At 39.4% G+C, this 57,671-nt stretch carries 52 protein-coding genes, 1 tRNA gene and 2 pseudogenes (2 of these 55 cut by a window edge); 14 read left to right on the top strand and 41 right to left on the bottom strand.

The features are described from left to right. From MCO_RS03650 to MCO_RS03635, 4 genes are all read right to left on the bottom strand, one after another. Positions 1-990, bottom strand: partial view of a site-specific integrase gene (locus tag MCO_RS03650; RefSeq protein WP_245256837.1) — the 5' portion only. The gene continues 186 nt to the left of window position 1, outside the view; 990 of the gene's 1,176 nt are visible here — the first part of the coding sequence; the start codon lies at positions 988-990; its stop codon lies off the left edge, out of view. 545 nt (positions 991-1,535) lie between these two features. After that, positions 1,536-2,420 carry an outer membrane protein gene (locus MCO_RS03645; RefSeq protein ID WP_007552679.1) on the bottom strand — a complete coding sequence of 295 codons (885 nt, stop codon included), beginning with the start codon at positions 2,418-2,420 and terminating at the stop codon, positions 1,536-1,538. A gap of 444 nt (positions 2,421-2,864) precedes the next feature. Then, positions 2,865-3,137 (bottom strand): hypothetical protein, encoded by a 273-nt coding sequence (locus MCO_RS03640; protein ID WP_007552678.1) that lies wholly within the window; start codon positions 3,135-3,137, stop codon positions 2,865-2,867. Then, positions 3,131-5,506, bottom strand: a complete 2,376-nt coding sequence (locus MCO_RS03635) for a mechanosensitive ion channel domain-containing protein (protein WP_007552677.1) — start codon at positions 5,504-5,506, stop codon at positions 3,131-3,133. The genes MCO_RS03640 and MCO_RS03635 overlap by 7 nt, the downstream gene beginning before the upstream one ends. Positions 5,507-5,685: 179 nt before the next feature. Here MCO_RS03635 and MCO_RS03630 point away from each other — a divergent pair, with 179 nt between their 5' ends. The 4 genes from MCO_RS03630 to MCO_RS03615 all read left to right on the top strand — a co-directional run bounded on the left by MCO_RS03630 (position 5,686) and on the right by MCO_RS03615 (position 11,474). Beyond that, on the top strand, positions 5,686-6,096 hold the full coding sequence (locus MCO_RS03630) for a hypothetical protein (RefSeq protein WP_007552675.1): 411 nt from the start codon (positions 5,686-5,688) through the stop codon (positions 6,094-6,096). Positions 6,097-6,135: 39 nt separating this feature from the next. After that, on the top strand, positions 6,136-8,649 hold the full coding sequence (gene secD, locus MCO_RS03625) for a protein translocase subunit SecD (RefSeq protein WP_007552674.1): 2,514 nt from the start codon (positions 6,136-6,138) through the stop codon (positions 8,647-8,649). A 101-nt stretch (positions 8,650-8,750) separates the two neighbouring features. Then, positions 8,751-10,496, top strand: a complete 1,746-nt coding sequence (gene ybaL / locus MCO_RS03620; RefSeq protein WP_007552673.1) for a YbaL family putative K(+) efflux transporter — start codon at positions 8,751-8,753, stop codon at positions 10,494-10,496. 24 nt (positions 10,497-10,520) lie between these two features. Beyond that, positions 10,521-11,474, top strand: coding sequence for a YbhN family protein (locus MCO_RS03615; RefSeq protein WP_007552672.1), 954 nt, complete (start codon positions 10,521-10,523; stop codon positions 11,472-11,474). A gap of 392 nt (positions 11,475-11,866) precedes the next feature. On the opposite strand, the gene MCO_RS03610 is transcribed toward MCO_RS03615, so the two are convergent. After that, complete coding sequence (locus MCO_RS03610) at positions 11,867-13,420, bottom strand: TerC family protein (protein WP_007552671.1); 1,554 nt, start codon at positions 13,418-13,420, stop codon at positions 11,867-11,869. A gap of 469 nt (positions 13,421-13,889) precedes the next feature. On the opposite strand from MCO_RS03610, the gene MCO_RS03605 reads away from it, so the two are divergent. Then, a tRNA-Lys gene (locus tag MCO_RS03605) sits at positions 13,890-13,965 on the top strand. A 278-nt stretch (positions 13,966-14,243) separates the two neighbouring features. On the opposite strand, the gene MCO_RS03600 is transcribed toward MCO_RS03605, so the two are convergent. From MCO_RS03600 to MCO_RS03580, 5 genes and pseudogenes are all read right to left on the bottom strand, one after another. Continuing rightward, positions 14,244-15,233 (bottom strand): phage late control D family protein, encoded by a 990-nt coding sequence (locus tag MCO_RS03600; RefSeq protein ID WP_007552670.1) that lies wholly within the window; start codon positions 15,231-15,233, stop codon positions 14,244-14,246. Continuing rightward, complete coding sequence (locus tag MCO_RS03595; RefSeq protein ID WP_007552669.1) at positions 15,233-15,487, bottom strand: tail protein X; 255 nt, start codon at positions 15,485-15,487, stop codon at positions 15,233-15,235. The genes MCO_RS03600 and MCO_RS03595 overlap by 1 nt, the downstream gene beginning before the upstream one ends. Further along, on the bottom strand, positions 15,484-15,915 hold the full coding sequence (locus MCO_RS03590; protein ID WP_007552667.1) for a phage tail protein: 432 nt from the start codon (positions 15,913-15,915) through the stop codon (positions 15,484-15,486). Before MCO_RS03590 ends, MCO_RS03595 begins: the two co-directional genes overlap by 4 nt. A gap of 47 nt (positions 15,916-15,962) precedes the next feature. After that, a complete protein-coding gene (locus MCO_RS03585; RefSeq protein ID WP_007552665.1) occupies positions 15,963-16,403 on the bottom strand; it encodes a hypothetical protein in 441 nt (146 codons plus the stop codon). 53 nt (positions 16,404-16,456) lie between these two features. Then, positions 16,457-17,506: pseudogene (locus tag MCO_RS03580) on the bottom strand (tyrosine-type recombinase/integrase). Positions 17,507-17,796: 290 nt separating this feature from the next. Here MCO_RS03580 and MCO_RS03575 point away from each other — a divergent pair. Together MCO_RS03575 and MCO_RS03570 are read left to right on the top strand one after the other, a co-directional pair. Further along, positions 17,797-19,011 (top strand): NADP-dependent isocitrate dehydrogenase, encoded by a 1,215-nt coding sequence (locus MCO_RS03575; protein WP_007552662.1) that lies wholly within the window; start codon positions 17,797-17,799, stop codon positions 19,009-19,011. A gap of 123 nt (positions 19,012-19,134) precedes the next feature. Then, entirely contained in the window at positions 19,135-20,562 is a 1,428-nt protein-coding gene (locus MCO_RS03570; protein ID WP_007552661.1) for an MFS transporter, read from the top strand. Positions 20,563-20,577: 15 nt separating this feature from the next. On the opposite strand, the gene MCO_RS03565 is transcribed toward MCO_RS03570, so the two are convergent. The 7 genes from MCO_RS03565 to ssb form a co-directional block, all read right to left on the bottom strand. After that, complete coding sequence (locus MCO_RS03565) at positions 20,578-21,786, bottom strand: MFS transporter (RefSeq protein WP_007552660.1); 1,209 nt, start codon at positions 21,784-21,786, stop codon at positions 20,578-20,580. A 651-nt stretch (positions 21,787-22,437) separates the two neighbouring features. Then, positions 22,438-23,556 (bottom strand): tRNA guanosine(34) transglycosylase Tgt, encoded by a 1,119-nt coding sequence (gene tgt, locus MCO_RS03560; RefSeq protein WP_007552659.1) that lies wholly within the window; start codon positions 23,554-23,556, stop codon positions 22,438-22,440. Positions 23,557-24,495: 939 nt separating this feature from the next. Next, positions 24,496-25,008 carry a peptidylprolyl isomerase gene (locus MCO_RS03555; RefSeq protein WP_007552657.1) on the bottom strand — a complete coding sequence of 171 codons (513 nt, stop codon included), beginning with the start codon at positions 25,006-25,008 and terminating at the stop codon, positions 24,496-24,498. 19 nt (positions 25,009-25,027) lie between these two features. Beyond that, a complete protein-coding gene (locus tag MCO_RS03550) occupies positions 25,028-25,603 on the bottom strand; it encodes a peptidylprolyl isomerase (protein ID WP_007552656.1) in 576 nt (191 codons plus the stop codon). After that, positions 25,593-26,111, bottom strand: coding sequence for a pantetheine-phosphate adenylyltransferase (gene coaD, locus MCO_RS03545; protein WP_040298777.1), 519 nt, complete (start codon positions 26,109-26,111; stop codon positions 25,593-25,595). Before coaD ends, MCO_RS03550 begins: the two co-directional genes overlap by 11 nt. Positions 26,112-26,133: 22 nt before the next feature. Beyond that, entirely contained in the window at positions 26,134-28,914 is a 2,781-nt protein-coding gene (gyrA, locus tag MCO_RS03540) for a DNA gyrase subunit A (RefSeq protein ID WP_007552653.1), read from the bottom strand. Between the two features lie 227 nt (positions 28,915-29,141). Further along, positions 29,142-29,660, bottom strand: coding sequence for a single-stranded DNA-binding protein (gene ssb, locus MCO_RS03535; RefSeq protein WP_007552652.1), 519 nt, complete (start codon positions 29,658-29,660; stop codon positions 29,142-29,144). Positions 29,661-29,992: 332 nt separating this feature from the next. Here ssb and uvrA point away from each other — a divergent pair, with 332 nt between their 5' ends. From uvrA to MCO_RS03515, 4 genes are all read left to right on the top strand, one after another. Beyond that, positions 29,993-32,908 (top strand): excinuclease ABC subunit UvrA, encoded by a 2,916-nt coding sequence (gene uvrA, locus MCO_RS03530; RefSeq protein ID WP_007552651.1) that lies wholly within the window; start codon positions 29,993-29,995, stop codon positions 32,906-32,908. A gap of 272 nt (positions 32,909-33,180) precedes the next feature. Continuing rightward, complete coding sequence (locus MCO_RS03525) at positions 33,181-33,519, top strand: P-II family nitrogen regulator (RefSeq protein ID WP_007552650.1); 339 nt, start codon at positions 33,181-33,183, stop codon at positions 33,517-33,519. A 62-nt stretch (positions 33,520-33,581) separates the two neighbouring features. Further along, on the top strand, positions 33,582-34,991 hold the full coding sequence (gene glnA / locus MCO_RS03520; protein ID WP_007552649.1) for a type I glutamate--ammonia ligase: 1,410 nt from the start codon (positions 33,582-33,584) through the stop codon (positions 34,989-34,991). A gap of 156 nt (positions 34,992-35,147) precedes the next feature. Then, positions 35,148-35,690, top strand: a complete 543-nt coding sequence (locus MCO_RS03515) for a hypothetical protein (protein WP_007552648.1) — start codon at positions 35,148-35,150, stop codon at positions 35,688-35,690. 44 nt (positions 35,691-35,734) lie between these two features. Here the strand turns inward: MCO_RS03515 and MCO_RS03510 are convergent, their stop codons facing one another. Then, positions 35,735-36,517 (bottom strand): ATP12 family chaperone protein, encoded by a 783-nt coding sequence (locus MCO_RS03510; protein ID WP_007552647.1) that lies wholly within the window; start codon positions 36,515-36,517, stop codon positions 35,735-35,737. Positions 36,518-36,807: 290 nt separating this feature from the next. Here MCO_RS03510 and MCO_RS11545 point away from each other — a divergent pair. Further along, a pseudogene (locus tag MCO_RS11545) lies at positions 36,808-36,893 on the top strand (IS6 family transposase); the annotation flags it as partial. Between the two features lie 4 nt (positions 36,894-36,897). Here MCO_RS11545 and MCO_RS03505 read toward each other — a convergent pair. The 21 genes from MCO_RS03505 to MCO_RS03410 all read right to left on the bottom strand — a co-directional run bounded on the left by MCO_RS03505 (position 36,898) and on the right by MCO_RS03410 (position 56,452). Then, entirely contained in the window at positions 36,898-37,959 is a 1,062-nt protein-coding gene (locus tag MCO_RS03505) for an acetyl-CoA carboxylase biotin carboxylase subunit family protein (protein WP_245256836.1), read from the bottom strand. Positions 37,960-38,175: 216 nt separating this feature from the next. Continuing rightward, on the bottom strand, positions 38,176-38,853 hold the full coding sequence (locus MCO_RS03500; RefSeq protein ID WP_245256835.1) for a DMT family transporter: 678 nt from the start codon (positions 38,851-38,853) through the stop codon (positions 38,176-38,178). An 88-nt stretch (positions 38,854-38,941) separates the two neighbouring features. Then, positions 38,942-39,316, bottom strand: coding sequence for a helix-turn-helix domain-containing protein (locus tag MCO_RS03495; RefSeq protein WP_007552642.1), 375 nt, complete (start codon positions 39,314-39,316; stop codon positions 38,942-38,944). A 64-nt stretch (positions 39,317-39,380) separates the two neighbouring features. Continuing rightward, the gene (locus MCO_RS03490; protein WP_007552641.1) at positions 39,381-40,166 is read right to left on the bottom strand and encodes a DNA adenine methylase; all 786 of its coding nucleotides are present in this window, start codon (positions 40,164-40,166) and stop codon (positions 39,381-39,383) included. Positions 40,167-40,192: 26 nt separating this feature from the next. Continuing rightward, the gene (locus tag MCO_RS03485; RefSeq protein WP_371137033.1) at positions 40,193-40,411 is read right to left on the bottom strand and encodes a hypothetical protein; all 219 of its coding nucleotides are present in this window, start codon (positions 40,409-40,411) and stop codon (positions 40,193-40,195) included. Beyond that, on the bottom strand, positions 40,383-40,607 hold the full coding sequence (locus MCO_RS11075; RefSeq protein ID WP_007553802.1) for a hypothetical protein: 225 nt from the start codon (positions 40,605-40,607) through the stop codon (positions 40,383-40,385). Before MCO_RS11075 ends, MCO_RS03485 begins: the two co-directional genes overlap by 29 nt. Next, entirely contained in the window at positions 40,540-40,767 is a 228-nt protein-coding gene (locus tag MCO_RS03480) for a hypothetical protein (protein ID WP_007552639.1), read from the bottom strand. The genes MCO_RS11075 and MCO_RS03480 overlap by 68 nt, the downstream gene beginning before the upstream one ends. Next, the gene (locus MCO_RS03475; protein WP_007552638.1) at positions 40,764-41,426 is read right to left on the bottom strand and encodes a lysozyme; all 663 of its coding nucleotides are present in this window, start codon (positions 41,424-41,426) and stop codon (positions 40,764-40,766) included. Before MCO_RS03475 ends, MCO_RS03480 begins: the two co-directional genes overlap by 4 nt. Positions 41,427-41,501: 75 nt before the next feature. Continuing rightward, the gene (locus MCO_RS03470; RefSeq protein ID WP_007552520.1) at positions 41,502-41,831 is read right to left on the bottom strand and encodes a hypothetical protein; all 330 of its coding nucleotides are present in this window, start codon (positions 41,829-41,831) and stop codon (positions 41,502-41,504) included. An 11-nt stretch (positions 41,832-41,842) separates the two neighbouring features. After that, on the bottom strand, positions 41,843-45,310 hold the full coding sequence (locus MCO_RS10035; protein WP_007552637.1) for an alanine-zipper protein: 3,468 nt from the start codon (positions 45,308-45,310) through the stop codon (positions 41,843-41,845). Between the two features lie 21 nt (positions 45,311-45,331). Then, positions 45,332-45,565: a hypothetical protein gene (locus MCO_RS03460; protein ID WP_007552635.1), complete on the bottom strand. Its 234-nt coding sequence runs from the start codon at positions 45,563-45,565 to the stop codon at positions 45,332-45,334. Between the two features lie 9 nt (positions 45,566-45,574). Then, positions 45,575-46,702: a phage tail protein gene (locus MCO_RS03455; protein ID WP_007552633.1), complete on the bottom strand. Its 1,128-nt coding sequence runs from the start codon at positions 46,700-46,702 to the stop codon at positions 45,575-45,577. Between the two features lie 7 nt (positions 46,703-46,709). Next, positions 46,710-47,723, bottom strand: a complete 1,014-nt coding sequence (locus MCO_RS03450; protein WP_007552632.1) for a phage tail protein — start codon at positions 47,721-47,723, stop codon at positions 46,710-46,712. Between the two features lie 8 nt (positions 47,724-47,731). Then, on the bottom strand, positions 47,732-48,733 hold the full coding sequence (locus tag MCO_RS03445) for a phage tail protein (protein ID WP_007552631.1): 1,002 nt from the start codon (positions 48,731-48,733) through the stop codon (positions 47,732-47,734). A gap of 12 nt (positions 48,734-48,745) precedes the next feature. After that, positions 48,746-49,396, bottom strand: a complete 651-nt coding sequence (locus tag MCO_RS03440; RefSeq protein ID WP_007552630.1) for a transglycosylase SLT domain-containing protein — start codon at positions 49,394-49,396, stop codon at positions 48,746-48,748. Further along, positions 49,393-51,498 (bottom strand): glycine zipper family protein, encoded by a 2,106-nt coding sequence (locus tag MCO_RS03435; RefSeq protein WP_007552629.1) that lies wholly within the window; start codon positions 51,496-51,498, stop codon positions 49,393-49,395. The genes MCO_RS03440 and MCO_RS03435 overlap by 4 nt, the downstream gene beginning before the upstream one ends. Positions 51,499-51,508: 10 nt before the next feature. Beyond that, positions 51,509-52,963, bottom strand: coding sequence for a hypothetical protein (locus MCO_RS09795; RefSeq protein WP_007552628.1), 1,455 nt, complete (start codon positions 52,961-52,963; stop codon positions 51,509-51,511). An 11-nt stretch (positions 52,964-52,974) separates the two neighbouring features. Then, positions 52,975-53,859, bottom strand: a complete 885-nt coding sequence (locus MCO_RS03425) for a hypothetical protein (RefSeq protein WP_007552627.1) — start codon at positions 53,857-53,859, stop codon at positions 52,975-52,977. Beyond that, complete coding sequence (locus MCO_RS03420) at positions 53,837-54,286, bottom strand: hypothetical protein (RefSeq protein ID WP_007552625.1); 450 nt, start codon at positions 54,284-54,286, stop codon at positions 53,837-53,839. Before MCO_RS03420 ends, MCO_RS03425 begins: the two co-directional genes overlap by 23 nt. After that, positions 54,286-55,743 carry a hypothetical protein gene (locus MCO_RS03415; protein ID WP_007552622.1) on the bottom strand — a complete coding sequence of 486 codons (1,458 nt, stop codon included), beginning with the start codon at positions 55,741-55,743 and terminating at the stop codon, positions 54,286-54,288. The genes MCO_RS03420 and MCO_RS03415 overlap by 1 nt, the downstream gene beginning before the upstream one ends. A gap of 1 nt (position 55,744) precedes the next feature. Beyond that, entirely contained in the window at positions 55,745-56,452 is a 708-nt protein-coding gene (locus MCO_RS03410) for a hypothetical protein (RefSeq protein WP_007552621.1), read from the bottom strand. A gap of 65 nt (positions 56,453-56,517) precedes the next feature. Here MCO_RS03410 and MCO_RS03405 point away from each other — a divergent pair, with 65 nt between their 5' ends. Together MCO_RS03405 and MCO_RS03400 are read left to right on the top strand one after the other, a co-directional pair. Then, positions 56,518-56,826 (top strand): type II toxin-antitoxin system RelE/ParE family toxin, encoded by a 309-nt coding sequence (locus MCO_RS03405; RefSeq protein WP_007552620.1) that lies wholly within the window; start codon positions 56,518-56,520, stop codon positions 56,824-56,826. Then, positions 56,807-57,091: an addiction module antidote protein gene (locus tag MCO_RS03400; RefSeq protein WP_007552619.1), complete on the top strand. Its 285-nt coding sequence runs from the start codon at positions 56,807-56,809 to the stop codon at positions 57,089-57,091. Before MCO_RS03405 ends, MCO_RS03400 begins: the two co-directional genes overlap by 20 nt. A gap of 34 nt (positions 57,092-57,125) precedes the next feature. On the opposite strand, the gene MCO_RS03395 is transcribed toward MCO_RS03400, so the two are convergent. Together MCO_RS03395 and MCO_RS03390 are read right to left on the bottom strand one after the other, a co-directional pair. Beyond that, positions 57,126-57,506: a hypothetical protein gene (locus tag MCO_RS03395; protein WP_007552618.1), complete on the bottom strand. Its 381-nt coding sequence runs from the start codon at positions 57,504-57,506 to the stop codon at positions 57,126-57,128. Between the two features lie 11 nt (positions 57,507-57,517). Further along, positions 57,518-57,671: the end of a hypothetical protein gene (locus tag MCO_RS03390; RefSeq protein ID WP_007552617.1), read on the bottom strand. Its footprint extends 227 nt past the window's final position; only the last 154 of its 381 coding nucleotides appear in the window; its start codon lies beyond the right edge, outside the window; the stop codon is at positions 57,518-57,520.

Genomic DNA, 57,671 nt, shown 5'->3' with positions numbered 1-57,671 from the left:
ATGAGGTCTATAATTAAAACCTTTGTCTTTCATGAATTTAGAAAGTGTTACATCAGATATAGGCTTTCCAGAACTCCCTGAAAATAAAAAACCATTTTTTTCTATTTTTTTTGCTTTTTCAATAACAGCAAGCGCTTCAGCTGTAAGCGGCACACGAAAATCAGAAACCTTTCCAACAATCCCCTTCATATTTTCTTTTGGAATAATCCATATTGATCCATAAATCTCTTCTGACCGAATATGCCTAATTGGCGTAGAACGAACACCCGTCAAAATAAGAAGTTTTAAAGCTAGATTTGATACAAGCTCATCATTTAAAGATTGAAAAAACTTAGGCACTTCTTTCCATGGCATTGCTGGAATATTTTGGGTATTTTGAATAAACTTTCCTAATAAAGCTTTTGCTTTTGGTATCAATTGCATATCCACATCTATACCAAGTGCCGCCGCATGTTTTATAGCTATATTCAAGCGAGATAGAGCTTTACTTGCTGTTTCGTTTTTTGTCTTCCAAATGGGAGAAATGCATCCTTTTATATCAACTTGCGTCAGTTCAGTGATTGGCATATCACCAAGTTTAGGAAAAACATGTAACTCAAGAGGTGTTAACCACCTTGCTGCTTTTCCTTCATTTTTCAATTCGTTTTTTTTCGCTTCAAAAGCACTTGAGACAATTTCTCGTAAAGAAATACCACCCCCTGCCCGACGCAAATTTTCTTTTTGTTTTTGGTGAATTGGATCAATTCCTTGATCCAAAAGATCACGACAAGCTGAAGCCTTGAACCGTGCTTCTTTTAAAGATACATTGCTACAAGAGCCCAATCCCATTTCTCGTCGTCTTTTATTGAGGTCAAACCTAAAAACCCATCGTCCTTGATCTGGTGCAGTTTTGATAAGCCATAAACCAGCTCCGTCAGCATATTTGCCTTTAGATAGATTTTTTACAGATAAGACAGATAGTCTATCACGTGTTCTTATTCTTCGAACCACCTTTTGAACCACCTTTTAAAAACCACCTTTTGAATCGCGCTTGGAGCGCTTTCATCTGGTACCAAGATTATATACAAAAGGCAATTTAATAAATAAAATAAAATAAAAACAATTAGTTATTAAATAGAAAAAAGATAAACCGCGCTATCAGGTGATATTGTAGAGAGTTCTAAGGGAAGAAAAAATTGGTGCACAAATGGTGCCCGCCGTCCGCACCACAGTATACGGATTCCCGATTATTTTCCAACAGTTTATTAGAATGTAAAAACCTAAACTATCTTTTTTACACCATTATACACTACCAAACAGCACTTAACGATCTTGATTTCGAATCATAACTTCTTTTTGAGCATGCATTTTAGTAATGCCAATAACCTTGAAAGCTTTCATTCAAAAAAATGGAAATCTCATAGTCATCCCTACTTGACCACAAACATTGAAAATTAAGGACTTCCTTTCCATCACAAAAGATAACATTTTACAGAATAGCAAATAAAGGTTCCATCAAAGACAGAACCCCTGAGAGCTAATTTAAGCGCGCAAAATTAAAATTTATAAGCTACACCAATACGAAAATCATTTGTCTTGTAATTAAGCTCAATCTCGTCTTTGAATTTCTTTTTACCAAAATCTGAATAACGGTATTCCGCACGCAAAATAACATTATCTGCCATTGCAAAGTCAACACCACCACCAAGAGTATAACCAATCATCATCTTTGTATCATCTGATATAGCATTAAAGGGCTCTGTTCCAGTAATAGATGTCGACATAATATCTTGAAATTGTCCATAAGCAAAACCACCAGAGATATACGGCATAATACGATCAGCAGCAAAACCAATACGCATCCGTGTGCCACCAACCCATTTCTCTTTTAATTTGTGGCCAAAAGTTACGCTGTTCTTTTCTATTCTTCCTGCTTCTCTGTAATTTTTCATAGCTGATTGAGAATCTTCTCTTCCCTCCTCTGAATCCGTTTCTTCCTCTGAGAGTTTTTTACCTCTAACTTCACCAGAATCATCATAGTGAACTGTAGTTTTTGTATTTTTTCGACCAGAAAGAAGTATGTCTGTATCAATACCCAAGATAAAATTATTGCCAAGATCCATATTGGCACCTAAATAAAAGCCACCTACAAAACCAGAGAGTTCAGGTAAATATTTCTTCTCAAATGGCACCCACTTTTTATTTTTACTTCTTTCATCAGGAAAAAGAGGAATATCCCCATCACGAGTAGTTGCAGAAAGTTTACTTGAAAAACCACCAACTTGGCCTCCAAAATAAAAGCCTACCCAAGAAAAAGGTGGAGAAACAACAACTGACGAAGCAACATGTTCTGGCGGCTCAGAAACAACCACATCTGCGGCCTGAACCATAGAAGCTGAAACAAAAATAAAAACGGATGCTGTTATAAATTTTGTATTCATAAAATTATACCCCACTACTATTATTCAAATATAATCAAAAATTACATTAAAAAAACAAAGTGCTTAAAATTTTACACTGCAAAATAATATATACTTTTATATAGTCACATAAAAATTGAAGATTAGCAAATAATTTTTTAATATTTATACATTATCAATATTTATAAATATAAAATTTGGCTAAAATAGCTGTGATCTTTTATTTTCAAAAATAAAACTGTTATACTCTTCTCATTCAAACTGTCGTATCAAAACTACAAAACTGATTTTATTCTAATTAGTTATTTTCAGAAATGTTGAAAAACCAGCATCCTGAAAACACATATTCCAAATTTTGCACATAAAAAGTCTGTCTATCTCACTTACCCGATGTGCAATCTCATACTAAAATCATATCTTTTCTCCCCTTTATATTTTACCGAATAACAAAAACCTGAAGCCATTTTATTTAAAAATGGCTCTACCTTTGTTGATTTCTATATGATCTTCTGCCATTATTGCAAAACGGTCTTTATTAGGAAAAGTAATAAAACACCCCTTCATACAAATTGTAACTGTTTGATGAGTATTCAACGAAATATTTAAAGGTATACTCCCTTCAACAATGATGAGAGATTGTTTCTTTGAATCAGTATTTTTCACAGTTGCTGCAAAAGCTGTCACAGCCCAAATATCCAACAGTGCGACCACCATAAAAACGTGAAAACATTTTAGCATTCTAGAATTCCTTCCTCGAGAAAACGCTTATATAATACAAAGCGAAGAGTATTAGTCACCTTAGAAGGCGCGGTGATATTAGGCACATAGATAGCCAAATTAAATGAAAATTTCTTACTATCAAATGCCGTAAAACTCACTTGTGGTGCAGGATTTTTTAAAACCCCTTCTGTTGCAGAAGCAATCTCTAACAAAATTTCAACAACACGATCTGGAGCAAGATTTGAGGACACAGTAACAGGGATATCAATACGCCCCATTTTACTACGCCGAGTCCAGTTACTGACATTATTATTGATAAGACTTGAATTAGGAATAATAATCGTCTTGCGCTGAAATGTTTCAAGTTCCGTTGCACGCACATTAATACGTTTTACAATACCACCCACTGATCCAGATTCTACATAATCTCCTAGTTTAAATGGTCTTCCAACCAAAATAATCAGACCAGAAACAAAGTTTTGAACAATATTTTGCAATCCAAAGCCTATACCAAGCGAAAGCCCACCAGCAATAAGCGCAAAATTTTTCAGATCTAAACCTGCCATTGACAGCCCTATCAAAGCTGACACGACAACACCGCAATAATTTATAACCGTTTTGATAGAATTACGCACACCAGAATCGAATTCACTATGCGCCAATACAGTACCATCCAGCCAACCGATAAATTGACGAATGCCAAAAAAACAAAAGAAGAAAACAACAATTCCTGTTACAATAGAAATTAAAGAAATAGACACATTTCCAATTTGAAAACCAGTCATCAACTGCCACATCACTGTTCTGAAATCAGAGTACGAAAATCCAAACTGTGCAACGATTGGCATTACACAAAATACGACAACAACAAAATTGAGGAAAATACTAATAACAATCCCCAATTGATTCATCGTTTTCTCTTCTAAATGCAACCATTGCATTAAAATATGACCAACGCTCGTTTTCATAAATTGTCCTTTAGTTCCGATTGCTTGAGCGCTTTTTATCCCCAAATACATTAAAACCAAAAATGCTCCACCGATTATAATTTGCTGCATAATAAAACGCGCCAGACCAACATATCCTAAAAAATCCATCACAATCAGCAATAATCCCAATAAAATGAGAGGAATACGTATATAAAGCGGCCAAAAATGCGGCTCTCTCTCTTCACTTTGAGAATCCCCACGTCTAAACCGCAAAGGCACAAATGAAATAATAAACAGTAGTATCGCGACAAAAAAAACAGAAACGAAACTTTTGGCAATTGTCAAAGAAAGAGAGGCTGAAACTATTTGATAAATACTATCGAGAACAGCATCAAATGCCAAAATTGCACCTAAAGAAGTAAGTAAAATCACCAATTGATGTGCTGCCGACGGTGCAATATTGAGAAGATGCACATGGGCCCTATTTGGTGATAAAAGAACAACGGCTAAACGATTTATCAAAAAGATTAATATAATTTGGCATCCTACCATATCAAATACTGTTGTGAGTTTCCCTGGATCCAAACTAAACCCACGAAATAAGAATAATACAAGATAAACGCAAACAAAACACACAAGCGAAGGTAAGAGAACAGAAACAAAAGCGATCAATAAGCGTTGTAAATAAGATACTTCCTCGTTGTTCTTGGTAAAGTGGCAGCGCACATGTGAAAGAACCTTATGAGAAAAATAAGAAAGTCCCAAAGCGATAAAAAGCGGAATCAAAAAAGAAAGAAATAGCTGTAATAATTTGAAATAAAACAAGAAGTTCCACCAAGAGTTCAACAGAAAAAGAAAATCAGATGAAGCCTCTTTTGTTTTCTGGGTGAGATGTTTAATCATTGGGAGAGAAAACTCAAGCCTGTGTGTAAGTGTGCGTTTAAAAAGCTCTCGAGATTGAGAAATAGAAAGTTCGGCTATTCTATTTGCAGTCAAAAAGATTGCTTCAAAACGAAGCACTATACTATTAATCTTAGCTTTTTTCTCTATCAAGTAAGATCGCTCCTTACTTAAGTTTTTCAAGTTTTTTAGCTCTTCATGGAGCTCTGTTAATTGATCAAGGAGTGTATTAATATCATCAAGAGGAGTACGCAAAACAAATGCCTCTTCTATGGCACGTTTACTGATATCTCGTGCACGCAACCGCAATTCTGACAAAGAACCCTCATCTTCTAATTTATTTTCAAAATCTTTTTTTAAAGTTTCCGTATCACGTTCAAGATTCTTAATAACAATCTGTTGTTGTTGAATAATTTCATCAATTGAGTGAGAAGTTATTGGTTGTTCAATGACTGCATCTTGCGGCCCAATATCTCCCCATGCACAAGAGCTGAATACAATAATAATTCCGCAAATAAAGAAAAGTATGCGTAATTTTTTTCTAAAAAATGCAAACATATCTACCTTAAATGTATAAAGAGGGACCTATCCCTTCTTAAAATATGACATGAGGCAAATCTTTTCAACTTTTATAGAATAAGCTTATAAAAGCTTTCCCTCATCCTATAATACTGATAAGTAAGAGAAGAACTAATGGTAATGGACTCAATAAAGATTAAAAAAGAAGGGATTTGGGCATGCTTTTTTTGCGCTTTTATTGCAAAAAAGAAAATTTTCTCCCTTTTGCGACTTGGCTTCTTCTGTCCAGCTTTGGCGTATTGTTGACAAATAATCTAGGAGCACGCACCTATTGGCTCAAACAGCTACAAGCAAGTAATATAGTTAAAAAAAATACGCTTGAACCACACAACAAGCATCCTCAATTAAATGTTGCAACAACGGGAAATAAAAAGCTTAGAACACCCCACACAGATCCTATTCTGCCTATCAGTACTTTTCAAAACACCCCAACGTTAAAGCTATTTTTAATGATTATTCTAGCTATTTGCATACGACTTGGAAACCTTCAAACACAATATTTTTCAAATAAACGCGCTCCTCCCCTCTTTCTTGAATTATGCAACTATCATCTTAAACTCTACCTTTAACTTTAATAACTATTAGATTGCCTATTAGCGGAATATATCATGCGTACACCCAGTTGGTTAATTACTCTTTATTGTCTTATCCTTCTAAGCAGCATTTACGTTGCTTTGCCCAATTTATTTTCGCAAGAACAGGTTACAAACTCACAATTCTTAACTAACACCCGTGTGACACTTGGGCTTGACCTTCAAGGAGGCTCTTCTCTCCTACTTGAAGTCGATAGTAAAACATTAAAACGCGATCAATTACACATAATTTTAGCAAATGTGCGTAACATACTACGTGAAAAACAAATCCGTACAGCGAGTGTTCGTATCATCGAAGGAGGCGTTGTTGCACTTATTTCTGATCCATCACAAATTGACAAAGCACTCTCAGCTTTGAAGACATTGATAACCCCCATACACAGTAGCTTTGGTGCTACAGCCAATGATATCACTATCAGTGCTCAAAATGAAACTATTCGTATCATATTAACTGAAGCTGGTATGAAAGATCGTATTAACAATGCTATCGAACAAAGCTTAGAAATCATCCGTAGACGTATAGATCAAGTTGGTGTTACTGAGCCAGCCATCCAAAAAGTAGGAACCGATCGTATTATGGTTCAACTGCCAGGCTTACAAGACCCAAAACAGCTGCGTGATCTTTTAGGAACAACTGCTAAGATGACCTTTCATCTTGTACCCTCTGATGTGGATATAAATAATCCACCCGCAGGTGTTTCAATCCTTCCTGGATATACTGATGAAACACAACGCTATGCAATTTATAATCAAATCGCCTTAGATGGAAATGTATTGAAAGATGCCCGCGCAGGTTTTGATCCGCAAATACCAGGAAGATCTATTATTTCATTCACTATGAATTCCGCTGGTGCAAAAATATTCGCTGAGATAACACGACAAAATATTAACCGCCCTTTTGCAATCGTTCTTGATAACAAAGTTTTGACGGCTCCTACCATCAATAGCGTCATTCCGAATGGACAAGGTCAAATTACAGGAAACTTTGCCCCCAAAGAAGCATCAACTCTGGCTGCACTCCTCCGCGCTGGTTCTTTACCTGCACCATTAACGGTAATTGAAGAAAGAACTGTAGGTCCAAATCTTGGTGCTGACGCCATCCAAATTGGGCTTTATACCGGCATAATTGGTTTTATTCTTGTTACGGTTTTTATTTTTCTTCTCTATGGGTTTTGGGGTATCATTGCGAATATAGCACTAGCGCTCCACACTATTTTAACATTTGCTGCTCTAAGTCTCCTCGGTGCGACACTCACACTCCCCGGTATTGCTGGTATTATTTTAGGTATCGGTATCGCCGTTGATGCCAATATTCTCATCAATGAACGTATCCGTGAAGAAAGTAGAAAAGGTATCAGCGCCTTTGCTGCCTTAGATCGTGGATTCAAACACGCTTTTGCAACTATCGTTGATGCCAATGTTACCGCAATTATTGCAACTATTTTACTATTTTGGTTTGGCACCGGTCCTGTTCGCGGTTTTGCTGTAACAATGTTACTTGGTATTATCATTTCCATGTTCACGAATATCACAATTGTACGCATCATGATGATTTGGGTTGTCCGTAAATGGAAAATTAAAACGCTGCATCTTAAGTCTAATTTTAATGTTATCCCACACAATACCACTTTTCGCTTTATGAAAGCACGCTTTATTGGTATTGGCGTCTCTATTGTTTTATCACTTGCTTCAGTTTTTCTATTTTTTAAACCTGGCTTGAATTTCGGAATTGATTTTATTGGTGGAAGCCAAATGACTGTTACCACCAAAACACCAGCAGATTTAGCAACTTTACGTTCAAGGCTTTCTACCCTTGATATCGGTGAAGTTACTCTACAAAATATGGATAATGCAAATACTGTGCTCATTCGCATGCAGAAGCAAAGTGGCAGCGAAGCGCAACAAAGTATCGTCATTGATAAGGTTAAGACAGCTGTACAAAGCATCTATCCTGATGTCACATTCGATCAGATAGAGGTTGTTGGTCCCAAAATTTCAGGCGAGCTTGCCACCGCTGCTTTTACTGCTGTTATTCTCGCTGCAATTGCCATGTCCCTCTATATATGGTTGCGCTTCGAATGGTTCTTTGCAGTTGGAGCAATTGTAACGCTCATCTTAGATACCACCAAAATGATTGGTTTTTTTGCTTTATTTCAATTTGATTTCAATTTAACAGCCATCGCTGCTCTTTTAACAATTGTTGGTTATTCCATAAATGATAAGGTCGTTGTCTATGACCGAATGCGCGAAAATATGCGCCTTTATAAAAAAATGCCACTGCGTGAACTGATTGATTTCTCAATTAGTCAAGTTCTTGTCCGCTGTCTCTTTACATCAGCGACAACAATTCTCGCTATGTTGCCTATGGCTATATGGGGAGGAAGTGCTGTCCATAACTTTGCATTGCCCATGGTCTTTGGAATTATAATTGCAACATCGTCCTCGATCTTTATTGCCGCTCCTATTTTACTCCTGTTAGGAGATTGGTGGCGTGAACGGAATAATCATACAAACATTAAACTAAAATGAAAATGCTATACCGATTTATATAACAACCACCCCCTTCTTCTCATAAAAAAGTTACAATCATTTCAACACATTCATTTTTAATAAAAAGTCGTAAATAATCTATGCTCCATGATACTCCGCTGATTACAACTATTGTCTCAGGTTTATGTTTAGCATTTCTTTTAGGAATGATTGCTAGCCGTTTGCGTATCTCACCACTTGTAGGATACTTGTTAGCCGGCGTTATTGTTGGACCCAATACAGGTGGCTTTAGAATAGATTCCGTTATTATCAACCAACTCGCTGAAATTGGTGTCATTTTGCTGATGTTTGGTGTTGGGCTCCATTTTTCATTAAAAGACCTTTTATCTGTAAGAGCTATTGCTATCCCTGCGGCTATTGCACAGATGGCATTTTCTACTTTTCTAGGCTTGTGCCTTGGTCTAATCATGGGATGGGGCTTCAGCGGTAGTTTGGTCTTTGGTTTAGCTTTATCAATAGCAAGTACCGTTATCCTGCTGCGTGCTTTGCAAGAACGCCATCTTATTGAAACAGAAAAAGGACGCATTGCTGTAGGATGGTTAATTATTGAAGATTTAGCGATGGTCCTTATCCTTGTCCTTATACCATCATTAGCAAACGTCCTTAGCAATACAAAAAAGGAAGCGTTTGATCCTCTTGTTCAATGGCTAGACTTAAGTATTTGGGGAATATTTGGTCTTACTATCCTGAAAGTTATTGTATTTATTGCACTTATGCTCATTATTGGGCGGCGTGTTATCCCATGGTTACTAAAAATGAGTGCGCAATCAGGATCACGTGAGTTATTTCGTCTAAGTGTCTTTGCTATTGCATTAGGAGTAGCTTTCGGAGCAGCTCATTTATTTGGTGTTTCTCTTTCTCTTGGTGCCTTTTTTGCAGGCATGGTTATGAGTGAATCAGAATTAAGCCACCGTGCAGCAGAAGAATCTTTACCGCTACGAGACGCGTTTTCTGTTCTCTTTTTTGTTTCTGTGGGTATGTTATTTGACCCAGGAAAACTATTGACTCACTTTTTCCCCCTCTTAGCAACATTATTCATTATTATCTTAGGAAAATCGGTCGTTGCCTTTTTCATCGTTAAAGCTTTTCGCTATTCTAATGCAACGGCTTTGACTATTTCTGCAAGCCTTGCTCAAATCGGAGAGTTTTCTTTTATTCTTGCAGGTTTAAGTTTAAGCTTGGGGCTTTTAAACAACGATGCCCATGATTTAATTCTTGGAGGAGCGATTCTTTCTATTTTGCTTAATCCCCTTGTTTTCATGGCTTGCAACAAAATTAAAAAACATCTAGAAAAATTTCCTGAAAATTTACAAGATACACAAACAATCATTGATATTGATCTGCAAGATCCTGACCATGAATTTTTACCAATAACCTTAAAAAACAACCATATCGTAATTATTGGCTACGGTCATATTGGTAAATATGTTGCATTATCTTTGGTAAACAGAGGTAAACCTGTAGTAATAGTAGAAGAATCAAAACGCCTCGCTGACCAAGCGATTGCAGATGGATTCGAGGTAATTTGTGGCAATATCATTCAACCAGAAATAATGAACGCAGCAAATATGAGTAATGCACATAAAGTTGTTATTACAATGCAAAGTACCATTGAAGTAGGAGAATGTATAGTGAATATACGTGGTATGAAAAAAGATATTCAGATAATTACGCATGCACTATCCGATGTAGAAACAACTTATCTCGTTGATTTAGGCGCAGATATTGTAGTAACTGATGGTGAAGAAATTGCTAATGGTGTCGTAGAACATTTAACAGGGCAGAGATCTGTAAAAAATATGCAAAATTATGAATTAAACTTATAGAAAAGATAAAATGGATATAGAAGCGTGAAAATAAAGCAATTTATATGGCCATTTATTGGTATCTTAGCAATGCTGATATCTATCCGCATTCTTTATATAAAGCTTTCTGCCATTTCTTTTAGTGATGTCTTGGAACGCTTGAGCGATTTAAGTGCACAGCACTGGCTGTTAGCCTGTTCGTGCTCTTTCTTGGCTTATGCGGCTCTTGCTGGATATGATCGAATTGCTTTGCAGCATCTTGGTCATAAGATTTCTTGGGTTTTTATCGCGATATGTTCGTTTACTACCTATGCTCTTTCACACAATATTGGTGCTTCAGTTTTTTCTGGTGCAGTCGTGCGCTACCGTGCCTATAAAATGAAAGGATTAAATGGAACAGAAATCGCGATATTGGTAGGTTTTTGCTCTTTTACTTTTGTGATAGGCACAATCTTACTTTTTGGGATCGTTTTGATTCTGCAACCCCAAATTATCACTCTCATTCATGATGAGCTTCCTGAATGGCTTGGAATAACAATTGGTGCAATTCTTCTTGTCTGTATAGTACTCTATACTTTTGGCAGCTGGCTTCAATTAAAACCCTTACACTTGAGCAAAAAAATTCAACTTTCCTACCCACGATTAAAAATTGTCATTCAACAGCTCCTTATTAGTCCTTTAGAACTTTTAGCAGCAGCAGGGATTATATACGCAGTTCTTCCGCACAACACAGATATTCACTTTATTTCTGTGCTCGGTGTTTTCCTAACATCTTTTACGATAACTCTTCTTTCCAATGCTCCAGCAGGGGGTATTGGTGTTCTTGAAGCCTTATTCATAACAGGTATGCCTAATATAAATCCAACAGATGTTATCGCAGCACTTATTGTATTTAGAATGCTTTATTTGATTATACCGCTCATCATTTCGTTATTTGTTGTAGCAATTTTTGAAGCGCAACAATATTGGAAGCGATCTCCCAAAACACCACCTGAATAAATAAAAAAGATAAAAGCCTTTCTCTTTTTTATATGCGTGTAAACAGAAATAACCTCATTAAGCTTGACTTCATATGTAAGTTAACGCAACCATTATCCTTTATTTATCTTTTTTATACTCAATATTAAAGTGCCATCTTTCCGTACTAACCCCACTGTATCAAAATATATGAATTTGCAATTTTCCTTTAGAGAGCCCTATCAATAAAATCCCTCTTTTAGCATAACGCCAATAGACAATTTAACTTTTGCATATCCATCTTTTACACTCCAAAAACTGTCCAAAAACAACGAAACCACAATCGATCTACACAATCTCTAGATCCTCCACTCTCCTACAATAAAAAGCATTTTCTTATTGCCTTGCCTATTAAAATAATAAGCTTTTTTTGATTACACGAGGGGAGAGATAAGGACTTTAGATACATTTCGACGGTCCATTTCGATAACTTTAAAGCATAGACCGTCAGTTTCAAAGCTTTCCCCCTCATTCGGCAAATGACCAAACTGCCAAAGCATAAACCCTGCCAGAGTAGTATAACGGTCTGCCTCATCAACAAGATTACGCCCAAGATAACCACTTAAACGACGGATATCAGCGTATCCTTCAACAACAAGACTTCCATTTTCAAGCTGTTCTGCTATCATAGGTTCTTCATCATCATCAGGAAAATCACCTGCAATAGCTTCAAGAATATCAGTTGGCGTTGCAATCCCTTCAAAAGATCCATGTTCATCTACAATAATTGCAAGCTGAATAGAAGAATGACGTAATTGCTCCATCAATCGTAAAACGCTTGTATTTTCATGAACAACAAGTGGTTCTCGCATAGCTTTTTTCCAATTGATCTTTTTTCCTTCAGCCAAATTCAAAAGAAGATCTTTTGTCAAAGCAACACCAACAAATTCGTCCACTTTTTCACGTGCAAGAATTAAGCGACTATGTTTAACCTGTTGCAATTCTTCACGCATTTCATTCTCGTCACCATTTAAATCCAACCACTCAATCTCATTGCGTGGCGACATGATAGAGCGAACAGGACGATCAGCTAAATCAAGAACACCACGAATCATCTCTTTTTCTTCCGGTCGAAATAACTCAGAAGCTGCCGCTTGTTCAGCAATGACATCTACAGTCTCACCAAGACTACCCTCTTTGTTTCCCCCTCCCAAGAGCCTCAAAACAGCATCAGCTGTTCGACCACGTAGATCATTTGTTGTAATCATTTTTTCACGATTACGACGTCCAATTTGATTAAAAGCTTCAATAAGAACAGAAAAACCAATAGCAGCATACAAATACCCTTTTGGAATATGAAAGCCAAATCCTTCAACAATGAGAGTAAATCCAATCATCATCAAAAAGCCAAGACAAAGAATTACAATAGTAGAATGACGATTAATAAAACGCATAAGAGCGCCAGATCCATACATCATCACACCCATAGCAGCAATGACTGCAATATACATAACCACTGCCTGCTCTTTCACAATCATACCTGTTGCAGTAATAATGCTATCTAAAGAAAAAACGGCATCCAGCACCACGATTTGAACAATTACCTGCCAAAAAACAGCATAAGCAACGCCTGTCTTTCTTTCATGCGGTATCCCTTCCAACCTCTCGTGTAATTCTAGCGTTCCCTTTGCCAGCAAAAAAGCCCCACCACCAGTTAAAATAAGGCTATGCCAACTAAATGCAAAAGATGAGAATGAAAAAATTATCGTATCGAGATTCATCACCCATCCAATAACCGTAAGAAGGAAAAGTCTCATAACTAGTGCTAAAGTAAGCCCCATCATGCGCGCACGATCCCGCAAGTGTAGCGGCAACTTTTCGGCTAAAATTGCAATAAAGACAAGGTTATCTATGCCTAAAACAATTTCTAGAAAAACCAATGTGATCAAACCAAACCACGCATGGGGATCAGTGATCCACTCCATCATAGTTCACCCTTCAAAAATGTCTTTAAAAATTTAAAAGCGCACAATTGACAAAACAAATTCATGAGCTTTCATTCGCACAATTGTTTAAAAACATTAAACGCAAAAAGATTACGCTCAAAGCAAACAACAGCAAAATATTCCCTAAATGCATACGATTATCGATAAAATTTATAAAACAGAACGATGGTCCAAACTGCCTATAACCACAAGAAGGCCCTTCTGAATTTTTCTCGGGCATTACGCTCGACGATCCTCCAACTATAGTCCCACATAACGATCAGAACACTTATTTATAGATTCTACTATAATGGGTTTATTCTTATATAAGATCAAGAGGGCTATCATATTTTTAATCATACAGCCAATTAAATTATGGACTTTACCATTTTCACACAAAAAAATAAAATCATCTAGACATCCTTGCTTAAGAGCGTTATAGAACCGCTCATTCTTATCTTTTGAGAAACATGGGTGATTAGCTCAGTCGGTAGAGCAGCTGACTCTTAATCAGCGGGTCGTGGGTTCGATCCCCTCATCACCCACCATTCAATTTTATCTTGCCAACAACTTATTGTGTATGTAGCTTGACGGCAGGTTTTGTATATTTTGCCACTAGGTTTTGTACCAATTTATTTTTTTTCAAAAGTTTTTTTAGGGGTTCTCAAAGGGTCTTCAAAGGTCTTTCAAAGGGTATTTAAAGAGCCTTTAATGCATATTTTTCTCTTCTCCTAAAAAGTGCAAACTTTACACTTTGAATCTAAGAGTGCTTCACAACCAATCGAAGGTTGAACTTGCCCCTTTGGTGATCTGTTTCCACCAACTTCTATTCTTTGTTGCTTTTCTTTCCCTTGTTTGGAGCTTCGAGGGTGATTTCTGTTGTGTAACCGCTTTGCTTGTCATAGCGGTGGGTAACGGTTGCGGCTTTCCATGGTCCATTGATTTCGCCGCGAAACCCTTGCAATAAAAGAGGTTGGTCGGCCATGATTTCTGGACGCCCCGCAAGGGACAAAGAACCACTGCCTACAGCACGGCATAATCGGTCTGATTCTGAGGCAGCAGCAGCCAGAGCTTCTTCCTCACAGGTGTAGCAATTGCGCAAGCGGTGCATGGGACCGCTAAAACCTGTCTGGTGTTTTACTTGGCATTGCTGCCCTTGGGAGCGGTCAAAATAAAAAGCTTCAATGCTGCCATATTGCGTGCGCGGCTCAAGGGTAAATTCCCAGCTGGAACAGTCATGTTTATGGATGTCGAGGGCTGGTAAATTCTCTCCGCTTAAAAATAAAAACTTATTATCCTTGATTAAAAAACGCGCCTGCATGCGGTCAGCAAGGCGGGTTAAAAAATCAACAGCCGATTGATCTGTACGAATCACATAAGGCAAAGTTTGTTGAGTGAACTGAGGACTAATCTTTGCTTGATAGCCATGGCGTTTGGCGAGTGTCTCAACAATCTCGCCAACAGTTTTGTGGTCAAAATGTTCGCTTGTTTGTTCTTTGAGTTCTTTACGCATCGAAGCACTTTTGCCACAAAGGCGCAATATCTCTCCCTCACTGCCACCGGAACTGATCACCGATTCGACAACAAAACGCCCCATAGAAGCACTGATGCTGTTCTCATAGCCAAAGATCACTTGCAGTGCACTGTTGCTTTGCGGAACCTCTAAATCATTGCCACTATCGTCAAACTCTGCTTCAAAGCTATCAGCTTCATTGCCGGCATGATCTGTGATGGTTGCCGTTAAAAGACGCTGGTAAAAAACCTCATGAACAGGTTTGTCTCCCACTTTGACCACAATAAAAGGGTGTGTGCGCATTAATCCCATAGCCGCTTCACCATGCTTTGGGGATTGTGAAGTGCAAATTCAGGCAAGAGAACGGTTAAGCCCCGCGGCAAAAGAGCACCATATTTAGCAATCTCTGGATTGGCTTCCAAGGTAGATTCTAAGTAGCCGCTTACAGCTCCAACTTGGATGTGCTCCCTTAACACAGCCATGGCATGTTGAAAGCAGATCAGGTCTAAGCTCATATCCTCTAGCTCTACAACAACGCGCTTTTCTGGTATCTTCATTGCATATATCCTTGCGGTTTTCCCCCATTAAAAAAAGGCAAAAGACTGATGGAATAGCGAATGCGCTGGGATTGACCAGAGCGGGCGATAAAGTCGTGATCTTGACTGATGCTGGTGATCACCACCGGGCCATGGAGAATGGCACTATAGGTCGTATCATTGATCCAACGCAGCATCTGAACCGGCTTTGCGGCACGAATAGTTCTGGTGATGGCATCAATAGCTATACGATCACCAAATTCTTCTGGAAACAACACTCCATGAATGGTTTTGGGGTCATTGCCATAGCCGGTAAATTGCAAACTGGGTGCCTTGCCAAAACGCTCCATAGGAACCCATGAGGCAGAAAACTCTTCTTCAAAGGATTGGAAATTCAGCCAGTCCACATAAAATTGATGCGGACCTAACATCATCAAAGGATCTCTCATAGGCTCCCTCCCCTCATTCTGTTTCTGCCATTATTCACTCCCCGCTCTCATTCTGTTCCCCCATGCAGGGCATTGGCGCGTGCACGTTGCAAAGCGTGACTTACCGCACGACCGGTAGCAACGGGATCACGGGCACCATTGATATGCACTGTGACATTTTGATTGTGGGTGGTGGGAGAGCGGTCTTTCTCTCTTTGCTCTGGACCAGATGGATTTGCATGACCAGCACCCGCAAATTGTGCTATGGGTTGAATGGCTGTTTTGCCCCCAAGCCAACTGGGTAAATGAAACAGGTCGGATAAATCAACGCTGCCAATCCATTCTCTGATGCGGCTTGGCAAAGATTTAAAAAAATCACTCAACTTTATGATGGGTGCCATAAAGCCATCGACAATCCAATTGGCCAAGTCCTCCCCTGCTTGTTCCATACCGGACTTACGCGCATTTAATAGTAAAAAAGCATACGCATAAAAACAACGAATTACCACCTGTTCCTAACTAATCACACCTCTTCCCACTTAGTGCAAGACCTACTGTCAAACTACAATAAGGACACGAGCTGTTCTAGATAGTCTGTACGACGATAGGCACGCTCTACTTTAGCACCTACCGTATATTTTAGAATTGTTTTAGCAATCTCATAAGGGCATCGGTTGTTTCTGCTAACCAATTGCGTAAACTAGAGAAAATCCCATGCAGGTATGCGTTTAATCCAGTCTGTTGCATATACCTTGCCATATTACTTTCACCAAGAGAACCATAACCGGTTACAGAAAAAAATCATTGTGAGAGAGCAGGCGTGCTTGTTTTAGAATTTCTAACACTTCTGTTGATAAGGGCACACAAAATTCTGTTGTAACGTCACTCCTTCCTTTTATATTTTCAGCAGAGATTATCCATATATCCTCATCAATTTGATCTTTATGAATATGACGCAAAGGATATGTACGAACAGCTGTAAGAATAAGTAGGCGCAAATCCAATTGTGTTATAGCTGTTGTTTGGCAAAGCGTTTAATAAAAAGTTGGAACCTCTCTCCAATCCATTGCAAGTAAGTTTTGTGTTTTATGGAATTGTTTGCCTAAGAGAGCGCGTGCTTTTTCTGCCGTCTTAGCTTTTGTATGCCAGATGGGGATAAGAGCATTGCATATATCTGTTTGATTTATTTTTGAAACGGACAGACAGCCTAATTGGGGGAGAATATAAAATTGTAAAGGTGAAAACCAGAATCCATTTTACCATCTTTCTTGAGTTCGGCTTTCCGACTTTCAAAAATGTCTAGAATAATGTCTTTTAAATAATGGAGATTACGCATTGCTTCACGCTTTTGTTTATTGCGTTCTTTAATGGGGGCACGGCCCTTCAGTACAACAGAACGATATTGGGTTACATAGTTCACGAGCTTGTTTTAAAAAGACATCTCTCAAGGTACCCAAACCTATTTCACAGCAGCGCTCATGAATGGTATAACCGTAAATCCATTGAGCCCCCCGTCTTTACACTTATGAAGAAGCAAGCCGGCACCATCATTATATTTTCCAGCTCCCAATGTTGCAACAGCTCTTGCATTAAGACGATTCATAAGAAGCATTTTACTCCTTTCTTGACAATTTTTATCCACACGCCAATCCCACTTATAACGTGGAGGCAAATGGCTTTGATTAATGCAACATAAAGAGATTTGAAATGAGAGAATCTTAGGATATTCGGGTCTCTAATTCAATATATAAAACAGTGAATTATCATTATAAATAAATATGTTGGCATAATATATCATCGATATCTTATTTGCATATTCCTCTATCATCCCTGTTTTTACTTTTCATAATAAACTTGAAAGTGTTATAAAAAATAATATCACTTAAACAAAAAGGACTTCTAATGATAAAGATCAAAGTGGAAAACCCCGTTGTTGAAATTGATGGGGATGAAATGACCCGTATCATCTGGAAATATATCAAAGACAAATTAATTCATCCCTATCTCAATATTGATCTCAAATATTATGATCTTTCTGTCGAAAATCGAGATATAACAAATGATCAGATAACTATCGATTCTGCCAATGCTATTAAAGAGTATGGAGTTGGTATAAAATGTGCAACCATCACGCCAGATGAAGCACGGGTTAAAGAATTTAATCTAAAAAAAATGTGGAAATCACCAAATGGTACAATTCGCAATATTTTGGGAGGAGTCATTTTTCGTGAACCTATTATCTGCAAAAATGTTCCACGCCTCGTTCCTAACTGGACAAAACCAATTATTATTGGACGTCATGCTTTTGGTGATCAATACAAAGCAACAGATTTCAAATTTCCTAGCAAAGGAAAATTAAGTATTAAATTTGTAGGTAATAACAATCAAATTATTGAACACGACGTTTTTGATGCCCCAAGTTCAGGCATCGCCATGGCTATGTATAACCTTGATGAATCAATTCGTGACTTTGCCAAAGCATCTTTTAATTACGGATTACAACGGAATCTCCCAGTTTATCTTTCAACAAAAAACACCATACTGAAAGCTTATGATGGCCGTTTTAAAGACATTTTTCAAGAAATATTTGACACAGAATTTAAAGCTGAATTTGAAAATCGTAAATTATATTACGAACATCGCTTAATTGATGATATGGTTGCTTCTGCGCTTAAGTGGTCAGGTGGCTACGTGTGGGCATGTAAAAACTATGATGGTGATGTTCAATCTGATATTATTGCTCAAGGCTTTGGTTCCCTTGGTCTCATGACTTCTGTTCTCATGACACCAGATGGTAAAATTGTTGAAGCAGAAGCTGCACATGGTACAGTAACACGCCATTACCGTCAGCATCAAAGAGGTGAAGAGACATCAACAAATTCTATTGCCTCCATTTTTGCATGGACACGTGGACTGGCGCATCGTGCAAAACTAGATAACAATGAGAAATTAAAAAACTTTGCTATAACATTAGAAAAAGTTTGTATTGAAACCGTTGAAGAAGGTTTTATGACCAAAGACCTTGCACTTTTGATTGGACCTCAACAAAAATGGCTTTCTACAACAGGATTCCTTGATAAAATTGATGAAAATCTTAAAAAAGCAATGAGCAACTAAGTTGTAACTTAATTTAAATTCCAAAGCTCTGCGAAAGGAGAGCTTTGAATCTTCTCTTGGCAAATTCAAATAACTGCCTTATAAATATAAAGAGGTCGACCATTTTACTAAATAGCAAAAACAGTGGAAAAACAAAGCTGGTCTGTGCTTTTATTGGATAAGAATGCTATCCGCTTTTTAACGTTTATAGGCGGCGTTGTGTTGCATGCCACCAACGTTTACATTGTTATTACTATTTTGCCTTCTCTTATGAGCGATATTGGCGGTGAGTTTTATTACTCTTGGGTGGCGACTGTTTTTATTACAGCATCACTTCTTGGTACTTCGCTTGCAACAAAAATATTAGGAAAAATAGGTCCTCGCAATGCTTATGTTATGTCTGGACTTATCTTTGCCGTTGGGACCTTTATGTGCAGCATGGCTTCAGCTATGCCGTTATTTTTGATAGGACGCTTTGTTCAAGGATTTGGAAGCGGTTCCTTACTATCCCTATCCTATTCTATGGTACGTATTGTTTTCAACCCATCTATTTGGTCGCATGCATTGAGTATTATCTCTGGAATGTGGGGAATATCAACCCTATTAGGGCCAGCTATCGGTGGCATTTCTGTATACTATGGCATATGGAGAGCATCCTTTTGGATCATTGGCGTATTAGCAATAATTTTCTCACTCATAGCCCTTAAAACTTTACCAAAAGAAAATGAAAACCTTATTCTAACACCCCGACTCCCCATTACACAACTCTTCACAGTCATTTTATTGATTTTTATTATTTCTGCTGGAGGAGCTATGGATACTACAATTGAAAAAATCTGTGGGCTATTTATCGGATTGAGTCTTCTCTTTGTTTTAGCAAAAATCGAATCATCTACGTTTCATCCTATGTTACCACGCAACGCTTTTTCCTTCTCCTCTGAATTTTTTCCTGTTTATGCATTGATACTCATTATGACAATAGTAGTCTACAGTATAGAGCTTTATTTTCCACTTTTTCTTCAAGAGCTTCATGGACAAACCCCACTTATTGCCGGTTATATAGCGTCACTTATGAGCTTGGGTTGGACATGCGGTTCCTTATCCAGTGCTGGTGTATCCGAAAAAAAAGTTCGCAGCGTTATTGTATATTCTCCTATATTAAGCCTTTTCGGCATAAGCGGTCTTTTATGGCTTATTCCCACAAAAGATTCCACATCTGAACATATTTTTATCATTTGCTTAGCATTGTTTGCTATTGGAATTAGCGCTGGCATAGCATGGCCGCATTTATTAAAACGAATTTTGCAATGTGCAAACAATGAGGATGCTCTACGCGCCAGCGAATCTCTTACCTCAGTACAACTGTTTTCAGCCGCATTAAGCGCAACACTTGCAGGAACAATCACCAATTTAGCTGGACTCTTTAATCCTGGAGGAATAGTAGGAATGATTTTAGCAGCCAAAACTCTTCTTGCGACACTCATCGGTCTTTTATTTTGTCTTGGTATTCCATTTGCTCTACGTGTTTCCTATAGCATATTTAAAAACCCAACAGGACAATCAAATAACTAAACAAACGAAAAAATGTTAAGCACACTTTTCTACATACCATGAGAAGCAAAAAATCAATAATCCACAGAAAGTTAAAATACCTCCAAGAACAGCGGTATATTCATAACTATACCCCAACTTCAAAACCAATGCTCCAGATTCTGCCCCAAGAGCGTTGGCAATATTAAAAGCAGATTGCATTAATGCTCCTGCCAAAATCTGTCCATGGAGAGAAACATCCATGATTTTCGTCTGTATACACGGCATAGTAGCAAAAGAAGTACCAACAAGAAAGCATCCTAATGCTGCCGTTAATGGAGTATGGGATAAAAAGAAAAAGAGAAAAAAAACAAATGCGCTCCAAAACATAGAAAAAAATATCATCGGTGAAATACCAACTTTAACTGCAAATTTCGGACCCAAAAGATTACCTACCACCATTCCCAATCCAACTAACGGCATAATAAATGGCACCCAATCAAGCGAAACACCAGAAATATGCATTAATGTTGACTTAATATAAGTAAAAACAGAAAATAAACCTGATGTTCCAACCGCAACCATTGTCAAGAGAAACCATACCTGCTTTTGCTTTAACGCGCCAAGTTCGCGTAGAGGGCTTGTTTTTGAAATATTCAAACCTGAAGGCAAAAACTTCCAAATAAGCAAACAACATAATAAAGCAATAGCGCCTACAAGAATAAAAGCAATCTGCCAACCAACAAGCTGACCAATCCAAGTTGCACTTGGAGCTCCCAAAACCGTCGCAATTGTTAAACCAAGCATAACATAGCCAACAGCTTGGGAACGTTCATTCATTTTCACCATTGAAGATGCAACCATCGTTGCAAGTCCGAAATAGATACCATGTGGTAGACCACTGATAAACCGCAACGCTACTAATATGCTAAAATCAGAAAAAAGAGCACTAGCAATATTTGCCAGCGCATAAAAAAACATTAATCCGATCAGAACAGTTTTGTGTGATAATTTAGCTGTTGTAACAGCTAAAAGAGGTGCTCCAATCACAACTCCCAATGCATAAGCAGAAATATATTTACCAGCTGTAGGAATATCAATAGATGAACTCCGTGCCATCTCTGGCTGTAAACCCATTGCAACAAACTCTGCAGTACCAATAGAAAAACTTCCCACTGCAAGAGCTAAAATTGCAAAACGTCGTGTACTAGAATTAATACCTGATGTAAAAATATTTTTTTTATGAGAATTCTTCATTGTCATCATTTCTGTAGAGTGACACTTTAATCATAAATATCTGTGATATGACATAAATGAACTAGGAACCTTTTTGCATCTATGCCTAAAAAATTCCAATGAAGCATTAAAACACCTTCCACAATGAAAAGAAAAACGCCTTTCGCTTTTTCATAGTAACATAATAAAATTAGTTTTTTACTGCATGGCAGTTGCAATATTCTGTAACTTAAATTGAACTATAAGTTGATAGAATGTCGTTCCCAGAAAAAATAAGCTTAGCAGTTTAAAATATTAACCGTTTGCATTTTCTAGAATTTATTTCAGAACCACTCATATCCACTCTTAAAAAATACTTTTTGTTAAAACTTCATTCTCAAATAAAAAAAATCACAAAGCCCCCCTATAAAAATGCAGTTTTCATACTTCTTTAAGAGTTCGCTAACCCCTCATTAACATTGTTGATCTAAACAGTCATAAGAAACAGAAGTAAACTGTTTATCTCCGGATCAGGTAGCGCGTACCGGAGTACAGTTTCTTTTTACTGTTAAAATATATACCGTTAAATTGTGTATTCATCTTTTAAGCCAGTACAATGTTCATGCTTTTTAAAAATATTTCTCACTTCTATTTTTAGCAGAAACTCCTGACCAAAAATTAAATTAAGCAATGGTCAATATCTTACCGTCCTTGCATCCATAAAGAACGCGTTTTAGCACAAAAATCAGCATAACATCCTTCTTCAATAGCATCACGAATTTCTTGCATAAGCTGCTGATAATAAAAGAGATTATTCCAAGTCAACAACATACCACCAAGAGATTCACCAGATTTGATCAAATGATGCAAATAAGCGCAACTATAATCATACGTAGCAGGACAAAGCGATTGTGGATCAAGAGGATATGGATCCTCTGCATAACGTGCATTACGCAAATTAATTCTACCAAAGCGCGTAAAAGCTAAACCATGACGTCCTGCACGAGTCGGCATAACACAATCAAACATATCAATACCACGAGCAACACTTTGTAAAATATCATCAGGTGTTCCTACTCCCATAAGATAACGTGGCTTATCCTCTGGCAAAATCGGGCACGTGGCATCTAACACAGCAGTCATAACACTCTGCGGTTCACCAACCGCAAGCCCTCCAATAGCATAACCTTTCAAATCCATCTCTTTTAATGCTTGGGTAGAACGCTCACGCAGTTTCATATTATCACCGCCTTGAACAATACCAAACAGTGCTTTATCTGGCTGATCACCAAAAGCTGTTTTACAACGCTGTGCCCACCGCAAAGAAAGTTCCATAGCAGCTTCTATTTCTTTTTCACTTGCAGGTAATGCAATACATTGATCCAGCTGCATCTGGATATCCGCATTAAGAAGCCCTTGAATTTCGATGGAACGCTCTGGACTCATTTCATAGTACGCTCCGTTAATATAAGAGCGAAAAGTCACACCTTGTTCTGTAATTTTACGAATTCCTGCCAGTGACATAACCTGAAATCCACCAGAATCGGTTAAAATAGGCCCAAACCAGCGTGAAAATTCATGTAGTCCTCCTAAACGCGCAACGCGTTCAGCTCCCGGACGCAACATTAAATGATAGGTATTGCCCAAAATGATGTCTGCACCAAGAGCACGTATCTGATCCATATACATAGCTTTAACGGTTCCTGCCGTCCCAACAGGCATAAATGCAGGTGTACGAATACCCCCACGACCCGTTATAATTTCACCACGACGCGCATAACCATCTTGAGCAATTTTTCTATAATGAAACGTCTTTATCATCACTCTCGTCTTTTCGATTCCATAAACTCATATTGCTATAGAAAGAAAAGCTATACCTTTCTTGCTAGATTCGTCATAAACTTTACGGATTGATTTTCGATTCGCTAAATATTGTAATTAGCATAAAAAAATTAAATGAGATAAATAAAGTTTTTCTATTATGAGATACCATAGCCAAAATGATAATCTCTTTTCATAAAAATACTAAGTATATCTGAGAACACAATATCTTGAGATGCCTACACTTGTTAACCAAAGCTTTAAATAACTACAAAATTGTTTTTTCAACACAAACAGTCTTATTTCCACACACTTTCACTACCAATCACATCTAGCGAATTTGACATCGATAAAAGAAAACCTTAAATACACTAATGACCTTGGATACATATCACTTTCACAGATAAAAAATAATAGGGAGTGCAAATGTTTTCTAAAGCTGTCTAGTAACTTTCCAATAAAATATAAAACAGTAGCGGATATCTTTACCACCTTTTTACACGTGAAAAAAGCTACTTATTCTTATCCTCAATATCTAAAATATACTTTGATAACAGCATGACAGAAAAAATACATCACCATTAATATCAATAAAAATGAAATACTATTATAGCTCACGATAACCTTATAGAATCCTTATTAATATCTTCCCTATATCAGAAGTCTTCTCATATCTTCTTTTGAGAGACACAAAACAGAATAATTTTTTCATCAAGATAAACAATGCTTTATGCAAACTGTTACACTAAACAATTGAAATTACTAAATTCTACTTGTATAAAAATAAGGTTACAAAGCTTAATATTGAAAATGAGCGCATAGCTGTAGAATCCTTTTACAGATCCAATCTGCATTAATCATCCCTCATTGGATCAAAATAACAATCAGAGGAGAATCCCTTCACTTGGCGATCTTACAATTGAACTCAATATAACTATACTATTTTATATCAGCAGCAACTTTAGCTTTAATAATTGCATCGGGCTCTACAACAGGCTCACCACGCTTAATTTTATCGATATTTTCCATACCTTCAACAACCTGCCCCCATATGGAATACTGACGATCAAGCCAAGGAGAATCGGCAAAGCAAATAAAAAACTGTGAATTAGCAGAATTTGGATTCTGACTGCGTGCCATAGAAACTGTACCACGCTTATGAGAAAGATTTGAAAACTCTGCTGTTAAATTAGGCTTCTCTGAACCACCCATACCGGCACGTGATAAATCGAATTTTTCATCGTCCTTCTTTCCAAATTGCACATCACCCGTTTGCGCCATAAAACCATCAATAACACGATGAAAAATAACATTATCATAAGCACCTTCACGCACGAGCTCTTTAATACGTGCAACATGGCTAGGTGCTAAATCAGCAAAAAATTCAATAACAACCCTGCCCTTCGTTGTTTCAAGGATTAGGGTATTTTCTAAATCTGTAATCTCGACCATACGGCTAAACTCCTCTGACTCATCTATCAACTTGCAAAGTGGCAGCATTAATAACATCAGGATTTGTTACAGCCCCATTATTACTTGTGCTGCCTTTTTTAATTTTATCAACAACATCCATTCCCTTTATAACCTCTCCAACAACCGTATACTGACCATTTAAAAAAGCAGCATCACTAAAACAAATGAAAAATTGAGAATTAGCGGAATTTGGATCTTGTGCACGTGCCATCCCAACTGTACCGCGCTTAAATGGCTGCTTTGAAAACTCTGCTGATATATTGGGATAATTTGATCCACCCGTACCAACGCGTTTAGGATCAAAATTCTCACTGCCCTTTTTTCCAAATTTTACATCACCAGTTTGTGCCATAAAGTCTGGAATAACACGATGAAATACAACATTGTTGTAAGCACCTTCCTTCGTTAATCTTTTAATCTGTGCAACATGTTTTGGTGCCAGATCAGGGCGAAGACGAATAACCACATCACCATTTTCGAGAGATAAAACAAGAATATTAGAATCACAAGCTACAGCACTCAATGAGAAAAAGCAAAAAATAGATGTCAATACAATAAGAATTCTAAGGTACACGATCATTCTCTCCTGAAGATTGAAATTTTAAACGCAAAGCTCTAGCAATATTTTCAGGCACAAAGGGCGCCACATCACCTCCCATAGAAGCAATCTGGCGTACCAATGTAGAAGTTATTGCGCGTCCAGAAACACTCGCTGGCAAAAAAACAGTTTGCAATTCAGGAGCCATGATACCATTCATCCCTGCCATTTGCATCTCATAATCAAGGTCAGTGCCATCACGTAACCCACGAATAAGAAATGACGCACCAATTTCACGAGCTTTATCAATTAAAAGAGTATCAAACGAAATAACCTGTAACCGGTCTGGACCGACATTTAATAAGTCTTTCCCTACCTGAGTAATTAACTCAACACGCTCTTCAAAACTAAAAAGTGGCGTTTTTTTAGCCTGTATACCTATAGCCACAACAATTTTATCAGCCAAAACGAGACTGCCCCGCAAAACATCAAAATGACCATTTGTAAGAGGATCGAAGGAACCCGCATAAAGAGCAATTTTCATCATTTCACGTCGCCCTTTAGAACTATTTCTCTTCGTTTACATCAATAGTACCAGAATGTTCTCCAGCTTCATCAATTAATTGGCTATCATCATCTTCAGACTCAGAAATACGCTCAACCGATACAACTCTTTCACCTTCGGCTGTATTGAAAATTGTCACCCCCTTAGTCGAACGACCAGCTATACGAATGCCATCAACAGGCACGCGAATAAGCTGTCCCCCATCTGACACTAACATAATTTGATCTTGTGCCTTTACTGGAAAAGCCGCCACTAATTTGCCAATTTCAGCTGTCTTAGTTGGATCTGTTCCACGAATCCCTTTTCCACCACGACCAGAAATCCGGAACTCATATGAGGAAGACCGTTTTCCATAACCAAATTCACTCACGGTTAAAAGCATCTGTTCACGCGTATTTAGTTCTGCATAGCGCTCATCTGTCAATTCTGTTTCAGCTCCTGCGTCTTCTTCATCAAAAGATGCAATATCTTCAGCATCACCACCAACCGCACGCCGTTCACTCATCACACGTTTGACGTAAGCAGAACGCTCAACCGACGTGGCTTCAACATGCTCTAAGAGTGTCATTGAAATGACTTTATCACCCTCAGCCAAATTGATACCACGTACCCCCACCGAATTACGTCCTACAAAAACACGAACATCAACCACTGGAAAACGAATACATTGCCCATTCGCCGTTGTGAGAACGACATCATCATGTTCTGTACAAGTTTCAACAGAAAGAATTTCATCTCCTTCTTCATCAAGTTTCATTGCAATTTTACCATTACGATTAACCTGAACAAAATCTGATAATTTATTACGACGTACAGTTCCACGCGTTGTTGCAAACATAACATCCAATGCACTCCAACGCGCTTCATCTTCTGGTAAAGGCATAATAGTTGTTATGCGCTCACCTTGCTGTAAGGGAAGCAAATTAATCAAAGCTCGCCCACGTGACTGCGGCGTACCAAGAGGCAAACGCCAAACCTTTTCCTTGTAAACAATTCCACGCGACGAAAAGAAAAGAACTGGCGTATGCGTATTAACTATAAACAATCGCGTTACAAAATCCTCATCCCTCGTAGACATACCAGAACGCCCTTTACCACCGCGACGCTGTGCACGGTATGTATTGAGAGGAACACGCTTAATATAGCCACTATGACTAACCGTTACCACCATATCTTCTGGTGCGATCAGATCTTCGCTATCCATCTCAGCGCTACCAAAACCAAATACAGTGCGTCTGGGCGTTGCAAACTCTTCACGAAGAACTTTCAGTTCATCTTTAACAATACCCATGATCCGTGAACGTGAAGCCAAAATATGAAGATAATCGGCAATATCCACTCCAATTTTATTCAATTCATCAGCAATTTCATCTCGCCCAAGTGCCGTTAACCTTTGCAAGCGCAATTCCAAAATAGCACGCGCCTGTTCTTCAGATAAATTATAAGTACTATCCTCATGAATAATATGACGAGGATCATCAATAAGTTTAATCAAGGACGCCACATCAGCAGCGGGCCAGCGCCGTTCCATTAATTGTGCACGCGCTGTCTGAGGATCAGAAGCTTTACGAATGAGCACTATAATTTCATCAATATTAGCAACTGCAAGTGCAAGACCAACCAAAACATGTGCACGCTCACGTGCTTTACGTAAAAGATATTTTGTTCGCCGACTTACAACCTCTTCTCGGAAAGAAACAAACGCACGAAGCATACCAAGCAACGTCATCTGTTCAGGTTTCCCCCCGTTCAATGCAACCATATTACAACCAAAGGAAGTTTGCAATGGCGTATAACGATATAATTGGTTCAAAATAACTTCTGCAACAACATCTTTCTTAAGCTCAATAACAACGCGGTACCCATCACGGTCAGATTCGTCACGCAAATCAGAGATTCCCTCGATACGCTTATCGCGCACCAATTCGGCCATTTTTTCAATCATCGTTGCTTTATTAACTTGATAAGGTATTTCACTCACAATAATTGCCTGTCGACCATTGCGAATTTCTTCAATATCAATCTTAGCACGCATAATAATTGAGCCACGCCCTGTTTCATAAGCCGAACGGACACCAGAATGACCAAGGATAATACCACCAGTGGGAAAATCAGGACCAGGAATGATTTCAATTATTTTATCAAGTGTTATATCGGGATTATCAATCAAAGCGATACAACCATCAACGACTTCACCAAGATTATGGGGAGGAATATTGGTTGCCATTCCTACAGCAATACCACCAGACCCATTGACCAAAAGATTAGGGAAACGCGCTGGTAAGACAACCGGTTCACGCTCACGCCCATCGTAATTATCCTGAAAATCAACAGTATCTTTATCAATATCAGCTAAAAGCTCTTGCGAAACTTTTTCCAAACGACATTCTGTATAACGCATTGCCGCAGGTGGATCACCATCAACAGAACCAAAATTTCCTTGACCGTCAATCAGGGGATTTCTTAAAGAAAAGTCCTGTGCCATACGCACCAAAGCATCGTAAATCGAGGCATCACCATGGGGATGAAACTTCCCCATAACTTCACCGACAACACCGGCAGATTTACGATAAGACTTATTAAAAGAAAGCCCCATTTCATTCATGGCATGAAGAATACGCCGATGAACAGGTTTAAGACCATCACGGACATCCGGAAGTGCACGTGAAACAATCACGCTCATCGCATAATCGAGATAAGAGCGTTGCATTTCATCAACAATGCTGATTGGCTCAATACCAGTCAGTATATCACGTTCTGGGTGTGGAGTAAGATCGGTCACTGCTTTAAGACTTTCAATAAAGAATCACTTCGTTTTGTTTATATCGAAAAACGCACCAAAATGCCAATTCCTCTGCCATGACAGAAAAAATTTAACAATAACTCTCAACATGTTGTTTATTTTATTAAAAAGCACAAATAAAATAAACAGAACTTAACTTTGCTAAACTAAAAAAACTGAAAGGAACAATTCAAAAAAACAACGCTAATACCACACTTTAAAGTTTCTCAAAAAGGTACGTCATCATCTAATTTATGTGAAAAACTTTCCCCCAATTGGCTATTGCTTTGATCAAAAGCATTTCTCTTATTTGATCCACTATCACCAAAACCACCACTAGTATAACCGCCACTCGTCTGATTTACTCCTTGCATTTGCTCCCCACCAGCAGCTCCACGCCCATCAAGCATTTGTAATTCACCACGGTATTTTTGCAAAACAACCTCTGTTGTATAACGGTCATTCCCATTTTGATCTTGCCATTTTCGTGTCTGTAACTGACCTTCAATGTAGATTTTGCTGCCTTTTTTTAAATATTGCTCTACAACTTTAACAAGATTTTCATTAAAAATAACGATACTATGCCACTCAGTGCGTTCTTTTCGCTCATTTGTATTACGATCTCGCCAACTTTCTGAAGTAGCAATACGTAAATTTGCTACTTGATCACCAGAGTTCAAACGGCGAATTTCAGGATCTGCACCAAGATTACCAATCAAAATAACTTTATTAAGGCTACCAGCCATCGCATAAACTCCAAAATTTTAATTCGCAAAACGACCATCGCCGTATAGCAGTTACCATCTTGACCTTATCATTTTCACATTTACCAATTGACCTATCCTATGGACTTTTCTACCCCTTTCAGAAGCCCCTACCGTGTAATTATAACAAAAAATGATAACAACGCATAGTTTATTACATCATCAGTAAATAAAAAGCTGCTCTTTACATTTTTCTTTCCACAGAACTTGCATTATTTTCCCTCGTAAAAACAATTAAACACGTTATAATTCTAACAAACAGCTTTATTCTATTTTGGATGCTTAATTTTTGTCACATATGCCAAGGGTGAAATATGACTCATCAAAAATACATCTCTATCCGCGGTGCACGTGAGCATAACCTTAAAAATATTGATCTCGATCTCCCTCGTGACAAACTAATCGTGATCACGGGACTTTCTGGATCAGGTAAATCATCCTTAGCTTTTGATACAATTTACGCAGAAGGCCAACGCCGCTACGTTGAAAGCCTTTCTGCCTACGCACGCCAATTTCTAGAAGTGATGCAAAAACCAGATGTGGATCGAATAGACGGTCTTTCTCCAGCCATCTCCATTGAACAAAAAACGACTAGCCACAACCCCCGTTCAACAGTGGGAACCATCACTGAAATTCACGATTACATGCGCCTTCTCTTTGCACGTATTGGTATTCCTCATTCCCCTGCTACAGGACTTCCTATTGAAAGCCAAACCGTAAGCCAAATGGTTGATCAAATTATGACCTTACAAGAAGGTACACGGATTTTCATTATGGCACCTCTCGTCCGAGGACGAAAGGGAGAATATAAAAAAGAGCTAACAGAACTTTTAAAAAAAGGATTCCAGCGCGCTAAAGTTAATGGAAAATTCTATGAAATCCCCGATATTCCTCCCCTTGATAAAAAGTATAAACATGACATAGATGTAGTGGTAGACCGCATTGTTGTAGGTAATGATATTTCCTCTCGCTTAGCGGACAGTATAGAAACCTGTTTACAGCTAGCCAATGGTCTTGCAATTGCTGAAATGGCGGATCAGCCTTTGGGAGTAAAAGAAACCACGAAAGAATCTGCTCATAAATCAAAAAATGAAACCCACAAACGGCTTATTTTTTCAGAAAAGTTTTCCTGTCCCATCTCTGGATTTTCTGTCCCTGAGATTGAACCACGCCTCTTTTCATTTAATAGCCCTTTTGGTGCTTGCCCTCTTTGCGACGGGCTTGGCATTAAAAAGGCAGTAGACCCCAAGAGAATCGTACCAAATGAAGATCTTACCTTAAAAGAAGGAGCAATTGCCCCTTGGTCTGAACCATCTTCACCCTACTATAGCCAAACTTTAGAAGCATTAGGCAAAGTTTACGGATTTAAACTCACAGATAAATGGTGCACGCTCTCAGATGAAGCACAACGCGCTATTCTCTATGGTGCAAAGAAACAAGAAATCTCCTTTATTTATGAAAATGATCAAAAATTTCATAAAACAACTCGACGCTTTGAAGGAATTATCCCGAATATGGAGCGGCGATGGAAAGAAACCGATTCTACTTTGTCCCGTGAAGAAATCGAACGTTATATGTCTTCTTCTCCCTGCCCAGCTTGTCATGGTTATCGTTTAAAACCAGAGGCGCTAGCCGTCAAAATCCATGGGATGCATATTGGGCAAATATCAGAACTTTCTATCCTAAAAGCAAATGATTGGTTCGCCAATCTTCCTCAATATCTAACGGAAAAACAACACAGTATTGCGACACGCATTTTAAAAGAAATTCATGAACGATTAACTTTTTTAAATCATGTAGGACTTGAATATCTTACCTTATCTCGGAGTTCAGGTACTCTTTCAGGTGGAGAAAGTCAACGTATCCGATTAGCATCCCAAATTGGTTCTGGTCTTACAGGTGTCCTTTATATTTTAGATGAACCATCCATTGGTTTACACCAACGCGATAATGAACGCCTCCTGAAAATGCTGCGCCATCTACGTGATCTTAGCAACACGGTTATTGTTGTTGAACATGATGAAGATGCCATTCTTACTGCAGACCATGTGGTTGATATGGGCCCTGCTGCTGGTGTTCATGGTGGAGAAATAATAGCGCAAGGCACACCGCAAGAAATTATAGAAAATCCATCCTCTCTTACAGGACAATACCTTTCAGGAAAAATAGCTGTTAAAGTACCTGCTCAACGACGAAAAATATTGAAATCAAAAACACTTAAAGTCATCGGAGCGCGTGGAAATAACCTCAAAAATATCAGTGCGAATATCCCTCTTGGAACCTTTACGTGCATAACTGGCGTTTCAGGAGGAGGAAAATCAACATTTCTTATTGAAACTCTTTTCAAAGCTGCTTCATGCCATATCATGGGAAGCCATCACAGCCCCGCAATCTATGATAAAATTGAAGGATTAGAATTTCTCGATAAAGTCATTGATATAAACCAATCACCTATTGGACGCACCCCACGCTCTAATCCGGCAACCTATACTGGCGCATTTACCCCGATCCGTGAGTGGTTTGCCGAACTTCCAGAGTCAAAAGCCCGTGGTTATCAAGCAGGACGTTTTTCATTTAATGTTAAAGGAGGACGCTGCGAAGCATGTCAAGGTGATGGAGTTATCAAAATTGAAATGCACTTTTTACCTGATGTTTATGTTACTTGCGATGTCTGCCAAGGAAAACGCTATAATCGAGAAACGTTGGAAGTAAAATTTAAAGGACAATCCATAGCCGATATTTTGGATATGACAATCGAAAAAGCTGAAGAATTTTTTCAAGCTATTCCTACCATTCACAACAAAATGAAGACCCTTATCAAAGTTGGTCTCGGCTATATCAAAATAGGACAACAAGCCACAACACTTTCTGGTGGTGAAGCTCAACGTGTAAAACTTGCTAAAGAACTTTCACGTAAAACAACAGGTCGTACACTCTACATTTTGGACGAACCAACAACAGGTCTGCATTTCCATGATATTTCTAAACTACTTGAAGTGCTACATGAACTTGTCGAACAAGGTAATACAGTCGTCGTCATTGAACATAATCTTGATGTTATAAAGACAGCCGACTGGATTATTGATTTAGGACCAGAAGGTGGAGATCGTGGTGGTGAAATTGTTGCTGTTGGCCGTCCTGAAGATATTGTGAATGTTCCCACTTCCTATACGGGAAAATTTTTGAAAAAAATTTTGCTACGCCGACCTTTATATAATTTCAAGTCTTAAGCGATTCTTCTTATAAGATCAGTGTGCTACAATAAAAAAGAAAGCAAAATGTCCTTTAGTTATGTCATTGTTATTCTTTACCAACCTTGTAGATTTTTTATCAAAATATAACAGCGTCTCCTTTTATGCTACAAGAAAGACTTTCTCCCCCAAATATCTAGTAACATAATTTTTGACTTTTTGTGTACAAAGTATCTGTTGAACATCTTACGGTTGCCAATATAATGTGATGCAGTCTAAAAAGACAAATTAACGTTGGAGATAATTTCAGCATGAAAAAAATTGAAGCCATTATAAAACCTTTCAAACTTGATGAAGTAAAAGAAGCGCTTCAAAAAATTGGCTTAGATGGCATAACAGTAACAGAAGCAAAAGGTTTTGGTCGTCAAAAAGAACATACAGAGCTTTATCGCGGTGCTCAATATGTTGTTGATTTTCTACCTAAAGTAAAGATTGAAATTGTTGTTGCAGATGAAAAGTTGGAACAAGCCGTTAACACAATACGTGAAGCAGCTCAAACAAAACATATTGGGGATGGAAAAATATTTGTTTTTTCCATTGATGATGCCATTCGTATCGGCACTAACGAATCTGGAATCGATGCTCTTTAATAAATAACAACAAAATTTTTCACCTTTTTTATCTACATCAATCCCACATAAGGAAATTGAATATGACAACTGCATCAGATATTATCAGACAGATTGCAGACAACGAAATCCGTTTTGTTGATTTACGTTTTACCGATCCACGAGGAAAGTTGCATCACGTAACAATGGATATCGCAGAAATTAGCGAAGATACATTTAGCGATGGTGTTATGTTTGATGGTTCTTCAATTGCCGGATGGAAAACGATTCATGAATCTGACATGGTTTTGATGCCAGATTCAGAAACAGCTCATATTGATCCTTTCTTTGCTCAATCTACTTTAGTCATATTTTGTGACGTGCTCGATCCTGTTTCTGGAGAGTTTTATCGTAGAGATCCTCGTTCTATTGCCAAGAGGGCTGAAGTTTATATGAAATCTTTAGGAATAGGAGATACAATCAATGTAGGTCCAGAAGCAGAATTTTTTATCTTTGATGATGTGCGCTATAAAACTGATCCTTACAATACGGGATTTAAGCTTGATTCAAGTGAACTTCCATCTAATAACGATATGGAATATGAGATAGGCAATCTGGGTCATCGCCCACGCATGAAGGGAGGGTACCTTCCTGTTCCCCCCATCGATTCCTGCCAAGATATGCGCTCTGAAATGCTCACCGCACTCAAAGATATGGGGGTCCAAGTTGAAAAACATCATCACGAAGTAGCAGCAAGCCAGCATGAATTAGGTATGCGCTTTGATACTCTTGTTCGTGAAGCTGATAAGATGCAAATTTTTAAATATGTCGTGCATCAAATAGCAAACAGCTACGGGAAAACAGCAACTTTCATGCCAAAACCAGTTTTTGGTGACAACGGCTCAGGTATGCATGTTCATATATCCATTTGGAAAGATGGAAAACCAATATTTGCGGGAAATGAATATGCAGGACTATCGGAGACTTGCTTGTTCTTTATCGGCGGTATCATTAAGCACGCAAAAGCAATCAACGCCTTTACCAATCCCTCTACCAATTCCTATAAGCGTTTGGTTCCTGGTTATGAAGCTCCTGTCTTTCTTGCTTACTCCGCACGCAACCGTTCTGCATCTTGCCGTATTCCTATGAGTGCTTCACCAAATTCAAAACGTGTAGAAGTTCGTTTTCCAGACCCAACAGCAAATCCGTATTTGGCGTTTGCAGCACTCTTAATGGCTGGTCTTGATGGCATCAAAAATAAAATCCATCCTGGACACGCTATGGATAAAGATCTTTACGACCTCCCCTTAAAAGAGTGCAAAGAAATCCCTACAGTCTCAAGTAGTCTACGCGAAGCACTTGAAGAACTTGATAAAGATCGCGGTTTTCTTAAAGCCGGTGACGTTTTTGATGATGATCAAATTAATTCCTTTATTCAAGTAAAAATGCAAGAAGTTTTGCGTTACGAAACAACTCCTCATCCTGTTGAATTTGATATGTACTATTCTGTTTAAAGAATAAAAAGTCATTCCTTTTGATTCAAAATGGAGGTTAAAACCTCCATTTTTGTGGATATTCCTATTTTTAAAGGGCACCGATAGTTTTCTCCCAATGTGCTTTTCATTTATAAGTTTAGTTGAACCCACTCAAATCGATTATCAAGGTTTCCAATGCTGAGAATTCGTTACCTCTTTCCCATTCTTTTATGCATTGCTTTTATTATATCAGCAGTTCAAGCCTATACCATTACCAATCAAGAACTTACAACCCTTGAAAAAGCAACATCTGCTTACAGCGAAGCAATTCAAAATGCCGATACAGATACCATCTTAAATGCTATTCCTCCCCAAATCATCGCTAGTCTAGCTGCCAAAAAAAATATCAGTAAATCGCAGTTCCAACAAATCATGAAAAAGCAAATAGAGCAGTTGGCAGAAAATTATAAAATTGAAAGTATCCATATAGATCCAAAACAAAAACGTGAAGGCAAACTTGATAATGATATTCCCTATTTCGTTATACCTGTAGAGTTTGTAACTGTAACAAATGCTGGAAAGCGTTGCATTCAGACTGAAATTATTGCCCTTCTTTACAACAAGCAGTGGTATTTTATCCGCGGTAATGACGAAGCTATCTTAAATATAAGCAATGAAGCATTTCCTGGACTTGAAAAGATTAAAATCAATCCGCAAAAAATTATGAAAATACTATGATTTGGAAAAGAGCGCGAGCATAAACAACAGAAGAAAAACTGAATTTACAAACAAGTTGTAACAATTGTAGCAGCAGCATTAAACTCAGCTTTCTTATGAGCACGACGTGTCACTGCTTCTTCATCAACACCCCACTGTTCCATCAACCAATCTTCATCTAAATGAGCAGTATCCCAAGCATGATCAGCATCAAAATTCCCCGCAGTAACAGCCAGAGCAATAAGAGCTGATCCTGTTAAGGTTGTCATTGTATGAAGCGCAGCAAGCGTATAAGGAGACTCAACTTGACGTAAATAATTACTCACTGCTTGGATAGATTCCCGAGATTGTTCAACATGCATAAGACCTTCTGTCACCTGAAACCGTGCACCAAGTTTTTCTTCTGCCCAATCCAATAAAGGATCCCACTGTTCACGTTGTCGCTCCACCAGCTCTTTTGGTGTTTGTGCGCGATAAAACATCATATCGCATGCAACAAAACGTAATAGATCTTCAAAAACAACCTGCATATCATCAGCTATACCATCAATAACAGTGTTAACCAAACGCGTAACCGGCATTTTTGCTGGATCAATAACTTGCTTTTGGCTTTCAAACTCTTGTGCCACTAATGTAGCAAATGCTTCTGTAGGTACAAGAAAATGGCGTCTTGCCGGTGTTTTAACTGGACATCCATCCAACAATATAGAAAAACCTTCTTCTTCACACAAAGTTTTCACTTCTTTATAAAATCGTTTTAGTAGCGACTGACATGAAAAATTTTGAGTCTTTTGAACAGGGTTATTTTTATTCAATTGCATATCAAACTGATTCAAAATTTCACGCATATTATTTACCTCTGATATTTTCAAAAAAAACTGGTTTTTCTAAATTCTATACCTCTCAATGAGGTTTAACTTGGCCTCCGTCCCTGCCCTAAAAAAGAAAAATCTTACCAGCATCAATCTGATTTAAGACTATATTTCATGTCTATTTTACAAACAAGACAATGGTGAACGCCTTGTTTATATTCAGCAACAACTGTCAGAACAATTTTTTTAAAGTATTGGACTTAATCTAAAAACTAGATGTGTTGAATTTAAAAAAAATTCCATTCCACCATTACTGCCCACAGTGTTTGCGAAATTTTAGAAAACCGCATTGGGCTCTGTCTGTATCGATGAGACTTATATCAAAGTTAAAGGCAAGGGAAAATATCTCTATTGAGCTATTGATAAACGTGGTCTTTCCATATGATGCTTAAGGTATCATCAAGCCATTTATGGTAATCGCGAGCTTCTTCGTTTGAGGCATGAACAGAGAAAATAAAACCAGGATATCCACCGAATGCTGGTGGAGGTGGTGAAATATGATCAATTTCAAAGAAAATGATAGTTCTAGCAGTTAGTGGATGCTGTACAACCTTATCTAAACCTGAAAATCCAGAAAACCGTCCATGACCACGAAGAGGAATAATGTAATTTGCAGCCACTTTTTCAGCTGGGAGTACATCCGGAAGCTCTAAGTTTTGTTCAGCTAAAGCAGCATTCATGCACAGTTTTCCAAATGAAATCCCTGTACCTTGCTCCACAATAAAATGGGAAACACCTGACCCACCTATACGAGCGCCGATCTCAATTACATAAGGTAAGTTATTGGCATCTAAGCGTAGCTCTACATGAGCAGCTCCCATATTTATACCAAGAGCTTTAACCCCAGAGCATGCTGCCTTACATAAAGCAATAATTAAAGGATTGTCTATATCACGGCGTTGACGATAAATTGTTTCTTCGAACCATGGTCTTTCAGGTTGTCCCTTGTCTCCAACGGCCAAAACGTGTACACCTGCTGTATCGACAAAGCATTCCACAACAAACTCTTTTCCTGGTAAATACTGTTCTACTACTAAACCTACAGATTTATTTTCATAGTTGAAACGTGCCATATCTTTATGCTGAATATTCCATACCGCTTTGATGAGATCAGGAAATTCTTCAGAATTTTTAGCTAACATTACGCCTATACTACCAGCTCCAAAAACGGGTTTAATGACTAGCGGCCAACCCAAAGTATGGGCTTGTGATAAATCTTCTGGATTATCTATATAAAAAAATCTTGGTGTTCTAAGCCCTGCTTTAACAAAAGCTTGACGCATTAGATATTTGTTCCGAGTTAATGCCGCTACTTCTGGCTCAATACTGGGAGTATTGATTTTTTTTGCAGCTAAAGCTGTCCATATAATGGCTTCTTCGCAAAGAGTCATAACCCCACCAATATTGCGTTCTTTCACTCCGGATGCAAAAGCGTCTAGAGCTAAGTCTGGATGATCAAAAACAGGAAGCTACTAAGTTGAAGTTACTGCCGCAGGTAGTTGAATAGGTGCATTTTCAGCGATATCATAAATCATTACTAATTCGATGTTAGCTGCTTTCGCAGCTTCAAATATAAAGGGTAGTTTTGCATTACGCTGTCAAACTAACGCCAATTTTTTCATTTTATTTTTTCCTTATAATTTAGAATTTTTGGAACGGTGTTTCAGTTGCCATCCAGATACTTTTGATGCATCTATAAATAAGAGTATCATCCCTATAACAACTACAATCATAGCAATTATTTTGATAGCACTTAGAGAAGTTCTAGAACCAATTATCCATTCACATGCCACTACTGCAAAAGGAGCTAATACACCGATAGTATTGGCGTATAATACGCCTCCTTCGGCTAAAACTTTTTGGTACAATACGTAACCTGGTGCAGATAAAAAGGCTCCTAAAATCAATATCTTAAATATATCTTCTAACTTAAGATGTAATAGTGGAGCAGAATCAAAAATGAATAATGGCATAAATGATGCTGCAGAAATTGTAGTAATCCAAGCCAGTGCGGATAGCAAAGGTAAATTTTTAAGATAACGTTTAGACAACAAGCCATAAATAGAGTAAGAAAGTGCTGCTATTAAAGCAAGACCTATCCCTATCAAGCTATAATATCCATCCTCTACACTGTTTATATTGAATGCTACAGCTGCTACACTAACAATTATCACCCCGCCAAGCTTCAGCCATGAAAACTCAAGGCCATGAGTCAGTGCACCCAATATATAGGTAATACCTGGAATAGTGGCGAGCACCATAGTTAAATCACTAGCTTTGAGCGATTTTAAAGCGCCAAAGCTGAGTAACAAACTTTATTTTGATCTATATAATCAATTGATCTTTATAATCTTTTTTAAGGTTCGGGATACATAGATAAAAGTTGGGGAATAGGATTTTCTAACATTTCTCTATAAAGCACGCTTCGCACAATGTTTCTAATGTTTCTTTGAAGTCTGCTAACGCTTCTTGATGTAAGCCATCTAAAAGTCTCATAAACGCAACAACAGTTTCGCGTTGCAACGGAGTAGAAGGCTTTATTATGATGCTTTTTCGACAAGAATAGGCTGCTTTTTTTAAGAGAGAAGCCATAGCTTTATCTAAACCATAGAGCTCTATGATCTTTTCCTCCAGTCCTACAGGAACAGATCTTTTGCCAATTTCTACAGAAGATAAAAATGCTACAGATATGTCTAATTTCTTAGCCATATCTAAGAGACGTTCTGAGTGATCAATGCGAAGTTTGCGTAAAATTTTACCAAAGGATGTAAGCATCTAAAAAGTCCTATTAGAGAAGAAATATTTCTTCTGATTCTAACAAATCTTTTTATGATTTTCCTCAATTATTGCGAATCAAGAGTTCTTTTCGGGGCGTTTTTTTTGCCGTACCTGCTGTCCAAATGGTCTCTAATTCTAAAAAGTCAAAATCCCTAAAGATCTCTCGAACCGCATCACAATCATTCAGACTCAAGACAAATTTGCCTTGGAGATCTTTAAGAATGCTTGCCATCTTTACAAAATCATCTTCAACAAAATTCCCAGAGCTGTAACACTTCTTCTTCACAAGATAAGGCGGGTCTAGGTAAAATAAACTGTCTGGTGCATCAAAAAGCTCGACAACCCGTTCCCATGATAAATTTAAGATTGTCGTATCAAGAAGCTTTTGCCTTACACGCCGCATCCTTGCTAAAAGCTTATCGGGATTAAAAGTCGTAGTTTTTTTTCTTCCAAAACCAAAAGAGACATACTCTTTTTTCCCATACATGACACAACGTTGGAGAAACAAAAAACGTGCGGCTCTTTCAACCTTGGAGAGGCTCTCTGCTTCAATAGAAGCAAATTCAAAAAACAACTGTCTCGAACAAACTAACCACTCCAGCCGTTTGGCTAATTCATCAAAGTTATTTTGAACACATTGAAACAGGTTCGTGATCTCTCCATTCAAATCATTAATGATTGAATATTTCGCTGGTCGTTTGTTCAGGAAAATAACACCTGAACCTAAAAATGGTTCAACATAGGTTTCATGGTTAATATTATTTAAAATCGGTATAATTTTCTTACGCAGATAGTGTTTACCACCCATCCACGCAAACAGTGTTTGTGTAAATTCTTGTGTCATCATATTTTAAAGAAAAGATTTTTAGTGCACTAACTTTTGATTATCCACTTTTTGAGATGTGAGAAGATATTGTCTAGTGCGTCCATAATGCGGGCGAAATCAATAATAAACATAAAGACAATGAATGCTAACCATTTCATGACGCGTGACATCATCTTTAAGCCTTGATAGGTCTCTATCATCTCGTGAAGCAGCTGTTGTTCTGTTTCTGTAAGATCTTTATCTTTGCTGCTTCGTTTCTTGACCATCTTTCCAACCACATAAATGTGCTCCCTGCTTGTTATGCTTTAAAATATCTCTTGCAAGGTTAGAACTGATGACCGCAACATCCTGATTATCCAGATAAATTGGCAACCAGCCACCACAAGAAACAGACCTATTTGCCGCGCACCCAACAAGAAAGTTCAGTACGCACATCAACATCACTTTTCTGATTAACTTCATTTTCAACCTCAAGCCGTGTCATAGCTGTCTTTAACGCATTCTCTGTTTGCTTATGCCGTTCGCTTTTCTTGCCAAGGTGAAAGGCTTTCGCTAAAGCCATAAAAAAAACGGCTAAAGCCGCTGTAAACATGAGAAAATATTTCTTAAACCAAAAAATCACAAGCGTTGCTCCCTAAATCGCTTGGCTACAAACACTATGCCTGTACATGCCGCTAAAACCATTATTCCTGCTAATGCCCATTGGATAGGACCATTGCCCGCCAACAAACCTCCAAGACCTGAACAAGAGCCTATAATTGGTGCAAGCGCTTCTATTTTGAGAAGTCCTGTTGCTGCTTTCGTTTCTACTCTTTGATAATTAGAAGAAACATAACTTCCTTTCGCCCATAACCCTGCTTCCGCTGCTCTACGGTTTGCAAGCCCTTGAAGAGGTTTTCCACCTACCTTATTCCATTTCTGTAATTCTGTTGGAACAGCCTCATAATCTCCCTTATTCAGTTTTTTCAACAACGTCGAGTGACAAAAGGCTTTAATCCCTACATTATAGCAAAACGATACTAATGCCGCGAACTGTTCATCCGTTAGCGAAACTGTTACAGCTTTCTCAACGGCTGTCTCAAATTGCTTTAAATCCTCACAAAGAATTTCTTCTGCTTGCTGTCGTGTAATACACATCCCTTTTTTGACAAGCGGTTTACCAGCTTTGCTCGTGTGTCCATAACCAATGGTCCACACGCATGCTATATCTTGATAGGCATTCAACCGTAAACCTTCCCATTGTTTGATAAGTGTAAGTCCTTCTGATGATATTCTTCTCATCTGCTTCTCCATAAAAAAAGCCCCACACAAGGTGAGGCACTCCAAAAGATATTGTTGTTTATGCTTATAACGATTTTATTCCCTATTTTCTTTGATCAATTGCTCCACCTCTTCAACACTAAAGCCAAGAGCAAAGATCGGCGCATATTCGCTTTCCTGTAATTCATATTGTATGCGCTTTTCTAAAAAAACTCCCTCTAAACCAATCGGCATTTCTGTTACCATATCAATCTTATGCCTCTCATCTTCAATGCCTTCTTCCCCTTCACCAAGTTCCTTTATCGCAACCCAGTAAAAACGCGTTTCCAATAGCTGCTCTAGCCGTTTTACCGTCTCAGCCTTGTCAAATTCAAACATGTTCAGATAATCTTGCTTTGTATTCAAATGCTCTGGATACTCTCTCATCTCCTCCTCCTCTAAACAAAACGACGCGCACGGCTACATCCACGGGCGCTAGCTGCTTCATAAATGGCATTACGTATAATGACTGCACGCAGATGCGAATTGATATTCCTACTATCTGACCAGTCTCCACCACCTAGCAATGCATACATATCTTGTTTAAATTTTACATTTGGTGAGGTTCCAGTTACTGTTTGCATAAAACAAACATCTCTTACAAATTGCCAAACATAACCGCAACCATCTTCACACCCTATATGCGAGATCATTCGTCTATTCTCCGTGGTCTTATGACCTCCTGAATGTTTAGGAGAAGGTGCCTTTTTGCCTTGAATCCCACCACCTTCATTGCTTCCATACATCGCAGAAGTAAATTCTGTATTATTTAGCAAAGCCTTCTTAACACGCAACATATCTGATACGTGATTTGTCTGTAGACGGTTCGTCGTAATAGGAACACCATATGCCGAGCGCGTATTTTCACCAGTGCCTGACTGGAGATAAATATCCACCCAAATATCCTGTGAGGGGTCGTAAACCATCCCTTCAGGCGAACTATGCGGACGGTGGTTCAAACACCAAACAGAATTGGGCAAAATATCCCCTGCCTGATAGCCAGACAAAGGATGATCAGCAATCGTTCCAACATCCGCACAAAGCGTATGAAAGCCTCCTATCTTTCGCGAATTCATCGCGGTATATCCCGCTGGATAGGTACTGTTGTTCGATATTATAAATCTCGTCTGATTGGCATCTGTAGACACCAAATAGATATAATAATCCTTGCCCGCTGTAAGAGATTGAGAAATTGTGATATTTTTATCTTGCGTGTAACTTGCAATCAAAATATCATTTGCTAGCGCTAAAGAAATATGTGTTCCTTTTTTCAACGTTAATTGTTTTTTCCCTGTCGCAACAAGAAACGGCGTGGTAACTGAGATCACACTCAAGTTTAAAGATTTAAGTAAATTATGCAAACTAGAAGTGCTACCGCTCTGTTGTGCACTCGCCGCTTTTTTTGCTTCCTCTGCTGTCCTTTTTGCCTCATTTGCTGTTTGTGTGACAGGAGCCAAACCGTTCTTTGCTTGAAGAGCCATTTGTTTGGCTTCACTCGCTTCTGTTCGTGCTATTCCCGCTATTTTCTTAGCTTCTTCTGCTGCCCTTTCAGCCAAGCTTGCTTTAACCCCTGCTCCATCCGCGGCTTGCTTAGCTTCATAAGCTTTATTTGACGCTCCATAAGCTATGTTTTCTGCCTTTCCTGCTGTTTTCTTGGCTTCATCCGCTCCCATCCGTGCTAGGCTTACGGGAGCTTTAAAATTCTCAACCACTTGATTGATATCTATAACCTTACTCCTTGCCTCAGAAGCTATTCTCTCTGCTCTTTCTGCTATTGTCCGAGCCTGTCCCGCATCATGTTTCGCAGAGGAGGCTGTATTTTTTATGGCTTGAACCGCATCCTTCGCTTCGCTCGCTTCTGTTCGTGCGCTTCCTGCTGTTTTTTTCGACTCATCTGCTGTACGTTGCGCAGATTCTGCTATAAGCTTCGCATTATTGGCTACTTCTTTCGCTTTGCCGACTTCATCCTTCGCTTCATACGCTCGTGACTCCGCTTTGCTTGCTGTTTTCTTGGCTTCTTCTCCCGCCATTTCTGCTAAACTTGCTTTAACCTTTGCGCCATCTGCTACTTGCTTGGCATCACCAGCTTTATTCGAAGCTTGATAGGCTATATTCTCCGCACTTTGTGCTTTTGTCCGAGCTTGCTCTGCATCATGTCTTGCAAAACTTGCTGCATCTTTAGCTTCTTTCGCTGTTTTCTTGGCTTCATCCGCTACTGTCTCTAACCTTTCTGCCTTTTGCCGTGTCCCTTCAGCAGACTTCTTTGCCTCTTGTGCTAATCTCTCTGCTGCTTCCGCTTTACCCTTTGCCTCGTCGGCTATATTCTTGACCGTCTCACCAACAGCATGAACCGCTTGCCTATCAACACCCAATGCCTGTTCAACCGCAGCTTTCGCTTCAGAAGCTGCTTTTGTAGCTGCTGTTGCATCTTGTTGCGCCTGACGTGCCGTCGCTGTTGCTGTATCTGCTGTACTCTTGGCTTCTTCTGCTGTGGTCTTCGCTGTATTCATCCCCCTAACAGCGCTTTCTGATGCTGCTTTGGCTTCGTGAGCTACGCTCTCTGCTATCAAAGCCTTTGCCTTGATAGAAATAATATCTACAGTCGCTTTCCTTGCTGTATTTTTTGCATCTTCGGCTGTTTTTGTCGCTGTCGCTACCGATTGTTTTACTTCCTCCACTAAACCTTTTGCTTCAACAGCTGTCGTTTTACTTTCATTGGCTAACGTTGCTGCCTGATCTGCTATTTTCTTCGCTTCAGCGGCTTTAGACAGTGCTTCAGTAGCACCTTGTTGCGCTGTTGCTATCTCTAACCCCTGTTTTGCTTCTTGCGCCATAGTCTTGGCTTGTGTAGCAATGGCTTCTACTGTTAAAGCCTTCTGTTGTGCTCCTTCTGCTATTCTTTTGGCTTCTTCAGCTGTATTCTTGACATGATCAACCGATTGCTTAAGATTATTGACTGTCGATAGGGCTCTAGACGCCGTTTCTTTTGCATCACTGGCTGCCGAAGACGCTGCATCCGCTGTGCTTGTGGCTTCTTTTGCTGTGGTGAGTGCTTGCCCACTGTTCGCTGTCGCTGTTTCTGACGCTCTCTTGGATGCTTCAGCAATTCCCTTTATTTCATCTGCTAGTGACTTCGCAGCATTGGCTGTCTGTTGCGCTGTTTCTGCAACACTCTTCACTTCACCCATCACCCGCTTGGCATCATCAACAGCACTCTGAGAGTGTTCGGATAGTGTTTTGGCACTCTCTGCCGTTGCCTTCGCTTCTCTTGCCTCTGTCAAAGCTGTCGCTACTGTACTTTCAACTTGCGTAACTATTTTTGTGCTATCCGTGACTGCTGTCGTCACTCTATCGGCTGCACCTTTAACATTCTCCGCTATACGCTTGGCTTCTTGCGCTAAACTCTCTGCCGCTTCTGATTTCCTCTTGGCATCTTCTGAGGAAACTTTCGATTCCTCTGCTGTCGTCTTGGCGGCATTGGAGGCTGTTAATGCTGTTTTTGCCTGCTCTAAAGCTGTCTCAGCTGTCGTCTTGGCTTCAGAAGCTACAGTAACTGCACTCGCTGCTGTGCCTGCTGCTTGCGCTATCGTCGTCGTCGCTGCATCCGATAATTCCTTGACATTGTCTGCTATAGTTTTCGCTTGATCTGCTGTTTGTTGCGCGCCATTCGCACGCGCCATGGCTTTTTCTGCTTCTTGTCTTGCACGCACAACTTGTTCTGCTGTTGCAAAAGCTTCATAAGCATAAAGAGACGCTGTTCCTAACAATTTTGGGACAACGACAACATCCTGTGAAGTCCCCTCTAGCATTTCTTCTTTTGTTGCTACAGGTAGTAAATATTCATGTGTGTGATTTGGTATCCACATTTCTTTCATCCTCACATCAGTTCAGAGCAATTCATCAAATGAACACTCTTTCAATTCATCAACATCATCCCTCAACCTTTCTAATTGCCTTTCTAAAGCCTCAAATGAACCAGAAAGCTCTGCCTTCAAAGACGCCTTCAACAAATCTAAAATCCCATGAAGCGGCGCATGCACAAAACGGTCTCCCGAATACAAAACGACCCGTACTTGAGACGGGTCGCTAATCTCTGATATCGCAAACGGTTTTAATGACATTTCAACTCCTCATGTCTTGATCCCATAAATTACACTCACATTAACGGGGCGCGTTTCAACACCACCAACCCTCTCTGCCATAAGGTGATGTTCATGATGCTCTCTGTCATTCAGACCTTCTGTTATAGGCGTTGAATAATATAAAAAATTAGCAAAGGGGCTCCTGATAAACCAAGGTAAGCGAGGCGGCTTGTCTTTTTCTGTAAACCAAAATGGAACCTCTGAAATGCCCACTATTCGGTCAAATTCTTGATTACACCTTTCCAAGGCATCCCCACTCAAACCTACACACTCTTCGTCTACAAATCTCTTTCGCCTTTGCAAGTGAGCTTCAGAAGAAGAAACATCCCGTTTTTTTCGAGAAGAAAGACCTTCTGATGACGCTGGACCTATAAAATGTTCATGCGCTTTTAAAGAACAGCCTTGCTGACTTGCAAAAGAACGCCAAGGGTCTAAATTGCGTTCATTATCAAGTCCCCGTAAAAATAGCCCCCGAAAATCGGGAACATTAAACGTCTCAACGCCATCCCCTTCTCCCCACGTCGTTCCTATGACACAAAATAAATCCCAATAAACATACCGTGAATAAGCACGCCCATCACATGGCAACCAACCATCCGGCAAGCGCTCCATTGCAAACGGTCCTATCAGACCGGAGGGTAAGCGTTTTAAGGAAGAAACTTTGCCACTTGTCGGGTTGAGAACTTGCCAACCGGTTATATCTTCATCGTAAATAACGGTATAAAGACAGCCATCTTGTATCTCTCCTCCCAGTAAGGCTAATAAACCGGTTTCTGTCGCCTTATAAACGGGCTTACCGGCTAAATTATTTAAAGCAATTGTTGTCGCCCCAACATTCTTGCCCTTCGCTTTAAAACAAACCGATATGCCATTCTTATACTCTAAAAATGCCGATTGGCTTAGAAGCCTTATCACGCTCGTCTTTTGGTTATTATCAACCGTCACAATCCCTTCAAGCACGCCGCCCGTATCCGATAAATACTCACTTATCCTTTGCATCATCACACGGGCGCTATTATTGACCGTGTTAGGATGCTGTCCCTCTGACCAATTAATCAAAGCATCAGCACCACCATTTTCAGATGCCGTTAAAGACCAATCATAAATCGTCGACATATGAACCTCACGTCTTGATTCCAAACACAACACTCATATTAATCGGACGCGTCTCACTTGCACCTGAACTTGCCAAAGCAACATCACGCATGTGAAGGTGGGAATGGGGAAAGGCTAGCTTATGGTGCACGCGTATATCTTCTGCCCTCACACCCAAACGTTCGGCAAGTTTCAATCTTTGCTGTTTATTAAGCTCGTAACCCCATAGGATAGTGATATCCCCATACCAGCTTTCCGAATCCCCTTCACTATTCAAAATAGAAAATGTCTGACCACCATGGTCATGCTTTCTCATAGCGTCATTTTGTAAAGTGCCAAGATAACGAAAGCGGTCTATCTCGCGATCATCATCAACACCTCGTAAAAAAACACCACGCAAATCGGGAACATTAAACTTCGTCCAACTATCAGCTCCACCCCATCTGATCCCTATCGCATCATAAAGAGCAGGATAATCACTGCGCAAATAAGCCTTCCCATCACAGGGTAACCAGCCATCTGGCAAAACTTGCATCCCAAAAATCCCTATCGTCCCTGTAGGATAAACGGGAATAACCGGCTCTTGTGATAAAGAGAGAGGCGTAGGATTTAAAACTTGCCAAGCATGATCCCTATAAACCAAGCTATAAATGCACCCCCTTTGAAGTTCACCTCCCGATAATGCACGGATGCCTAATTCCGTCGCCTTGTAAACAGGTTTAGCCGCCAAATCATTCAAGGCAATTGCGGTTTCCCCAATATTCTTACCCTTTGCTTTAAAATATATTGATATCCCATTCTTATACTCTAAAAATTGCGATTTACTTTGAAGTCTTATCAACGTCGTCTGTTGTTCAGCATCAACCGTAAAAGTGCTTTCAATCACACCACTCGTATCGGATAAATATTCACGCACACGCTGCATCATCACACGGGCGCTGTTATTCACGCTACTAGGACGTTGTCCTTTTGACCAATCAATCAAATCATCACAATAGGCATTCAAGGAGGCATTTAAAGACCAATCATAAATCGTTGACATCTTAAACCTCATGTCTTAATCGCAAACAGAACACTCACATTTACTGGACGCGTCTCGCCCTCACCAGTGCTCTCCAAAACAACCTCTTGGCTCTCATCAAGAGTATGAGAACTTACAATGTAGCCTCCTAAATTCTCACGCTCTATGCCCATAAAATTCGCTAGAGAGCTCCCCCCAAACAAGCCTAGACGATAGCCCAACACATCCGTCGTATTCCCATCCCAAAAGTTTTCGTTGCTGGTAAAATGAGACATCGAAAGGCTCTGTCCTTGATGTTGGTGCGACTCGATTAAATCTGTTTGCACACTTGCAAAAGAACGCCCCTCATCAATATTGCGCCCTCCATCAACACCCCGTAAAAACATCCCTCGAAAATCTGGAACATTAAACGTTGTAACGCCATCCCCCTCTCCCCAAACCGTGCCTATCGTCTCAAATAAATCACGATAATCACGACGTAAATAAGCCTTCCCATCACAAGGTAGCCAATCCTTTGGAATCCCGCGCATTCCAAACGTTCCTATAAAACCCGTGGGATAAAGAATGCTTTCTACTTCTAAAGGGATAGAGGTCGGATTAACGAGATGCCAATGATCTTCATTATAAACCAAGCTATAAATGCACCCCTGTTGGATTTCGCCCCCTGATAAAGGACCAACCCCTAATTCCGTTGCTTTATAAACCGGCTTGCCATCTAAAGTATTTAAGACAATCGTGGTTGCGCCAACATTCTTACCCATAGCCATAAAGCGCAAAACGATACCATTCTTATACTCTAAAAATTGCGATTGGCTTTGAAGTCTTATCACACTCGTTTGTTGTGCGCTATCAACCGTAACACTACCTTCAAGTACGCCTCCCGTATCTGACAAATATTCTCTTATCCTTTGCATCATAAAACGAGCGCTATTGTTCACACTGCTAGGATGCTGCCCCTCTGACCAATCAACCAAATCATCGGCGCGCGTGTTCTCCGACGCCCTAAGCGACCAATCATAAATCGTTGACATCTCTTGTGAATCCTAAATCTTATAAAACGGTCCGTAAAACGCACGCATGAATTGCCTCATCAAAGGATTATCATCAGATCTCTCATCAGCTTCTTCTGATGCCTCTTCTTGTGATGCTAATAATGCCCTTAAAACCTCGAGCAAGTTGTCTCTATTTCTAATGCCACCATGCGCTGTAGGACTTGCTCTATAAGGCTGCCCACCGTACACCTGCAACACACGGTGCACAAAATCACCGGCTCGCATGGTATTATTCCCACCATTCAAACCTACCGCATTGCTGCCAACAATTTGCGCTGCATTGGCATGAGGGTTTTGCAAAAGACGGGCGGCTCCTCCTGCACCTTGTTGATGCGCTAAATACAATTCTGCTTCACTAGGCGCTCTCCCCAACAGACGGCTTAAATGATTGCGATTATCAAGTGTCAACCGCCCCATGGCATCTGCCGCTTGCATGGGGTCAAAACGGTCTTGCAAACCATATTGTTTTGCTGTGCTATCGATAAATTGATACAAACCACCAGCAGAAGAACGCGGATTGCGCGCATTCGGATTGCCTCCACTTTCCACTTGCGCAACACGGTATAAATAGCTCTCAGGCAAACCATAACGCGCTGCCGTTTGCCGTATCGCTTGATTGACAGAAGGACTATAACGGGTCATTTCGCATACTCTATTGAAGCACTAGGACCTAACCCTTTTGCTATAGCCCTAGAAACAATCTTCAAGCCTTCATCAGTTATCACACCGGCTTTATGCCAGTTCAAAGCACTTTGAATCAATTTGGCAATTTCATTGCGCTCCATTCCTTTAACGCCAAAAGTTGCTAACTTCGCTATTCCGCGCTCTAGCTCTTGTCTTGCTCGTACCGCCTCTGGTGCATTTGGATGAAAAAATATGTTTCGTGCTAATTTTAAGCCTTGAGCTGGTATATCAGGAATACTATGTGGTACACGAACTCCATCAAAAAGAGAAATCTTAGGAATGCCTTCAAATTTGCTAAAACCCTCTTTTGCTGCATCAGAATAGAATTGCTCCTGATCTACTGCCTTTTTAAAAGTAGAAAACCGTTCCGGTCCTATCATCCTTTTAAGATTCTCAGATGCAAGATTTTGTTTTAAAAGTTTAGAAAATTCATTAATAGGGTCATCATTTTTTCTGAGTAAATCATCTAATGCATCTCTCATACCCATCTGATAGGTATTATTTTGTTTTGTCCAGTTCCCTTTAGAAAGATTTTCCTGAACTGCATCCCTTTCAAAACTCTTTTCAAGCTTTGTTCCAAGAGCTTGTCTACCTTTTTCAAAGCTATCTGCAAAGCCTTTGTATTTTGCTGCGCTACCCCGTGCTGCTTTATAAGTAGGAGAAATTTTATCCGTTATTTTTACCAAATTGTTCTTCAAAATTTGATATGTAGAAGCCCCTTCTTCATCACCAAGCTTTCGATTCATTCTGATTAAAACATCAAGGGATTTCTTGCTTCGATCTAGTAACTCCATTGTAGGTTTATAATTGATATGGCTAAACTCTTTTGCATAGAATCGTTGAGGTATTGCTGTGCGGGGGTCTCTTTCTAACTTTTTGACAGCGTGCTTAAGAGCGTCTTGAAATCCTTCTTGTTTAAAAAGCCTATTAAGAGCTGGATAATATCTTTTTTCTATTGGAGTACGATAGGCTTGTGCATAGAGAGAACCATGTGCTTCTTCCCCTTGCTCTTTAAGCGTCCTGCTTAAAGTATCCCTATGCTGGTATGGAACAATTGTCTGCTCCATCATATCATCAAGACGTTGAACAGAACCGCCTAATCTTTTCTCATGCGCTTGTTTCAAGAGATGATAAACATCTTCATTTGTTTTAGACGCATTCCACAAAGTCTGTCGTAGTTTTTCATTAATATCTGTCAAAAATACTTCCTGAGGTTCTGAGCTAAGACGTTCGGTAATTTTTTGGGGTTTATTATCGTAAAGTTGCTTGGCAACTTCTCGCAAAGCCTTATTGGAAACCTCTTTATGAGCGGGATTAAAATAATTCCTTACAAGTGGAGGCGATTTTAAAGCATTTACAAGTAAACCACCTAACTTAGAAACCCCCGCACCTGCTAAACTAGCAGCTGGTGTCAAAATTGCTCCACCAGCACCACCAGCTAATGCCGAATTTACCGTATCATTGTAACCTTCTCCTGCACCAGAACCATGTAAAGCTCCAGAGCCTGCCCCAACAAGAGCTCCCCTGCCCAAACTTCCTAAAGTCGAGCCTGCTCGCAAAAAATTTAATGCTGGAATACCAAATGATGCTAATGTTGGTAAAATCGAACCAGCAATATAAGCACCAGAAGATAACCATGGATGTTTCTCTTCCAAGGCTTTTTGGTAAGCGCGTTCTTTGGCTACTCTTCTGTTATAAACCTCTTCTGCCTTTTTATCGCCGCTCCAATAATCCCTCACACCTGCTTCACGTACTGCTTTCATTTCGTCAAAATAACCTGCCGTTGCACCAGATGCGCTATGTCTCATAACCGCATCCAACCACGTAAGATCTTTATCATCAAATGAAAAATCATTAGATGTTTCTTGAGTATTAGGAATATCCTCAGCAATACCAATCACTTTATATTTCCTAGCCCACTCAGGGAGACGTGATTTATCATAATCCTTAAGTTCAGGATAATCTGTTTCCTTTTGAACATCTTCAGCAATACCAATAACCTTATACTTTCTAGCCCATTCAGGAAGAAGTGACTTATCATAATTCTTAAGTTCAGACATGAAACATAACCTATTTTCTTATAGTCATTCTTTTACCATCGGCATCAATAACAATAAAATCTGCCCCTTTCGGTAAGGCTTCAATTTCTTCTGCACTTTTTACTACAGGCGCATTTGCACTATGTCCTTGCTGTGGAGCATTAAAATGCGGCTGTGAGGTAACCTTATCAACATTCTCTTTCGTTAATGCAACGTGACCGTTTTCTAGCAAAGACAATACGTCTGATTTCATCTTACCCAAAATTTCATGGATTTTTTTCAATCTAAACAAGAGCTCTTTATGACCCAAGTTGTACTTTATCTCTCCTAAATAGCTCTTTAAGATATCAAGCTCTCTTTCTGTGAGATTTCCAAAACCTGAGGCGCCATTACGCGAATACTGTCTCATCGTTTCTAAACGATCAATACCTATACGATTTTTAATGGAATCAAGCAGTGAACTCATATCACGGTGTTGAGGAACACCCAACTGAGCTTGTATACTAGCCGCATTACCTGTAGCCCATTCACCATTTTCTTCTATATAGTTCATAAAACGTTCAATGTCATGGAGTGTATTATTACTGATAGTTTCTCTATTTTTAAGCTCTATCGTTTCTCGTAGGCGGTCCAATTCTTCTTTAGATTTAGTGTCATAACCGCCATTCACTTTTTGTAATAGAAAAGCATTCAACGCATCTTTATTCCCAGCCATGAACCGCGCTTCTTCTTCACTATAGCCTTTGGACTTTAGATACTCGACAGTTTGGTTAATCTGCCCTCTTTGTTTATCGCCTGCATTAAGTTGCTTAACACCACTTGCAAGCGCATCCCACCCAGAACCGCCTGACGGTGCTGCCGACATACCTGCAAAAAGATCTTGAAGCTTTTTATAAAAATCAGACTGGACAAACTTTTCAAAACCAGTTCGAGTATCTGCTGGAGAAGGTTGTGGCTGTGGTGTTGAAGCTGCCTCTACTATAGGCGTAAGTTGTTTAATCTCCTGTGCATTAGGGAGTGATGGATGATCACCTACACCAAGTGGTATTTGCGCTTCAGGAACCATATAGGGCTCTTTCTTCTCATGATAGATTCCATCAGGAATAATAGAACCTACGTTAAGAGAAGAAAGAGAACCCGTATCAAATGATTTATCAATAGAAATTGCACTAGGAACAACAGGACCTTGATGCTGCTGTATCAATTGCTGTAACAGATTCATTTTATCAATCGGTCTCTCACCAATTTTCGGAATAACCATCCCTAAGAGCTTACGACCATAGATCTCTTCACGCTTTTGGCGTTCTCTTTCTTCTTGAACTGTAGACCATGTTCTTCTAGCACGTTGTACTGTAGGTGGAAGATGTGCACTATGTTGTATTAAACCATCTGCTCCTATTCTAGACATTCTAACTAAAGGATGTTCACCTTGATCAGGAGGAATAAAAAAACGCGAAATGTTATCGAACCAAGAACTTTTTTCCATTTCTTTCTTTCCTATACACCAAATTTTTTGCCTAAAAATGCGCCAAAAGGCTTAGAAATATCAGGAACACCCATAAAACTTGTCGCAAGACCTGCTACTGTCGCAAAATTCTTCCAAGGGTCGTTGCCTTGCATCATAGAGGCTGTATTATTATTCGTCGTTGAGCCGTAATTGCCTGCAAAGCCATGCGCGGCATTCATCAACATGTTCAGTCTATTCCAACCGCTATTGTCTTGCTCCAGCCAACGTTCACGATTGGCATCAACAAGTCTTTGGTTGTAAGCATCAAGCACACCTCCCCCTTGCATGGCATTGGTATAGGCATTACTGTATCCATGTAAGAAATTATTCGCCGCTCCCAATTGGTTCTGATTGGTTTGATCAATCATCGCATTGGCTTGCATCATGTGCTGCAAATCTTGATTATATTGATCAGCCATAGCACGCGCATATACAGAGCCACTCCCCTTCCGCAATTCATCTTTATGATCAGGAGTTCCATAGCGACCTATACCTGAGAAATATCTGTTAATTCTATTTTCTACATCATCCAATCCATCTTGAAGCGCCTGACCAAAATACGAATTCCTTCCCATCATACCACCAGAAGCTATACGCCCAAGATTGTTCGCAGATGCCGTTGGATTGTTGATTAAATTCAACAGAGAACGGTTTTGATAGTGCAATGGTACACTCCCAATACCTCCAATCGCTTGGGTGGTTGGAGCACTTAACGGTGCTACACGCGGTCCACCGTAAACATTACCACCTGCCCCTGAGTTATAAAGACCAAATGCATGTGCACCTCCCTGTCTAAAGAGGTTATCCACCCAAGAAGGAGGTGCTGTGGTTTGTACCTGATGTTGTTTGGTTTCAGTTGGGCGTTTTTCCCCCATCTTCTAATCCCTTTCTATAATATACCATATCTATTCCATAACCTTGCTTCTTCAGTGCCGGTTTCCACCCTAAACGTCCCAAGATCTCCATCTCAAAAGCACCATTCTCATATGCCCAATCCTCTATAACGCTTAGGTGATCAACAAGCTCTAACCCGCCCTTACCGCTACAACCACAAACAAGCGCACGCTTCTTTCCTAATGCCGTATATTGAAGTTGGGTCGTAACCGCTGCTAAAAACGCATCATCGTCATCAAGCACCAACCATAACTGCTTCTTGCCATTGCAAATCTCTTCAAGGAGTTCTTGCAAAGTAAGTTCGTGCTTGAAACGTTCACTATAACGACGAAAAGCTGCAACTATCTCTTCAAGATAAGGAGCTATGCGCTCCTTATCCCAAGAAGTCGTGAGAACTATCTTTGCCATTAGCCTCTGCCTAGTGACCGTAAATCCACATTAAAGCCCGTGATGTGTTTCCACGTAACACCTTCAGGAATCCGCAATTTAAAGCGGTGATAGCGATTGCGTGAACGAACATGATAAACACCCGTCACAAAGGAACATATCCTCTCCTTGTGCCATGTAATCGGTGTGTTATTACTACAAACTCTCCGCTCTCCTATGCTTAAAAGTCCTTCTTGCGTATCAACCTCTGCAAACATCTTGGTGAAAAAACTAAAACTCCCATCAGGCGCACCCATCTCTTGCGAAACAACAATCGCCTCCATCGGCGCTCCTGTAAACACAACAAGTCTGTTTTTCTTATCAAAAGCACCAAGCATAGGTGCTCCACTTTGCCAAATAGAACTGTCAAGAGAAGCCGGTAAGCTCTCAAGACTTGTGGAAATCTCATCTAATTGTTCCAATGTATAGCCTGCCGTGAATACTGGAAAGAACGTAAAAAGTTCTCCTTGAAGGGTCGACCATTTCTGCAAACCCCAATCATAAACAAAGGTGGTTTGTTTGCTATTGCCACTCTTCAAAGACCAATAAACGCGATTATAAACAGGGTCTATCACCCCTTGCATCTCATCAAGGGCAAGCTTATCAAACGTCGAGAATACCGTTCGGTCAACCTTTTCAAAACCTATCGGTAAAAGTTGACCATCAGTGCTCATCTGATAAAAACCACCATCACCGGCAAAAAAGGCATCACTACCACGACAAGCAATAGCTCCAGAACTTCTTGCCCCACGCTTGTCTTGGATCTTTTGAAAAATAAACGGAACCTTAGACCCTAAGGTAAAAGAACCGGCATAAACAGCAGAACGTAGAAAAACAAGTGGATTGCTCGATTCTGTCGCACCCTGCACATGTTCACCATCATGAAAGTCATGATAATAACAATCTTTACCACCAACCGTCCAATGGCTTGCATCATTCAAGCCTGACCAATGGATACGATTGGGATGATCTGTTAGCTGCATCAGGCAAACGAAATCACCCCAAACTTTTACCAAACCTGCTTTGGGCGGATTACCTGCTAAATCTTCAAACTGTTGAGAACTGCGAACCTTGAAAAGCTGTGGTTTGTCGTTTCTGTTCACCGCAATAATGCTTTCACCAAATAACGCAAACGACCATTTGTTTTCCTCATTCGCCTGATATGTCACACCACTTTGGCTAATGTCTTGCCAACCACGCGTTTGACTATCATAACTATAGAGCTTCTGCGCTCCTCCAACGATTATCTTAACACTATTGCCTGTCCTAAACGCTATCATGCCCAATGGCTTCTCTCCCAAAGGAGCAGAAATTACCGTAGCACTGGGCATGGGCATGTAAAAACCATCCGCCGGTAAAACATTCACAAGCCTATCAGTAAAGTTGCTGTTAACAACCGCAACATCTGGTCTGTAATCAGCAATGGGAAAATAAACCATCTTAGAAATCCGTTGGAATTATTCTGGTCACGTTATGACGTTGAGACGTCTCTGCACGCAATTCTCGCAACTGTTCGTTAAAGTCATTGTAAGCCGCCGCGGCAGAATCTGGTTCTTTCAAGATATTCTTATACAATTCATACTTTGCACGCGCTTTGATCAGATCAAAGGCATGGACAAACCATGGATGCTCCTCATCGACACTCTCTATCTCTGATAAACGCATAGGTGAGAGAATGAGTTGAATCTGATAGGCTCTATCCGGTGTGGGATAAAGATGTAATTGCCTATCAAAATAACTGTAACAAACCGGCGTTCCTTGCTGCTCTGATGATAACAAAGGCTCTAAAGAAACATGGTCCTTACACTCCAATGCAAGCTTGTGATGTTGATCAGAACTCAGATAAACGTTTTTGATTTTAACAGCACTTTCGATATGGCTGGTAGTGCTTGCATCATAAACACCTTGTCCCGCCCGTGTCTCAAACACCACATAACGGCTTTCGTTAAAGTAAAAGGTCTCCCGTTCACAAAAACGAATGGCTGCAAAAATACTTTCTTGGATTTGATGAACATACTCATCCGCTATGTCATCAATCTCATCTTGAATGACCGACACAAGGTGCGAAAGTGTTCTCTTATGACGATAAACATCTCGCTTTACAGGTATTGGTCCTCCGGTCTTAACCCGAATATAATGACGTGTCATCAAAATACCTTTCAGTAAAAATTATTACTATTGATATTATATATTTTGTGTAGTATAGTGCACTGATGGTAACCATTCATAAAACGATAGAATTTGATACTTGGCTTAAGAAACTTAAAGATAAAAGCGTTAAAGCTATTATTCTTCAACGTGTTGTACGGTTAAGACAAGGTCTTTTAGGTGATGCGAAGTTTTTTAATGGCATTGGTGAATTACGTATCCACTATGGGGCTGGTTACAGAATTTATTTTACCCAAAGAGGCTCTGATTTTATCCTTTTGTTATGCGGTGGAGATAAATCAACGCAGAAAAGAGATATTGAACAAGCGTTAAAGTTAAAAGAGGAGTACAGTGATGAAAACTACACCATTTAAACCAGAAGAATATCTTGAAACCACTGAGGAACAACAAATATTTCTCAATGAAGCCTTCAAAACAGGTGATGCTGCTCATATAGCGGATGCCCTTGGTATAGTTGCGCGAGCTCAAAATATGAGTGCCTTAGCAAAAGAAACCAATCGCGAACGCAGTGGATTATACCGCTCTTTAAGCAAAACAGGTGACCCTAAACTTTCTACTTTAGTCGCTGTCTTATCTGCCCTTAATTTGCAACTCTCTGTACAGTCTTCTACTTCATAAACTGAGAGGGAGTTAATACATATCTCCCCCAATTTCAGTGATTAGTCACAAACTCAACAACCACCGTTGCTTCACCGGATTGAACCGATTTCGTTACTTTCGCATAGAGAGTGACCTCTTTATCAGAAGGTACAAACTCTTTTTGATTGTTTATCGTGACCGTTTGAACACCTTGTTGTTTAATATCAGGTTCACCAAACTCTTTTCCTCCAGCAGTGCTGCCAATCTGTAACTTGGCATCTGTAAAAACCGTTTTGACAAAAACCTTAATCGAGGTAATCAGGGCTCCACAAGGTAAAGTGCCTATTTTCATCACTTGCTCTTTAACTTCATGGCTAAAATTAAGCCGCAAAAAGCTTACCTGCTGGGTATGAAGATTTCTCCCTTGCAAGGGCTGTGGTAAATAATCTGCCATATCTTATCCCCTCAACGATTAGTCACGAATTGCACAACCACAACACACTCACCAGCCGCAGTTGTTTTATCCCGTGTTGCATAAAGGGTAACTTCCTTATCAGCTGCAACAAAAAACTTTTGATCTGTTGGCGTAAAGTCCTGTGTGCCTTGGGTTTTGATATCC

The organism is Bartonella sp. DB5-6 (assembly GCF_000278115.1).
Classification (GTDB): domain Bacteria; phylum Pseudomonadota; class Alphaproteobacteria; order Rhizobiales; family Rhizobiaceae; genus Bartonella; species Bartonella refiksaydamii.
Note: the sequence above shows the minus strand (reverse complement) of the source record. Positions and strands in the feature narration are given on the sequence as shown.

Excerpts from the sequence above, each read along its gene's own strand:
- MCO_RS03645 (WP_007552679.1), bottom strand. The coding sequence starts at position 2,420 with ATGAATACAAAATTTATAACAGCATCCGTTTTTATTTTTGTTTCAGCT.
- MCO_RS03640 (WP_007552678.1), bottom strand. The coding sequence starts at position 3,137 with ATGCTAAAATGTTTTCACGTTTTTATGGTGGTCGCACTGTTGGATATT.
- MCO_RS03635 (WP_007552677.1), bottom strand. The coding sequence starts at position 5,506 with ATGTTTGCATTTTTTAGAAAAAAATTACGCATACTTTTCTTTATTTGC.
- MCO_RS03630 (WP_007552675.1), top strand. The coding sequence starts at position 5,686 with ATGCTTTTTTTGCGCTTTTATTGCAAAAAAGAAAATTTTCTCCCTTTT.
- secD (WP_007552674.1), top strand. The coding sequence starts at position 6,136 with ATGCGTACACCCAGTTGGTTAATTACTCTTTATTGTCTTATCCTTCTA.
- ybaL (WP_007552673.1), top strand. The coding sequence starts at position 8,751 with ATGCTCCATGATACTCCGCTGATTACAACTATTGTCTCAGGTTTATGT.
- MCO_RS03610 (WP_007552671.1), bottom strand. The coding sequence starts at position 13,420 with ATGATGGAGTGGATCACTGATCCCCATGCGTGGTTTGGTTTGATCACA.
- MCO_RS03600 (WP_007552670.1), bottom strand. The coding sequence starts at position 15,233 with ATGCGCACACACCCTTTTATTGTGGTCAAAGTGGGAGACAAACCTGTT.
- MCO_RS03595 (WP_007552669.1), bottom strand. The coding sequence starts at position 15,487 with ATGAAGATACCAGAAAAGCGCGTTGTTGTAGAGCTAGAGGATATGAGC.
- MCO_RS03590 (WP_007552667.1), bottom strand. The coding sequence starts at position 15,915 with ATGAGAGATCCTTTGATGATGTTAGGTCCGCATCAATTTTATGTGGAC.
- MCO_RS03575 (WP_007552662.1), top strand. The coding sequence starts at position 17,797 with ATGATAAAGATCAAAGTGGAAAACCCCGTTGTTGAAATTGATGGGGAT.
- MCO_RS03565 (WP_007552660.1), bottom strand. The coding sequence starts at position 21,786 with ATGATGACAATGAAGAATTCTCATAAAAAAAATATTTTTACATCAGGT.
- tgt (WP_007552659.1), bottom strand. The coding sequence starts at position 23,556 with ATGATAAAGACGTTTCATTATAGAAAAATTGCTCAAGATGGTTATGCG.
- MCO_RS03555 (WP_007552657.1), bottom strand. The coding sequence starts at position 25,008 with ATGGTCGAGATTACAGATTTAGAAAATACCCTAATCCTTGAAACAACG.
- coaD (WP_040298777.1), bottom strand. The coding sequence starts at position 26,111 with ATGAAAATTGCTCTTTATGCGGGTTCCTTCGATCCTCTTACAAATGGT.
- ssb (WP_007552652.1), bottom strand. The coding sequence starts at position 29,660 with ATGGCTGGTAGCCTTAATAAAGTTATTTTGATTGGTAATCTTGGTGCA.
- uvrA (WP_007552651.1), top strand. The coding sequence starts at position 29,993 with ATGACTCATCAAAAATACATCTCTATCCGCGGTGCACGTGAGCATAAC.
- MCO_RS03525 (WP_007552650.1), top strand. The coding sequence starts at position 33,181 with ATGAAAAAAATTGAAGCCATTATAAAACCTTTCAAACTTGATGAAGTA.
- glnA (WP_007552649.1), top strand. The coding sequence starts at position 33,582 with ATGACAACTGCATCAGATATTATCAGACAGATTGCAGACAACGAAATC.
- MCO_RS03515 (WP_007552648.1), top strand. The coding sequence starts at position 35,148 with ATGCTGAGAATTCGTTACCTCTTTCCCATTCTTTTATGCATTGCTTTT.
- MCO_RS03510 (WP_007552647.1), bottom strand. The coding sequence starts at position 36,517 with ATGCGTGAAATTTTGAATCAGTTTGATATGCAATTGAATAAAAATAAC.
- MCO_RS03495 (WP_007552642.1), bottom strand. The coding sequence starts at position 39,316 with ATGCTTACATCCTTTGGTAAAATTTTACGCAAACTTCGCATTGATCAC.
- MCO_RS03490 (WP_007552641.1), bottom strand. The coding sequence starts at position 40,166 with ATGATGACACAAGAATTTACACAAACACTGTTTGCGTGGATGGGTGGT.
- MCO_RS03485 (WP_371137033.1), bottom strand. The coding sequence starts at position 40,411 with ATGGTCAAGAAACGAAGCAGCAAAGATAAAGATCTTACAGAAACAGAA.
- MCO_RS11075 (WP_007553802.1), bottom strand. The coding sequence starts at position 40,607 with ATGAAGTTAATCAGAAAAGTGATGTTGATGTGCGTACTGAACTTTCTT.
- MCO_RS03475 (WP_007552638.1), bottom strand. The coding sequence starts at position 41,426 with ATGAGAAGAATATCATCAGAAGGACTTACACTTATCAAACAATGGGAA.
- MCO_RS03470 (WP_007552520.1), bottom strand. The coding sequence starts at position 41,831 with ATGAGAGAGTATCCAGAGCATTTGAATACAAAGCAAGATTATCTGAAC.
- MCO_RS10035 (WP_007552637.1), bottom strand. The coding sequence starts at position 45,310 with ATGTGGATACCAAATCACACACATGAATATTTACTACCTGTAGCAACA.
- MCO_RS03460 (WP_007552635.1), bottom strand. The coding sequence starts at position 45,565 with ATGTCATTAAAACCGTTTGCGATATCAGAGATTAGCGACCCGTCTCAA.
- MCO_RS03455 (WP_007552633.1), bottom strand. The coding sequence starts at position 46,702 with ATGTCGACGATTTATGATTGGTCTTTAACGGCATCTGAAAATGGTGGT.
- MCO_RS03450 (WP_007552632.1), bottom strand. The coding sequence starts at position 47,723 with ATGTCAACGATTTATGATTGGTCTTTAAATGCCTCCTTGAATGCCTAT.
- MCO_RS03445 (WP_007552631.1), bottom strand. The coding sequence starts at position 48,733 with ATGTCAACGATTTATGATTGGTCGCTTAGGGCGTCGGAGAACACGCGC.
- MCO_RS03440 (WP_007552630.1), bottom strand. The coding sequence starts at position 49,396 with ATGACCCGTTATAGTCCTTCTGTCAATCAAGCGATACGGCAAACGGCA.
- MCO_RS03435 (WP_007552629.1), bottom strand. The coding sequence starts at position 51,498 with ATGTCTGAACTTAAGAATTATGATAAGTCACTTCTTCCTGAATGGGCT.
- MCO_RS09795 (WP_007552628.1), bottom strand. The coding sequence starts at position 52,963 with ATGGAAAAAAGTTCTTGGTTCGATAACATTTCGCGTTTTTTTATTCCT.
- MCO_RS03425 (WP_007552627.1), bottom strand. The coding sequence starts at position 53,859 with ATGGGGGAAAAACGCCCAACTGAAACCAAACAACATCAGGTACAAACC.
- MCO_RS03420 (WP_007552625.1), bottom strand. The coding sequence starts at position 54,286 with ATGGCAAAGATAGTTCTCACGACTTCTTGGGATAAGGAGCGCATAGCT.
- MCO_RS03415 (WP_007552622.1), bottom strand. The coding sequence starts at position 55,743 with ATGGTTTATTTTCCCATTGCTGATTACAGACCAGATGTTGCGGTTGTT.
- MCO_RS03410 (WP_007552621.1), bottom strand. The coding sequence starts at position 56,452 with ATGACACGTCATTATATTCGGGTTAAGACCGGAGGACCAATACCTGTA.
- MCO_RS03405 (WP_007552620.1), top strand. The coding sequence starts at position 56,518 with ATGGTAACCATTCATAAAACGATAGAATTTGATACTTGGCTTAAGAAA.
- MCO_RS03400 (WP_007552619.1), top strand. The coding sequence starts at position 56,807 with ATGAAAACTACACCATTTAAACCAGAAGAATATCTTGAAACCACTGAG.
- MCO_RS03395 (WP_007552618.1), bottom strand. The coding sequence starts at position 57,506 with ATGGCAGATTATTTACCACAGCCCTTGCAAGGGAGAAATCTTCATACC.